This is a genomic window from Streptomyces sp. NPDC046303, from assembly GCF_055588085.1.
This window is the reverse complement of the sequence record NZ_JBVJFA010000046.1, coordinates 1-45,502: the sequence shown is the minus strand read 5'-3', so window position 1 is coordinate 45,502 and position 45,502 is coordinate 1. Positions and strand designations below refer to the sequence as shown.

The window sequence follows — 45,502 nt, the reverse complement described above, 5'->3', positions numbered from 1 at the left end:
GCGGAACCCCTTTTCCCCGACACGACACTCTTCCGATCTCGGGTCCCACAGCGCTGCGCGCTGTGCCAACGAACCGCCTCGCTGCGCTCGGCGGGGCTCGGCTTCGCCGAGCCAGAGCCGGCCCTTCGGGCCGGGGTCCTGCGCTTCGCTCCGGACTGGTTCGGGTTCCGCTGCGCTCCACCCGAACGGCCCGCTCCGCGGGCTGAGGTGACCCGGTTTCACGGAGCCGGGACCTACAGGCCGTTGGGGCGGGTCCGCTCCGCTCCCCCACCCGGGTCCCTTCCGGCTCCGCCTCCAGGACCAGCCCGCTGCGCGGGCCGCCAGCAAGGGAGAGGATGGCTCTGGGGCTGGAAGGAGCAAGGCGCTTTCCCCTCGGAGTCTCTCACCGGCAGGATGAGGTGCCACTGGCATCAGGAGAGTGGGGGCACAATGAGCCGGGCCAAACGATGGGCACTCACAAGCGGGGTGTTGTGCCTGGTCACCTGGATAGCCGTGACAGCAATCGCCCTGCTCCCAGCCGCCCAGGGCATCCAAGACGCTTTGGGTAAATGGCTCAAAGCCCTCGCTGCCGCCCCCGCAATCATCACGGTCATCGGGTTCTGGGTCATCGGCGCAAGCGGCGGACCACCAGACGGCACCTGGGGCAGTAACCCTTCCAGCCACCCGACAGACCTCATCTGACCGATCCCCGGACAGGGTTGGTGCTTCAAAAACAGCAGTAGCTAGACTCTGGGGATGCACTGAGCATGGGCATCCCACAAAACGCCCCTCTTGTCGGCGCTCAGTGAAACTGCGCAGTGCCCAACCAACCTGCGCAGCCGGACCTGAAACTAGGAACTCCGCAGGTCAGACAACTTGCAGGGCCACTTCCTGCGCAGACTCAGTGAGCCAGTCAGTCGGCAACCCGCTCAACCAAACTGCACAACCCCAGGTCAAAAGCCTGACCACTGCTCAGTTTCACTGACCGGCGACACTTGGCCCACCGAAAGGACCCCCACCAGGCACTTCCGTGCCCACAGCGCTCAGCCCCTTCTGGCCACCGGACCGGGACCCGTGGATATACCCATTCCACCAACGCCGCACCTCCCCCATGACCGGCACATGCCATGATCGGCGGATGAGCGAATACTCCTGGCCCGGGGAGAACGGCAAACACATGCCCGACGCGGCCTCGGCCTGGGCCGAGACCGTCCACGCTCTGCCCGTCGGTACCCGCATCACCGGTGAAGTCATCGACCGGCAGCCCTTCGGTGTCTTCCTCTCCATCGACGGCCACCCCCACGCCGTAAGCCTGGCAAGAATCGACAGAATGCCCAGGTGCATGGAACTGCCCGCCCTGGGACAGCACGCCACCAGCCAGGTCGTCTGGCACGCCGACCACAACCACCAGGTAGCGGTCGTACTCGACGAGTGGGCCAAGCACGAAAACCTGCTGCCCCGCTTCCGCGCCGGTCAAGTCGTCGACGGACACATCACGAAGATCGCGTCCATAGGACTCTTCGTACGCCTCGCCGACTGCGTCGAGGGACTCGTTCCGCTCACCGAGCCGACCCCGTCCGCGGAGACCATCCACGAGAGCCAACAGATCTCCGTACAGATCCTGACAGTCGACCACGAGCGGAACCGGATCCTTCTAGCCGAACGCGTACCACACTGGGCAGATCCCGCCCAAACCCCTCCAAGCCCGGCATAACCCGCAAGACACAGCCAAGCCAAGCCCCTGAGAGAATCCCTGACATGTCAAGCCACACCGCGGAAGAGCTCCTCGCCAACGTCCACGGTCTGACCCCTGAACGCGCGCAACAGCTCGGCGATCAGATCGACGAATGCAGACAGCTACTGGACACCAACGTCGACATGGACACCGTCCAGCAGCATCTGAAAGACAAAGGCGTCAGCATCATCCACGCAATCCTGATCACCACCAGACTGCTCGACGACCACCCGAGCAGACTGCGCAGCACGCGAAATCGTGGAGTGCAGCCCAGCCCGAACACACAGCACTGCCTGATCACACAACCGCTCCGCAAACCCCACCGACGGCGACCCACCGCCCCTTCGAAGAAGCCACCACTTGCCGATACGCAGCAACGGCCATCCCGCCCAAGGCGTGGCCACGGCAGAACGGCCTTCCGCCACTGCCACCACCCGGAGCCAGCCACCCCTCCCCATCACGCCTACACACACGACACCAAACCTTCAGCGGGAAACGACACCGGCCTTCACGAAAAGAACGACACCTACACACCCCCCACAGACCCACGACCAGCAACAACACGTCCCACATCCAGTGCAGGACACCATCGCAAACCACTGCAACTCACACGCCGCCCATCAGCCCCACCCTTTTGGATGGAGGTATCGGCTGCGTTCTTCCTCCCGTTTGTCATCTCGGCTGAAAACGGGTGTGCCTGTGCGCAGCGGTCCCGCCGAACGCAGATGACCTGCCACGACACCTTTAGTTCGGGGCGGTCCGTTGTGACGGAGAACCGGGGCCACCACCGCGGCGCCGTCTGGATCGTGGACCACGCGACGGGTGCAGGCCTGAAGGCACTCAGTCGGGCACGCTCAGCGTGTACCACATCCGCATCGACCGGGGATTGCGCAGGTAGAGGTGGGGGCCGCGGCCGATGGGGCGCGTGTAGCGGCGCACCGGATCGCCGTTCGGCCAGCACAGCTCGGCCCGTCCGGTGATCACCGCCCCGTCGTCGCGCAGCAGGCAGTGGTGGACCTGCCGCCCGCGCGTGTGGTCCGTACCGGGTTCGTAGCCCCCGAACAACAGGAGACGGTCGCCCTGTACCGCGAGACCGCAGGCGGCCGCCACGGGGAGGGGCCGCACTCGGAGCGGCTCGCCGATCCGCTGCTCCGCGAGCGGATAGCCGGGACCGGAGTACGCGGCCAGGACGACCGAGTCGGTGACGTTGAGCGCGTCGACCTCGACGACGACGCGGTAGGGCTCCGGGGGATACAGACCGTGCTGCAGGTTCCCCCTTCCGTCCCACCGGACCAGGGCGCCGGCACTGACGGGGTCGCCGCTGTAGATGCCCTCGTCGCCGTAGCCGGTCCAGAAGTTCGAACGGCGGTCCGCCACCATGTGCAGCAGGTGGGAGCCCAGGGCGAAGCGGCGACGGGGCCGGCCGCCCCCACCGAAGATCTGGCCGTTGCGCCGGTCAGGCCAGCACCTGCCGTGCAGGACGAACCCGCCCCCGGGCAGTGCCTCGATGTCGGTCGGCGCGAACGCCACGCCGTGCAGGGTTTGCTCGCGTACTTGGTCCCCGTCGCGGATGACGAGCAGGGCGTCGAAGGGAAGAGCCAGAGGCTCGGGGCGCGCCCTGCCGAAAGGCTGAGTCGGGAAGCGGACATCAGTGCACGTCAACCAAAGGGCCCTTCCCCACGCGTCCACCGTGGAGGCCAGGACCTTCCGTTCGTCGTACTGCCGAGGCAACAGTGCGTAGGGCCGCAGTGCCACCTTCGTCAAAAAATCACCTCGCGGGCGAAGGAACAGAGGAGCCCATGGTCACATGGCGGATTCCCCGTACTCCCCACGGGTGCGGGGTGCGGGCGCGGAGCCGGCAGGCGCCGTTGGCGCGTGGCGGCGTACTTGCTTGCTTCAGCTCGTCAAGGGCAGAACAGCGGGCCCCCCGATGGTCGTCTCCGTGAGGTGTACACCGAACAGGGTCACCGTGGGTGCCGCGGGGTCATCGCGGGTACCGCGGCCCGCACCGGCTCGACCGGCGACGCCCGGACGTTGCGTGGCACAACCCAGGCTGGTCGCGCCCGGCACATCGGCAGGAGCGACAGCAGCTCCCACGGTCCGGAAGAGTCTGCATCGGTGACGTCGGCCGGGGGCGCGCGGAGTGTCCCGCCAGAGCGAAGCGTTGGCCGCCCGAGGTGGTCTGCCGGTCCGCCGGGCGGGACAATGCTCCGGCGTCGCGCTCGGCGGTGGCCGGGCGGGCTTTCCCGTCTGTCGGGACGCGCAGCGCGGTCGGCATGCCGGGTGGCTCGAGAAGTAGCGGCAGTGCCGTGTCACTGAGGCGAACATCGTGAGGGGATGCTGGTTCGGCTCACGTTGAGTTCCGGATGCTGCGTCCCGGACGAGGGATGCGATGATCTGTTCGTGGTGACAGATGCCGAGTGGACTCGGATTCGGAGGGGCCTGCGCTTCGGTCAGGTATTCGAAGGCACCGTAGTGAAGGTTCCCCGTCCCGGCGTGATTGGGATCTTCGTGGACGTCGGTCTGAGCGTGGGAGGGTTTGTCGACTCCCTCTGGCTCTCGAGCGAGATCGAGGACTGGCCAGCGGAAGGCACGGTTGCCGATTTCAAGATCTGGTGGGCTGACAGCCGCCAACAGATCCGGCTGATGCCGTGCGATTCTCGGTATCTGCGGAACGACTTCACAGCCTTGGTCGAACGCTTCCGTCCCAATTGGTCATCCGACGTCGGCCGGCCCGTGCCTGACCCAGAGGCTGCGACCACTGACGAGTAGCGGACCGTGCTTCGTGCTGGCGGGTCGTCGACCAACTCCTCTTGAGGCCAGCACAGCTGTCCGTCCGTTGCCATCCAACCAAGGGTCTTGACAGCGAACACGGTCGTTGCGGCTTCTCGGTCAGCGAACATAGCCACGTGAGGTGAGGAGTCGGCCGCGGCGGCTTCCAGCTCAGCGCGACGCACCCGCTGGCATTCCAGCGGTGCGCACACCTCAAAGGCGAAGTTGCGAATTTCGCCGGACAAGAGCACTTGGAGGTACTCGGGTCCACCCGCTTCTTCACGGCCCAACAGGACTTCGACGGTGAGCCGAGTACCGTCCGTGAGCCGGCGCGATCCGCTCTGCGGTTCGCTGTCAACCAGCATGAACTCTTCTCGTACTGGCCTTCTGGTGGGCTGGCCAGCAGCCACTGGGCGAACGCGGCGGCCCGGGGTGCGCCACCCGTCAGTGTCCGTCCGATGAAGTAGGCGTCGAAGCACCAGGTACCGTCCGGATCCTTGCCGACCGCCAACCACAGGTCGTCAACGGGCATGCCAGGGTAATGGCTGCCACGCCAGCCGAACCGAAACCCTGTCTCATGGTGCTCGCCGGACACTGTCGATCCTTCTCTCTCCCGAGCTGCGGTTGGCAGTCCACCTGACGCAAGTCGTCTGTCTCCAGCTGCCCGCGGAGCGCGGGCCCGAGGATGAAGCGGGGGGTGTGGTACTTCGTAGAGGGCGTCGGCGAAGTTTCGTCCTCGCCTAACCACCCTGCCTTCACAGCATGAGACGTGTCGCCCTCGCCTGGTCATCGTGCGCACACAGTTACGGGAACTCTGCCTGGTAGAAGGCGGCTTCGTCGCCGCCCAGCCCGAAGTACTCGCAGATGTCGGCCACCGTTTCGGCGTCTTCCGCAGTACCCGTGAGCCCGATCTGGACGAGCCTCCAGAAAACCCTCCTGAGCGTGATACCTGCATGCCTCGCCCAACCCGCGCGTTCCGCAGTCGGCTCGTAGTCGCTGGAGCCTGCGGCCACGAACGACAACGTCTGCAGCAGCACGTCTCGGACCAGTGTCGAGAGGTCACCCGCCAGCGCGGCCATGATCATGCCGATCGCTGGCGGAGTGCACTCGAAGATGATCGTGTTTTCCTCGACATGACCGTCGAGGGCGTATCCGATCATGTCCTGGGGTGTCTCAGCAGTGATGATCGCCTCGATCAGAAGCGGCACATGCTCCGCAGAGTCACCGCAACCGCACTCCAGCGATGTCCAATCGACGCGTTGCAGTTCTGCGCATACCAGTTCACCGACCACCACCGCCGACCCCTCAAGGCATGCCGGGCCCAGGGCCCTTGTGCTAGCGATCAAGCATGAGCCATCCATCCCCCGCCATCGTGTGCTTCACGAAATATCCGCCATAGCCAACTTCGAAGAGCCTCATCAACCACTCGGGCCACTCCGCCGACAGCCCGAGGCTGAGCACCGACCATGCCCTCGGCCCGGTGGCTTTGTTCAGGTGCGGCAGCAGCATTTGTCGATGGGTTTCAGCAGCGGTTGGTGGCATCGCCGGATGAGCATGCCCGGGAGCTCGGGAGCGGTACGCGCGCAGCCTGGACCTGGTGCCGAGGGTTCTGCACCCGCGACTGGGCCCGGTCGAGGTACTCGCGCTTGACCGTGGCCGAGCCTGGTTTCCACCGTCCCTGCTGCGTCGGGTCGCCGCCGGCGTCCGCGATCTCCTGGGCGCCGCCGCGGCGCAGGCCGTGGGAGGTGATCAGGTGCCAGCCGGGCAGTCCGGCCAGGTAGGCACGGTGGCGGACCCAGTCGTTGAGGGCGTCGCCGGTGACGTAGTCGCCGCGCTCGGTGGCCGCGGCCCGGTTCTGGAGTCGGCCCCTCGAGGTGAGGGCGCGCATGAACGGGCCGTCGTGGACCCCCATCCGGTGCAGGCGGTGCAGCCAGTCCCGTACGGCCGACACCGGGTCATAGCGCGGGTCGGCGGGGTCGGCGGGGATGAAAGTGCTCTCGCCCTTCCCCTCCTGGTCGGTCTTGGAGTACGCGATCCACAGGTCGACCCCGGTGTCTTCGACCTCGACGTCGTCGATGTCCAGATCGGCGAGTTCGATACGGCGGTTGAGCGCCCCGCGTCCCACCAGCAGCGCGCACCGGTCCCGTAGCCCGGCCGGTGTGCGCAGGTCGCAGGTGTCGACCATGGCGCGCAGCATGGGCTCAGTGATGGCCGGGGCCTTGCGGACCCGGTTCCGCTTGCCCCATTCCTTGCGATACTCGGCCAGCATCCCCCGCGCCTCGGTCGTGCCCGGCCGCCGGTCCTCCGGCATCCATGTACGGACTCCCGACATGTACGTGCGGATGGTGTTCGGCGCCATCCCCCGCGCGATCAGGCCGGCGACCCACTCCACGTACGTGGCCGTCGTGCAGGGCCTCGCCACCCGGCCCATCTCCTCGCACCACTGGGAGAAGTTCCTGCGCTGGCTGCTGTAGTTGCGGTTGGTGTTGGCCGGCGCGGCCTTGTTCTGCAGGCGGTCGGCCGTGGTCGCGGACACCTCGAAGTCCGCGCGCGTGTACGTAGGTGCGTCCGCCTCCGTTGGCACGGCGTCGCCCGGGTAGAGGATGGTGTGCTGGTCGATCAGCGGCCGGGAGGGCGCGGGTGGGACGGTGGCGGGCAGCAGCTCGGCGTCGACGATCTCGGCCTCGACGACCGTGCCGTCATCGACAGCCACCGCAGCCACCTGATCCTCGCTCATGAGCCCCTCCCCTGACGATCGTTCCTGGGCAACCACTCTTGTATAAGGGAATTTATACGAGGGTTCTTGGATCGGCACCGCGCTGACCCGCGGAGCGAAGCGCTCGTGCAGGGGGCCCGCCGCGCCCTGCAGGTCGGCAGCCTGGATCACATACCGATTTCGGGACGTGGCTCGCGCCCGTCGACGGGGTCGGTGAAGCTAACCTCACGGTGAGGTAGCTGTGCCGGATACCGTCCAGGGTTACCGCTTCCGTTTACCGTCCCGAATTAGCGCCGGAAACTCGGCCGCCGATTACTGCGCAAGTTACACACGCGGCTGGCCGCTGCGGTAGCGTGGAATCACGGAGCATGAATCCCGGAAGATTACCGCTTACGGTTCCGCGGTAACAGCAGGAAAGCCCGTTGCGGTGAACTCCCCCGCAACGGGCCCGTCCTGGAGAGCCGCTGCCTCGGGCGTGCTGAGACCACGTCCGAGGCAGCTACCCCAGCAGAGCGCGCAGGATCGTCGCGCCCGACGCCGCCACGGCTGCGATCGGCGCAACGGCCCGGCACGCACGACGTGTGCGTACGAACCGCCGCCACCAGCGCTTTCGCCGCGGTGACCTTCCTTCTTCGTCAGGACCCATTGAGGCGTCCCTCCTTCCGAGCAGGCTGCGCACCGTACGCACGCCTCGGCACGACTCCCCGCGCGGAGAGGCATGCCGACGAGCGGCACCATGACGTGAGCCGTTTGCGAAAGGACCTACGCAGGGAAGGCTATCGAGCCCGTTCACGGTTGCGTGGCAGAACAGGAGAATTGCACAGAGACGTGTTCGGCTTTTTGTTTTCAGGCACGGCTCCCCCGGAAAGACCGAGAGCCGCCTTTCGGTTCGTCGGGACGTGAAGCAGCCGTTCTGGTCGGCGATCACGTCGGCGGAGGCCGGGTTGTCGAAGAACGCCGCCCGTCAACCACCGGGACCACCAGGGGAACGCACGTGCGGACCGCTGAGCAAGGTTGTTAAGCTCCGACACGACCGGCGGGGGGCCGATCGCAAAGAGCCAGGCCGACGGCCCGCGAGAGCGGCTACTCGGGGCCGGCTCAGGGGTGTCCCCCTCCTCCCGTGCTCGCCCATGAGAAGGTGGTTGTGGACCCAACCGAAAGACGACCGTCCCGACTGCGTCGGGGGCTCGGAGCCGCCGCGCTGGCTCTGCTCACCGGCTTCGGATCACTGACCGCGGCTGAGCCCGAGGCGGTTGCCGCACCGTCCTCCAGCGCCGCCGCCACCGAGTTGGTACTGCCCGCCGGACCGCGGGGCCTCCCCGCCAGGGACCAGCTCTTCGTGGCCGGCGTCACCGGTCTGCTCCACGCCCGCGAGGACAGCGACCGGTTGCTGTGGACCCGGTACGACACCGGTGCGACTACCGACACCGGGCTGCGCATGCCCGCCCCGGTCAGCGGGAACCTTGATCGCGGGGAGCCCGCAGGTGGATACCTGGGAGCTCCCGACCACCGCTACGGAACTTCCTCCGACACTGTTGCCGTCCACACGGCTGCCACGGCAATGGCCCCCGCCAAGGTCGATCTGTACAACCTGACCACCGGCCGGCCGACCGCGCTGGGCAGCATCACGATCCCTGCAGGGCAGACCTACTCCGGGACGTACGGACACACCGTGCTCACCTTCGAGGGCACCGCTACCACCGTCACCGGCTGGTTCTTGAACCGCTTGGACGGCGGCTCGACGGTCCGTACCAAGGTGGCGCTACCGGCCGGTGCCGTCCTGGCGACCTCGGTGCACGACGGCGATCAGGACTCTGTGATCCTGCGTCACCGCTTGAACAACCTCACCCACTCCACCCTGGTGGACGTCGTGACGGGGCAGACCACCGTGCTGCCTGACGAGGGAGAGTACGACCACACGAACGCTTTCCGCTTGGCCAAGGGCAAGGTGCTCCACATCGGCTACCAGCGCCCGTTCGAGGTACTGGACCGGGCGCAGCCGCAGACCGTGCTGAGCTCCGGTACTTCCTCCTTGGACCCGGGGAAGGGCGAGCTGCGGTTGCTGGGCGACTGGCTGATCGGCACCGAGTCCCCCACGGGGACGAGCGGGGACAACCGGGGCCGTCCGCTGTCCTTCACCGGCATCGGACCGAACGAAGGAACCGTCGAGTACCCGCTGGATTTCGCCGACACCCAGTTGCTGCCTGCTCCTGACGGCTCGCTCTTCGCGGTCGGCAGCCCTGAGGTTCCCGCATTCAACACGCAGCCGCAGACCGCTGTTCACAGGATCAGCGCGGACGGCAGCGCCGCACCGCGGATCGACAAGCTGGTCGACGTTCCGCATGCGCCCGCGACCGTGTTCGGTTTGTCGATCGGAGGCGGGGTGCTCACCGCCGCCTCAGACACGATCCACTTCCAGCCGGGCGACGTTACCGGCGCCTACCGCAGCTACCGGGTCTCGAACGACGCGACCCCGGTCAAGACCGCCGAATACCTCGACGGCAGGCACTCCATCATGAGCTGCTACGACCACGGCATCGGCTGCGCCGGCCTCCGGTCCACCGGGGACGGCCGGTATCTGGAGTACGAGTCGTTGGAGACGACCCGGTACGTCGTCATCCGCGAGGCAGGGAACCGGGAGTGGGCGGGCACCGTACCCATGAACGGCGAGGGCGGTATGCAGACCGCGGACGCCTCGGGGCGCTACATGGTGCTCGCGCAGACCGCTTACGGCAACTGGATGTCCAACCACAAAGTGATCGTCGGAGATCTCGACACCAGTACACAGGTGTTCCAGACGCAGGCGACCGGCGTCGCCGTGCAGGGCGACACCCTCTGGACGGCCACGCAGGGCAGCACCACCGTCCGCGCCACCGACGTCCGGGGCCTGCAGGACCGCGGCACCTTCACCACCCCGTGCCCGGCCACACTGCTCGAGGCCGTTGGGCGCTTCGTCAGCTGGGGCTGCCAGGACGACAGCGGCACGCTGCGCACCAGCGGTGTGTACGACACGGTGACCCGCCACACCCTGTCGGTACCGGTCCAGAGTGCTGCCTGGGCGGACACGACCCGGGGCAGAGAGTCGCTGCTCGGCGACGGCTACCTGGTGCGCCAGGACCTGGCCACCGGCCGGCTGCTGCTGCTCGACTTCCACGACGGAATCAAGGTCTCCGGCGGTGAGAACACCGTGCAGGTCCGCACGCTCGCCCAGGGCGCGGAATGGAAGTCCTTCCGCTACCCGAACCGGTCCTGGGCCGTCGACCGTACCGGCGCGAACATCGTCTGGATCGACGCCGACGGGCGGCGCATCCACGTTGCCAACAACGGCATCGCGGCCGCCCAGGCCGGCAACCGCTTCACCGCACTCTCCCCGGCGCGACTGCTGGACACCCGTGAGGGCCTCGGACGTACGGGGACCGTCCCGGTGGCGGCCGGCGGCGAGGTGTCGCTGGAGGTCGCGGGCCGGGCGGGGGTGCCGCAGTCCGGTGTGAAGGCCGTCGTGCTGAACGTGACGGTGACGGACCCGAAGTCCGACGGCCACCTGACCGTCTGGGCCTCGGGCACCGCCCGCCCCGACGCCTCCAACCTCAACTGGACCACCGGCAGGACGGTGGCGAACCAGGTTGTGGCACCGGTGGGTGAGGACGGCAAGGTGAACCTGCGCAACGCGGGCTGGGGCACCGCCCACCTGATCGCGGACGTTTTCGGCTACTACTCGGCGGATGCCAAGGGCAGCACCTACTCGGCGGCGGGCCCGGCGCGCCTGCTGGACTCGCGGGCGGCGGTCGGCCGGCCGGGCACCACCCCGGTGCCGGCCCGTGGTGAGATAACGCTGCAGGTCGCAGGACGCGGCGGTGTCCCGCAGAGCGGCGTCAAAGCCGTCGTGCTGAACGTGACGGTGACGGACGCGAAGGACGCAGGGCACCTGACGGTGTGGCCGTCGGGCAGCACCCGGCCGAACTCGTCCAGCCTCAACTGGACGGCGGGCCAGACCGTGCCCAACCACGTGGTGGTGCCGGTCGGCGCGGACGGTGCGGTGAAGCTGTTCAACGCGAGCTGGGGCTCCGCGCACCTGATTGCCGACGTCTTCGGCTACTACTCCGACGACCAGGCCGGTGCCACGTTCCGCCCCGCCGGACCCCAGCGTGTGCTCGACACCCGCACCACGGGCGCGGTGCCCGCGCGCGCGAGCACCGTGCTCGACCTCTCCGGCCGGCCTGAACTCGGCGGCGTCAAGGCGGTCGTGCTGAACGTGACGGTGACCGACCCGAAGTCCGACGGCCACCTGACCGTCTGGCCCTCGGGCACGACCCGTCCCGACTCGTCCAACCTCAACTGGACGACCGGGGGCACGGTGGCCAACCTGGTGACGGTGCCGGTGGGCGCCGACGGCAAGGTGGACATCGCCAACCTCGGCTGGGGCTCCGCGCAGGTGATCGTCGACCTGTGCGGCTACTTCGCCTGAGCGGGCGATCCCGCAGTACGGCCGCGGCCTCTCGGCCGAGTATCGACTCGGCGGGGAGGCCGCGGGCCGTGAAGGAGCAGTGGGAACGCCCTGACCCCTCCGCGATGCCGTGCGGCCGATCTTCAGTCGCGTCGATCGCGGCGAGCTGCGACCGGATCGAATAGCGGCCGCGTGCCTGAACATGCTGGACCCGGTCCGCGAGCCGGGAGTACATACGAACCCCGGCCGGGCATGTCCATGCGAGCCCGTGCCGTCCCTCATCCCAGGAGCACCTCATGACCGCCACACCCGTTCACACCCAGGCCACCGCCTCCGCAGCCGCCATCGTCAGGGACGAGCAGGGGCGCGTACTCATCGTCAATCCGGTCTACAAGGAGCGCTGGAACCTGCCCGGCGGTCACATAGAGGCGGGCGAGATACCCACCGCAGCCGTCCGCCGCGAACTCCGTGAGGAGCTCGGACTCGACCTCGAGATCGGCGATCTGCTCGTCACCGCCTGGGTCACCAGGGCCGAAGGGTCCCACGTCTTCTACGTTTTCGACGGTCCCCAGCTCACCGCGGAACAGCAGCAGGCCATCACTCTCCAGGAGTCGGAGATCGGGGAAGTCCGGTTCTGCCTGCCCGCCGACATCTCCTCCGACATGATTCCGCCCTTCGCGCTCGCCATCTGGCAAAAGGCCCTCGAGGCGCGCGAGGCCAAGCGGGCCGCGTACCTCGAGCTCGCCCTGTAGGACGCAGGCGCCCGCCCCGCCCCCGTCGGTCTCGCCTTCTGCGGTCATCGTCGGGTGTAGCCGCCTATTGGCTCCGTACCCCGGTCATGACATCGCCGATGAAGTCCAGCAGTTCGGCGTGTCGGCGCCGTCATGGCCGCGCGCATCACCACCTTCGCGGCGTCCCCATGCCCCGCCCTCCTGGGCGGCGAGCTCCCCCGGCCCGCGACCGGCTCGTGGACCGGGACGGAGTACCGACAGCAGCAGCCGACCCCTGTACCCGCCTACGACCCCACGAGGTATTGGCGCCGCCCGACGGGGACTGCCCGCAGTGCACCACCATCTGTCGGCAACAGGACACCTCGCGTGCTCGACTCCTCCACGATGACCGCGAGCAGGGTCACGGGAAACCGGGTCGCGGCTGGCAGCGACGTCGAACGTCCCAGGCTACGACTTCTCCCAGCACGAACGGATCGACGGACAATGCCCGCACTCGCCCTGCCAGGCGGACTCCCCGCCCGCGGACAGGCAGCGGTCGCCTGCGCGGCTGCCACGGATCCGGCTCACTCTCAAGGCGTGTGTCGGAAGTGCTCGGGGATTGAGAAGCGTCGGAACGAAGACGCGGCGCTTGCGCGATCCGGGCCTGACGAGGGTGACAGGAAACCACCTGTGCGGATGTAAATCACTGTTGTTACGCTTCGAGGCGATCGGAGGGGGGCCGGTCGAGGAGCCAGGCCAGCCAGCACGTGAGAGCGTCTGAGCACGGCCGGCTCCCGCATCACCCCTCTTCCTGTGCTCGCCACGAGAGGGTGGTTGTGGAACCAGTAATAGGACGCTCAACGCGGCTGCGCCGTGGGCTGGGAGCCGGCTTGCTGGCCTTGGTCACCAGCGCCGCCTCCCTGACCCTGGCACCGACCTCGGCCGTCGCCGCCCCGGCGGCCAGCGCCGCCTCCGAGTTGGTGCTGCCCGCGGCTCCGCGAGGCCTCCCCGCCAGGGACCAGCTGTTCGTGGCCGGCGACACCGGCCTGCTGCACGCCCGCGAAGGCAGCAATCAGTTGCTGTGGACCCGGTACGACACCGGCGCCACCACCGACACCGGCCTGCGCCTGCCTGCTCCGGTCAGTGCAGACCTGAACCAGGGGGTACCTTCGCGGAGCTACCACGGAGCGCCGGACCCACGCTACGGGACCTCGTCGGACACAACGGCGATCCACACGGCGGCGACGGCAACCATGACCGCCAAGGTCGGCCTGTACGACCTGGCTTCCGGCCGGCCCGCCGCGCTGGGCAATGTGGAGGTCCCCGCCGGGCAGAGCTACTACGGGACGTACGGGCGCACCGTGGTGACGTTCGAGGGCAGTTCCTCCGCGGTGACCGGCTGGTTCCTGAACCGGCTGGACGGCGGCTCCACGGTCCGCACGAAGGTGGCGCTGCCGGCCGGTGCGGCCCTGGCGACCTCGGTGCACGACGGCGACCAGAACTCGCTGATTCTGCGGCACCGCCTGGACGGCCTCAGCCACTCCGTCCTCGTGGACGTGGTGACGGGGCAGACCACCCCCCTGCCGGATGAGGACGAGTACGAGTTCGCGCACACCTTCCGGCTGGCCAAGGGCAAGGTGCTGCGCACCGGCGAGCAGAACACGGTGCAAGCGCTGGACCGGGCACAGCCGCAGACCGTGCTGAGCTCGACCTACTTCAATCCGGTGGACGGCGAACTGCGGCTGCTCGGCGAGTGGCTGGTGGGCACCGGGTTCGTAGAAGGCAGCTCCGGCGACAACCGCGGTCGTCCACTGCACTTCGCGCCTGTCGGCTCGCGTTCCGGAATCGTCGAATACCTGCTGGAGTTCGCCGACGCCCAGCTGCTGCCCGCGCCGGACGGCTCTCTCATCGCGGTCGGAAGCCCGAAGGCCCCTGGGTACGGCACCCAGCCCGAGACGGGGGTGTTCCGGCTCACCGCGGACGGTACTGCCAAGCCGTTGGCCGGCAAGCTGGCCGACGTCCCGCCGGCGCCCGCCACCGTCTTCGGCCTGTCGATCGGCGGCGGAGTGCTCACTACCGCCTCGGACACCGTCCACTTCCAGCCGGCAGACACGACGGGCTCGTTCCGCAGCTACCGCATCTCGAACGACCCCACCCCGGTCAAAACCTTCGAGTACCTCGACGGCAGGCACTCGATCGGCAACTGCTACAACCACAAACCCGGCTGCGCCAGTCTGCGGTCCACCGGAGACGGACGCTACCTCGAGTACGAGCCGGTGACCCGGAACGCGGCTACGATCCGCAAGGCCGGCAGCCTGGACTGGGCGGGCACCATTCCCGTCGGTGACCTCGACGGCCTGCAGACCGCGGACGCCTCGGGCCGCTACGTGGCACTCGCCCTGACCGCCTACGGCAATGCGGCGTCCAACCACCTGGTGATCATCGGCGACCTCGACAGCCGCGCCGAGGTGTTCCGCACTCGGGCGACAGGCGTCGCAGTGCAGGGTGACACGCTGTGGACCTCCAAGGAGGGCAGCACCACCGTCTACGCCACCGACATACGGGGCGAGACGGACCGCGGCACCTTCACCACGCCGTGCCCGGCCACGCTGCTCGAGGCCGTCGGGCGGTTCGTCAGCTGGAGCTGCCAGGACAACGATGGCACCGTGCGCACCAGCGGGGTGTACGACACGGTGACCCGCCACACCCTCTCGGTACCGGTGCAGACCGTCGGCTGGTCCAACGTGACCTGGGGCCGCGAGTCGCTGCTCGGCAACGGCTATCTGGTACGCCAGGACCGGGCCACCGGCCGACTGCTGCTGCTCGACTTTTACGACGGCATCAAGGTCTCCGGCGGCGAGAACACCGTGCAGGTGCGCACGCTCGCTGAGGGCAAGGAGTGGAAGACCTTCCGGCAGCCGCAGAGGTCCTGGGCCGTCGACCGCACCGGTGCGAACATCGTCTGGACCGACGCCGATGGGCACCGGATCCATGTCGCCAGCAACGGCATCCCGGCCCTACAGGCCGGCAACCGCTTCACGGCGCTTGCTCCAGCACGGCTGCTGGACACCCGGGAGGCCGTCGGCCGCCCGGGGACCGTCCCGGTGGCAGCCGGCGGCGAAGTGTCGTTGCAGGTCGCGGGCCGGTCGGGAGTGCCGCAGTCCGGCGCGAAGGCCGTCGTGCTGAACGTGACAGTGACCGCCCCGAAGTCCGACGGCCACCTGACCGCCTGGCCCTCGGGCACCGCCCGCCCCGATGCCTCCAACCTCAACTGGACCACCGGCAGGACGGTGGCGAACCAGGTCGTGGTGCCAGTGGGTGAGGACGGCAAGGTGAACCTGCGCAACGCGGGCTGGGGCACGGCGCACCTCATCGCCGACGTCTTCGGCTACTACTCAGCGGACGCCCGCGGCAGCACCCTCTTCACGGCCGGCCCGGCGCGCCTGCTGGACTCGCGAGCCGCGGTGGGCCGGCCAGGTACCACCCCCGTACCCGGCCGCGGTGAGGTCTCACTACAGGTCGCCGGGCGCGGCGGTGTGCCGCAGAGCGGCGTCCGAGCCGTGGTGTTGAACGTAACGGTGACCGAGGCGAAGGACGCCGGGCACCTGACGGTGTGGCCGTCGGGCACCACGCGCCCCGACTCGTCCAACCTCAACTGGACGGCGGGTCAGACCGTGCCCAACCACGTGGTGGTCCCGATTGGGGCGGATGGCGCGGTCAAGTTGTTCAACGCGAGCTGGGACACTGCCCACCTGGTCGCCGATGTCTTCGGCTACTACTCCGAGGACCCGACCGGCGCCACCTTCCACACCGCCGGGCCCAAACGCGTCCTCGACACCCGGACCACCAGTGCGGTGCCCGCGCGCGCGAGTACCATGCTCGATCTCTCCGGCCGGCCTGAACTCGGCGACGCCAAGGCGGTCGTGCTGAACGTGACGGTGACCGACCCGAAGTCCGACGGCCACCTGACCGTCTGGCCCTCGGGCACCACCCGCCCCGACTCGTCCAACCTCAACTGGACGACCGGGGGCACGGTGGCCAACCTGGTGACGGTACCGGTGGGCGCCGACGGCAAGGTGGACATCGCCAACCTCGGCTGGGGCTCCGCGCAGGTGATCGTTGACCTCTTCGGCTACTTCGGCTGACCGAGGAACCCGCGTCGCGCCTCATCAGGCCCCTCCACTGCCGCCGATGGCAGCGGGCTGCCACACCCCGCCTCCCCGCCGAGCACAAGCTCGGCGGGGAGCTCTCTTCTGGGGCTCTGGAGCCACCATCTTGCACACCCGGCCGCCCCACCAGCGCCTGCGCCCTCATGATCATCGCCGCCCCGGCGTCCGTGTCACCCCGGTCGGTACGGATGGCCGGCTCCAGCTCACCCGAGACGTTGCGCAGCAGCAGGACACCTCGCGTACTCGACTCCTCCACGGTCACCCCGAGCAGCGTCGCGGGAAACCGGGTCGCTGCGGCCAGCCGCTGAATGTCCCAGGCGACGACGTCGCCCAACACGAACAGATCGACGGAAAGCGCCCGCACCCGCGCCTGCCAAGCGGACTCCTCCCCACCGGGCAGGGACCAGCCGCCTGCGCGGCAGCAAGGACAAGGGATTGATGACGCCGGCGGCTTCGTCATGGCGTGGCGACCACGCTTGGCTTGGCAATGGTGACGCCGTCTTCGCGGTGATGGCCACGGACACCACGTCGCCCAAGGGTGCGGGCGACTTCGCGGCGACACCGCTCTCTGCCTCCTCAAGCTGGGAGTCCGGTTCCTCCGGCGGCGCCTTCACCTGGTCCTATCCGCTGGCGGTCCCGCCCGCCGCAGCCGGCCCCTCCCCGTCCCTGTCGTTCTCGTACAGCACCGGCAGCATCTACGGCCGGACCGCCAACACCAACAATCAGGGCTCACAAGTGGGCGAGGGGTTCGAGCTGACGTCCTCGTACATCGAGCGCAACTACGGCTCGTGTGACGACGACGGCCACGAGGACAAGTTCGATCTCTGCTGGAAGTACGAGAACGCGTCGCTGGTCCTGAACGGCAAGGCCACCGAGCTGGTCAAGGACGACACAACCGGCAAGTGGCGGCTGAAGGACGACGACGCCTCCCAGATCACCTGGGCCACCGGCGCCAGCAACGGCGATGGCGACGGCGAGTACTGCAAGGTCGTCACCGGTGACGGCACCACGTACACCTTCGGCCTGAACAAGCTCCCGGGCGCCGGCGACCAGCGCACCAACTCAACGTGGAGGGTGCCCGTATTCGGCGACGACTCCGGTGAGCCCGGCTACACCAAGGGCCCGCCTTCGCCGACCGCTCCGAGAGCCAGGCATGGCGCTGGAATCTGGACCTGGTCCAGGACGTGCACGGCAACGCCGCCAGCTACTGGTACGCAGCGGAGACCAACCACTACGCCAAAAACGGTGACAAGACCAAGCTCCTGCCCTACACGCGCGGCGGTAGCCTTTCCGAGATCCGCTACGGCCACCGCGCTGACACTCTGTTCACCGCGAATGCCTCCCACAAGGTCACCTTCGGTTACCAGGAGCGCTGCTTTGCCACAAGCTGCGACAACCTGACCGCGGACTCCTCGGACAACTGGCCCGACGTCCCCTTCGACTCGGTCTGCTCGGTGAGTGCGACAGACTGCAGGGCGCCCGCCCCGGCCTTCTTCACCCGCAAGCGCATGACGGACATTGACACCTACGCTTGGTCCACGGCGGCCGAACCCGACAACTACGCGCTCGTCGACACCTTCGACCTCACCCAGGAGTACCTGGACGCGGGAGATCTGGGCGACACCAGCGACCAGACGCTGGTGCTGAAGTCCATCAAGCGCACCGGTCGCAACGGGGCGACGGCCGATGTCCCGCCGGTCGACTTCACCTACCACATGCGAGAGAATCGGGTCGATGCCGACGCCGACGACGTGGTCCCGCTCAGCCGTCCACGCATCAACACGATCACGTCCGAGACGGGCGCCATCACCACGGTCACCCTTTCCGACCCGCAGTGCGTGCGCGGTACCAGGATGCCGACGGCCGAGGACGACAACGCCCTGTCCTGCTACCCGGTCTACTGGCCCATCAAGGCGGTGACCCCAAGCTCGACTGGTTCCACAAGTACAACGTCAGCGCGGTCACCGTTGCCGACCCGGCCGGCCAGAACGACCTCGTCGAGTACTCCTACACCTACGAAAGCCCGGCCTGGCACTACAACGACGATCCCCTGACCCCCGAGGACGAGCGCACTTGGTCAAAGTGGCGGGGCTACGGCAAGGTCACCGCCTACACCGGAGCCACCGACAAGACCCGCTCCAAGACCGTCAAGGTCTTCATGCAGGGCATGCGCGGCGACAAGCGCAAGGGCACGAGCGCCACCCGCACCACCACGGTCGCAGCCGTCCCGGTTCCAGGCCTCACGATTCCCGAGATCGACGACGACGATCAGTACTCCGGCTTCCAGCGCCAGGAGATCACCTACGACGGCGCCACCCCGCAGCCATAACGGGATATGGAGTCATGGCGCCGTTCGCGCCGTTCGCGCCGCTGGCGGAGCAGCGAGGCGTGGCTATCGTCGCTTCCTCAGCTCTCGGACCGCAGGTGCGGCTGCCAGGCACAGTGCCACAGGGGACAACCTCTTCACGGCGCTTACTCCAGCACGGCTGCTGGACACCCGGGAGGCGGTCGGCGGTCCGGGGACCGTCCTGGTGGCAGCTGGCGGCGAAGTGTCGTTGCAGGTCGCGGGCCGTTCGGGTGTGCCGCAGTCCGGCGCGAAGGCGGTCGTTCTCAACGTGACCGTGACCGACCCGAAGTCCGACGGCCACCTGACCGCCTGGCCCTCAGGCGCCACTCGCCCCAACTCGTCCAACCCTCAACTGGACGACCGGCAGGACAGTGGCCAACCTGGTGACCGTGCCCGTGGGCGCCGACGGCAAGGTGGAGATCGCCAACCTCGGCTGGGGCTCCACCCAGGTGATCGTCGACCTCTTCGGCTACTTCGGCTGACCGAAGAACCCGCAGATCGCGCCCAACGGCCGGGGCACCGCTGCTGACGGCAGCGACTGCTACACCCGCCTCCCCGCCGGGCACCAGCTCGGCGGGGAGGCGCACTTCTGCAGGCGTCTGGAACATGGCCGAAGAGTGGTCCGATCGGTGCGCGGGTGCTGACGCGGGTCTCGTACTCGCGGCGGGCCTTGTGTTGGGCCGGACCGCCGGAGCGCCCGGGCGCCGTCGAGCGGTTGGCAGCAGGTGAGGGAGCCGGGGGTGCACGGTCGGGACGGCTGTGACAGGCAGGGTGTAGCCCCTGGCCGCGCCGCATCACCGGGCGGAACCCGCACGGGTACCTGGACACCGTCCTGCTCGCGCATCACCGAAGGCCTGGGCGGACGACACCGCGCGGCTTGCCGCTCCCCAGCGGCAAGGCGCTGGACGTCGTCCATGGGCTCATCCGGAGGAGTCCGGTGGCTCGAGCGCTCACGGGGCGCGTGGGCAGCACGAGTTCACTCTTCGCCAGCTGGCCGGTGCAACGGGCAGGGGCCGCGGTTATGCTGCTCGAGAGCACGCGTGGTCGCACACACATGCCACACCTCCGGGAATGGATTCAGGTCCACGATCCGGTGGTGCGATGACTCGGGCGAGTCACACCGGGTGGCCGTTCCTCCGTCGCAGGAGGGGCGGCCATCCGCCCTTTCGCGGTGGTGCAGCAGCCGGTCGCAAGGGCGTCCGCATCGCTTGGAAAGATTCGGTCCGTCAGGTGTCGGTCAGGCAGGGGCGAGCAGGCCGGACACGCAGGCCGTGCCCGTGATCGTTTCGATCACGAGTCAGGATCCTGGTACGTGCACCACACCCCTGTCAACGATCATTTCAGGACATGAAACGATCATTTCATCGTGCCGGTGGCGTCACTCGTCCATCAGCGAGCTCACGAGACGGCCGGACGAACCACACCTGATCTGCTGGTTCGTGGCGGCTGGCGTCCCTCGTCCTTCCGGAAGACCCGGCATCCGCTTGCAACGGTTCCAAGTCGAGGATCGTTTCAGTTGTGGAATCGATCGTCGCTCTGATCTAGTGGTTGCGCAGGTCGGAGCACTATCCTCCAGCAGCCGCACTGCCACCAACCCCGCCAGGAGACATCGTGACCGACGAGGGTGACCCGCATCTGAAGAGCCTCGGTCTCCTTGAGCAGTTGGTCGAGGAGGCCGACCTCGACTGGGCCGCGGTCCTCGACCCGGTCCCCCTGTCGATGAGTACCGGCCTGCCGGTCAGCGTCGTGCGGGCGGGACTGACCCGGCGGCCCATGCCCCAGACCGACTTCCAGCAACAGGTCGCCGAGCGGCTGGCGTTCCTCCGCGAGACCCGCCTGCGCCCGGACGGCGGCCAGTACTCGCAGGGCGAGATCGCCGCCGGAGCCGACGTGACCCCCCAGTGGGTCGGCGAGCTCCTCAAAGGACGCAAGGTACCCAGCCTGGAACTGGCTGCCCGGATCGAGGACCTTTTCAAGGTTCCCAGGGGCTTCCTGACCGCGACCCCCTCCCAGGCGCTCGCCCGCGCCCTCGAGGAGAAGCTGGCAGACGAGCAGGCACGGCAGCTCTCCGGCCTCCGCGAGCTCAAGGAGAAGTACAAGCTCCGGTCGGTTGCCTTCCGCGGCGCGCCGGAAACCCTGGCCGCGATGCAGGACCTCCTGAACCTCATCGTGGACGACCAGCAGCAGACGCAATGACCCGTCACCGCCAACGGCGCGGAGGGTTACGGATCGGTGGCATTGCTCGCGGTGCGCAGGTGAGGAGGCAAGGGTGGGGAGGCAAGGATGGGGATCGTGAGGAAGCGCAGGGAGAGTGCGCGGCTGGAAGAGGAAATGGTCCGGCTGTGCGATGAGTTGTACGCGGGCCTGGGCGAGCCCGCCCCCAAGGACATCGATGACCTGATCGACCGCATCGCGGGGTACCTGAGCGAGTACCGGGGTGATCCGGCCCGTCCCGTACGGATCGTGCGCCGGGACTTCCCGCAGGGTCTGGGCCCGGTGTCGGGTCTGTGGCTCGACCGCGAGACCGAGGACGTCATCGTCGTCGCCAAGAGCACCAGCGCGTTCCACGCCCTGGTCATCCTGGGCCACGAGATCTGGCACATGGTCCGCGGGCACTGCGGCACGCACGTCCTGGGCACGCAGGTCGCCACGCGCCTGCTCGGGCTCGGAGACGAGCTCCTCGACGCCGGCGACCTCGGCGAACTCGGCGACCTCGACGAAGCGCTGCGCCTGGTTGCCGCCCGGACCCACGCCGTGCCCGGCGACGAGGCCGAGGCCGAGCAGTACGGCCGCATGATGGGCCGTCGCTTCCGGCACCTGGTGGAGTTCGACCCCGCGCAGCGGATCCTGGAGGGTCCGGCAGCCAGGATCCAGGCTTCTCTCGGCGATGGCTGATGAACGGCTCGGACTACTACATACCGGCCGCCGCCCTCGCCGCGGGCTTCCTGGTGAAGTTGCCCGGCCTCGTCCGGCGGCGGCACGACCCCATGGTCAGGGCCATCGCCGGCCTGCTGTTCATGGCCAGCGCCGGATTCGCCTTCGCCGCGCCTCCCACGATCACCGTGGTGAACCGCACCGTGGGGATACCGAACGTCTCCGGGCCGCTGGTGTACGCGATCCTCAGCGTCTTCAACACCTGCTGCATCATCCTGCTCGCGTACTGGCGTGAGGGGCTCGGCAAGGAGGTCCAGCGCCGCGTCCGGCGGTGGGTCGCCGCCTGCGGCACCGTCATCCTCCTGATCGTCGTGGCCTTCGCCCTGGGCGACGCGCCGGTGGAGCGGCTGCGGGACCTCGACACCCACTACGCGTCCACCCCGTGGATCCGTGAAATGATCGTGGTCTACCTCTCCTGGCACCTCGTGGTCGGCATGGTCGTGCCGACGATGTGCTGGCGGTGGTCGCGCACCGTCGACGGGTGGCTGCGGGCGGGCCTGCTGACGCTCGTCGCCGGATTCGCCTTCAGTACCGGCTTCGGCGTGGCCAAGGCCGCCGCCGTCGCAGCCCGCTGGACCGGCGGGAACCTCGACTTCCTCAGCACAGAACTCGCGCCGCCGCTGGCCGGTATGGGCGCCGTCCTGACCACCGCCGGATTCCTCCTGCCGCAGGGCAGGCGGGCCGTTGCGGCCTGGGAGGCCTGGCGGACCTACCGGTGGATGCGTCCTCTGTGGCACCGGCTCCGCACGCTCACGGGCCTGCCCGCCACCACCTCCTGGCGGGGCCCCCTCGCATCCCGGCTCTTCGACCGCGAGACGGACATCCACGATGACCTGCTGGCCCTGGCCCCGTACTGCGACGCGCAGACCATGACGGCTTGCCGCGAAAAGGCGGTCGGTGAGGGAGCCAGCCCCGACGACGCGTGGGCCATGGCCGCCGCCACCATGATCGCGCACGCCATCGCGGCCAAGGAGTCCGCCGTCGAGATCGGCGAGGAATCCCAGGAGTCGGGAACTGCCGCCCTCGGCGCCGTGCTCAGCACCGGACCCCGGGGAATCGCCCGTATCTCCCGCCAGTACGGCGCCCTTCGACACCACACCGTGGCCGCCTCATGAGAAAGACACCCCCAATGAATGGCCCCCGCCTCCCCCAGGCCCGCAACGTCGCGCCGTCAGCCCCCCGGTGCGCCCCCCTCTGGTCCGCCGCCCAGAACGCGCTCCCAGACGACCCCGGTCAGCAGGTCGCTTCGTGAGCAACCCCAACGGCGTCGCCTTCTACATACCCGGCGCCCTCCTCTTCGTGGCCGGCTGCCTGAAGCTGCCTCCGCTGTGGCGCAATCCCAAGGACGAGCTGCTGCGGTCCGTCTGCATGCTGCTCTTCGTCGCCGCCGGGGTCTTCGCCGTCGCCGCGGTGCCCTCCATCGCCGCGATCAACCGCATCAGCGGCCTCCCGAACTTCGCCGCCCCGGTCGTGTACGCGATCCTCACGGCGTTCTCCGGGTCCAACCTGGTGCTCATCATCCGCTGGAGCAGCGGACCCGACAAAGCCGCGCAGGCTGCCCGGTGGTCCCGCTGGTGCAACTGGGCCACCCTCACGGTCATCGCGACGCTCTTCGGGCTCTTCGCCCTCGGCGACGCCCCCGTCGAACGGCTGGTCGACCTCGACACGTACTACGCGAACACCCCGTACATCCGCGAAATGATCGTCCTGTACCTGGTCGCGCACACCACGGCCGCGGTCACCATGACCGTGCTGTGCACCCGCTGGGCACGGGTGGTCCACGGCCCGCTGCGCGCCGGGCTGGTCCTGATCGTCATCGGCTACATCCTGAACCTGGTCTACGACGCCCTGAAGTTCACGGCGGTCGGCGCACGCTGGACCGGCCACAACCTGGACCACCTCAGCTGGCCGATCGCGCCGCCGATCGCGGCGGTTTCCGCCCTGCTGATCGGCATCGGCTTCGTGCTGCCCCTGCTGTCGCAGCGGCTCATCAACATGGTCAACCCCTGGGTGCGGTACTACCAGCTGCAGCCCGCGTGGCGGGAGCTGCGGGTCGCCACACAGCACAGCATCAACCTGGCCGGCGGCCTGTGGACCCCGATGGAGGTACGGGTCTGCCAGCTCGAGTCGGACATCTACGACGGGATCCTGACCCTCCACCCGTGTCTGGACCCCGAGATCCACGCCGCCGCTCTGCGCGAGGCCCTCGCGACGGCGCGGACGGACGAGGACGCGCACGCCGTCGCGGACGCCGCCGCCCTGGCCCACGCCCTCGTCGTGTGGACCAGCAAGACACCCCGACAGGGCACCGGCGCCGACAGGGCGACCGACGGACCGCTGCTCACCTCCGCCGGCGGCATCGCCGGCCTCGTGCGGCTGTCCAAGGCTCTGTCGAAGTCCCCCATCGTCCGAGCCACCCGCGAGGCGGCGGTCCTAGAAAGCAGCATCCGATGATTCAGCAGCCCACCGGCGCGGCCCGCGTCCTCATCCTCGGCGGCAGTCTCGCCGGTACCCTCGCGGCCGCGGCCCTGGCACCGCACGCCGCCGAAGTCCTCATCGTCGAGCGGGACAAAGCCCTCCCCGACTCCGCGGCGCCCCGGCCCAGACTTCCCCAGGCCGCCCATGCCCACATGCTGTGGGCGGGCGGCGCCGACGCGATCGAATCGCTGCTGCCGGGCATGACCGACACATGGCTGAAGGCCGGGGCGCACCGCATACCGATACCCACCGGCATGGTGTCCTTCTCCCCCGCGGGCTGGTACCGGCGGTGGACCGAGACCCACTACCTCATCGGCGCCAGCCGGGACCTGATCGACTGGGGCGTACGCACCGCTGTCCTTGCCCTCCCGAACGTCTCGGTGCGCACCGGCATCACCGTCACCGCCCTGATGGGGACCGCCTCCAAGGTGACCGGTGTCCGGGTGCGGGACGAGCACCACGAGGAGAGCGAGCTCACGGCCGACCTGGTCATCGACGCCACCGGCCGGGATTCCAAGGCTCCCGAGTGGCTCACCGCCATCGGCGCGCCCGAGGTCCCCGAAACGGTCGTGGACGCCGGCGTACGGTACGCCAGCCGCCGCTACCGGGCCCCCGAGGGCGCCGAGTCGGACTGGCCCGTCATCCACATCCAGGCCGACCCGCGGGAGGGCAGGCCCGGCCAGGTCGTCTCGATCATCTCGATCGAGGACGGGCAGTGGCACGTCAGCCTCTCCGGCACCCGCGGCGGCGAGCCCAGTGCCGACGAGGCCCTCTTCGAGGACTTCGCCCGCGGCGTCCGCCACCCGCTGGCCGCCGAGTTCCTGGCCCGCGCCGAGCCCGTCAGCGACGTCGTCGTCTACGGCCGCACCGCCAACCGGCAGCGCCGGTTCGAAAAGGTCGCGATGCCGGCCGGGTTCGTCGTCGTCGGCGACGCCGCCACCAGCCTCAACCCCGTCTACGGCCACGGCATGTCCGCCGCAGCCCTCGGCGCGGTGGCCCTGCGCGACACCGCCGCCAGGATTTCCGTGACCGCACCGAGGTTCGCCGCCCAGGCGCAGAAGGCCGTCGCGCGCCCGGCCGCCGCGGCATGGCTGCTCGCCGTAGGCCAGGACCGCTTCTATCCGAGCGCCATCGGCAAGGCTCCCACCTTCGCCGACAAGGTCGCAGCCCGGTACGTACACCGGCTCAGCCACACCGCCATCGGCAACTTCCTCGTCGTCAAGGCACTGACCGACGTGATGACGATGAAGAAGCCGGCCACGGTCCTGGGCCACCCCGACGTCCTGCTCGCGGCTGCTCGCGGCCTTCGCCGGCCCCTGCTCGACGGACCGCAGCTGACCCCCAGAGAGCAGAGCATCCTCGACCGGGAACCCCGGCGGGCAGCGGAGCCGACGAACCTGTGACGCGCGGTACCAGCCGCCCCAGGACGGCGTCGGGCGGACTCCGGTAGCCGCCTGACGAAGACGGGCCCCTTCCCGGTATCCCCGGGGGGCCCGTCCGTCACCGCCGCGCCTGCGCGTGCTCGCGCGCCGCCGCCGGCCCTTGCAGGGCATCCTCCTCGAGGGCGAACTCCGCCGCCCGGCGCCGTACGGCTTCCTGCGCCTGAGCAGCCGCCTCCCGGCACTGCGGGCACAGCCCACTGCGCGGCCCTTCACCCCGGCCGGGCCGCCGGCAGGAAGGCTCCACGCACTCCCAGCGGCCAAGCCGGCCTGCCACCTGGCGCGCAGCAGGCACCGCCGCACGTCCACGACTTCGCCGGATCCGGTGCCTTTCGGGGCACGCGTGGCACGGATGCCCGTCGTCGACGTCCTCACCGTCTTCACAGCGCGGATTCCCGCAGTGATTGATCCTCAGCAGTTCGCTGACGACAGCCGGATAGCTGACGATCTCGCCGTCGCGGTGCTTCTGCGCGTATCCCCATGAATGCCAGCGCCGCGCGACCCGGCGGGCGAGCTGCTGCGCCGTGCGCTGCTCCGGTCCGGCGCCCAGCAGATCGAGGATCACATCCCGGACCACCTTGGGACGGTGGGCGGGCATGGCGCCCGCCAGCTCGGGCGGATAGCCCTCCTCGACCGAACGCACGGCACGGGCCTGGACCTGCGTCATACGGACCTGGCCCTTGCCGACACCCGCCCACTGCCGAGGCGCCTGGGCGCCGTTCGCCGCGGCCCGGCCGCCCGTCGCGCGCGCCCTACTACCTGTAGTAGCCCTCCGGGCGTCACCGGCGCTACGCGCCGAAGGCGCCTGGCTCTCGTTGTCCTTCTTCTTGTTAGGGCTTCTTGTGGTTACCGCCCCGGACTCAGGGGGGACGTCAGCCCCCCGCTGAGGGGGAACATGACCCCCTAACCCGGGGTACGCACCCCGCCCGTCTCCCCCCATTCGAGGGGACACGGGCTGACCTGCGGGCCTGCTTTCGCTGGCGGCCTCGATACCTGCGCCTTCCAGGACGGCCTCTGCGTAGGCGTGGCCGAGCCGGTCGTAGAACTGGCCCAAGGAGCGTGGACCGCTGTAGTCGGCGGGCGGGGTCCTGCGCAGCTTGTAGACGTTCTTGTGCTGCGGACCGCGGCCGTCGGGGACCTTGATGACGGTGACGGCACCGATCCCTTCGAGCTCCCGCACGAACTTCGTGATCTTGTCGCCTCGGGAGTAGCCCATCAGCAGGGCGAGGATTTCGGTGGTCGGCCATACGTAGCGGTCGCCGCGGCGGCGGTTGAGGTGGAGAGCCAGGAGCCAGTACAGCTCCTTGGCCTTCGCATCGATGTCGGCGAGGCCGATCCAGTGGCCGAGCTGGACGTAGGGAAGCTCGTCCTCTGCTTCGACCTCGAACGGGTCGGAATCCTGGGCCCGGACGGCGGCGAGCATCGCCGCGACGGCGCGCATCCGCGCGTCCGACGATCCGGCCTCCGGCGCAGGACGGGAAAAACTGGTCACGTGGCAGCCCCCTGCGGGCGAAAGAGGGGGCCTCCCGTCGCGGAGAACGCGGACAGAGGTCCAAGACAGCGCTCAGACCGTATGAACAGGTTCCTGGCGGTAGGCCGGCGCGGTCGCAACGCGCCTGCTGGAGCACCCTCAGGTGGATTCGGTTGTGGTGATGCGTTGATGGGCGAGTCAGATGTTGCGTGTGCGCGTTGCCCCTGTCGCAAGAGGAAACGTGCCGTTGTGTCAGGACATCGAGAGGGCTGGAGGAGGCGGGTGGCGGGGGCGGTGAGGCCACTGGCCTTCCCCAACCCATACGCCGCTCACCGAGCGCGCACCCCCTCACCGTCTACCTGATCTGATCACGTCACCCTAGTTGCGGTCGCTCGGGTACGCACCCTCCGCCGTGAGGAAGTTGGCGGCAAAAACCACTCGTCGGATTCAGGCGCGCGCGACACGCACCACGGGGTCGGCGCGGCAGCGCCGTGTGGGCACCATGCGTCGATCGCGGGGAGCGCCCCGGCGCGGACCACGCCCGAGTGCCTGCTCCACATCCCGCGCGGTGCTCCTCTGCCGACGTGGTCCGGGTCCTTGTAGCGTCAGGGCCGGGGGATGAAAAGTCCTAGGTTGTACGGACGGGGGTCCGGGGCCAAGGTCCATCCCCGCGTGCGCGGGGAGCAGGACGGTGATGGCGTCGAGTTCGACCCCGAGCGGGGTCCATCCCCGCGTGCGCGGGGAGCAGGCTGACTGACCTGGCACTCTATGAGGCGAGCGCAGCACTTTCGAGCACTTTCGCCGAATCCGGCAATCGCGCCATAGCGGGATATGAGTGTGGTCCGCTCACGCCGCTGGCCGAGTCATGCCACGTTGCGACCACGACGGGAACGTGGCTATCGGCGTTTCCTGAGCTCCCGGACCGCAGGAACTGCTGCCAGGCACAGTGCGACCGCCGTGGCGAAGCCGGTGCCGCCGGAGCGGACGACCGTGGGGAGGCCGCCGCCCGCGAGGCTTTCGACCAGGCCTGCGGACAGGGCGATGACCAGGGCGAAGAGGAACATGCTCAGCAGCCAGAGCGCCCAGACCGGCTGTACGCACTCCGCGTGCACATCAGGGGCGGTGGTCGTGGGTTGCGTGGTCGTGGGGTCTTCGGAGGCGGTCACGGAAGGGTCCCTTTCATAGGATGCGGCGGAGCAGGCAGAAGGAGAAGCAGAAGCGGAAGGCTCAGGAGGGCGTCGGCGTCGGGTTCATCGCCCATTCCGCCAGCAGGCCGCGCTCTCGGGTGACCGCTGCTGCGAGTTCCCGGTGCGCGCGGGCCTGTTCTTCCAGGCCCGCCAGCAGCCCGGCGATGCGGCGCTGCTCGGGCAGCGGAGGCAGCCGTACCTCCAGGCGGCCGAGCGTGCCGGTACTGATCGACGACGCCGCGGTGGCCGCCGACCGATCCTCGACCCAAGCGAGCACTTCCGGGCGGCTGAGCCAAGCGAGCAAGTAGGCGGGATCGACTCCGGCGTCCTTGCGCACACGCAGCCGGGTCAAGTTCGCGCTGGGCAGCCAGCCCGCCTGTTCGGCCCTTACGATCGCCGGCGGGGCCGTCTTGCCGGCCCGTACGCACACGATGTCCCCGGCCTCGAGCTGGAAGTGCGCGAGGCGACGCGACAGCTGCCACGAGATGCGCTCGTCCCCCGTGTCCGTGACGCGCCCTTCCCGCAGATGCCGGGGGAACACCACCGGCACGTCGCCGGCGGCGCTGCGGTCCTTCGTACCCAACTGGGTGAACGAAGGGCCGGCCTTGATCTCACAGAGGGTGGAGAGGTCCTCCGTGCGCCAGTCGGCTTCATGCATCTCCCCCGGCCGAGTTCCATGGCGCAAGCCGTCCGCGTACTCGTCCGCCTCCGCACTGCGCGCCCGTAGCGCCGTCACCTCGGACCGGGCCTGCTCCTGCGGCGAGGCCGCTCCGGGGCCGCGCTGCTGCTCGCGTGTTCGCTCGTTGCCGCGCGCCGCCGGGCGGACGTGGTCCACGGGATTGAGTGAGCAGACGTGATCGAGCAGCACCTCACGGCCCACCAGTGCACTCGGCACGCCCGGCACGGTCCCCGGATCGATCCCCGGTGGCTGCGGCGCGTTGAGGGGATCGCGGCGCCGCCGCTGCGAAGCAACGTGCGCCAAGTACGTGTCGAGAAGGGCACGGGCTGCGTCCTGCTCGAGGACCGAGCGCGGCCCCTTCCCCCTGGTGCCGAGCCGGCGCGCGTCGAGGAACAGCACCTGGTCGCACGGTTCGCCCGGGTGGCGTAGCAGCCACACGGACACGGGGACCGCGGTGCCACTGAACAGCCGGGCGGGCAGCGCGATGACGCACTCCACGACCCCCGCCCTCACCATGGCCTTGCGGATGGCGGTCTCGGCGGCGCTGTCCGAATTGCCGGCCTTGGTGGGCATCACCATTGCGGCCCGGCCGCCCTCCCGGAGGGCGGTCAGTACGTGCTGGACGTAGGCGAAGTTGTCGTTGTCCAGCGGTGGTGCGCCGTACGGCCAAGGCCCCGTACGGCGCGCCTGCCCTGCCGAGTTCTTCATGTTGAACGGCGGATTGGTGAGGACGATGTCGGCCCGGCCGGCTGTTTCCAGGCCGCTGGCCCACGGTTCCCGGCGCTCCAGGCGTACCCCGGCCTGGACGCCGTGCAGGGCCAGGTTGAGGGACGCGAGGAGCCCAGCTGCTTGGACGGTCGTTTGCCCGAACACCTTGAGCGGTTGGCTGTCGGGCTGCTGCCTGCGCAGCCCCTCGACGAACGCGAATGCCTCCACCAGGCCCTCTCCGCCGCGAACGTACGGATCGTAGGCGGTGCGGGGCATGCGGCGGCAGGAGCTGCCCGCGAGGCCCGCCATCAGCCCGACCACGCCCTTCGGTGTGAAGAACTCACGGCTGCGCAAGCGTCCGTATGCCTCGTACTCCTCGATGATCAGCTCGAAGGCATTGCCGTCGAGCTTGGCCACCAGCCTCATGACCTCAGCCAGGACGCGTACGTTCCGAGGAATGAGGTCGGTCAGCGACTCCGTGAAGTGGGGCAGCATTCCGAGGCGCTTGACCTCGGCGTCCACCTCCCGGCCGATGTACTCGAGCAGCTCGCTCCCGGCGCCCCCGGCGGCGTCGATCGCCGCCGCCCTGGCCCGGAGCTCGCCCCAGCGTCCGCCGGATGCGGTCCGCAGGTAGTGGAGCCCGAGGAGAAGGTGCAGGTAGTTCACCATCGATCCCGGACCACGCGCCTGATCGGCCAACGGCCCCATCAGCGCGTGCACCAGGTACCGGTTCGCCGACTCGCTCGGCTCCTGCGCCGCTGCCGACGGCGGCGGCCGGTCGGGGAGCTCGGCGATGTCGAGGACGAGCTGCCGGGTTTCCGTCTCGGCCGGGGCGAGCGAACCCCGGGCCCGGTGGCCATAGGTCGCGTCGTCCCCCTCCCCCTGCCTGCGCAGGTGGAGCGGGACCCTGCGGTCGTCGAGCCAGCGCAGCACATCCGACTGGCGGAAGTAGGCCGTCCCTCCTGCCTTCCTCGGCGAGGGAAAGTCGGGAGAGCGCCGCTCCCACATGGTGACGGTCGGCCGCGTCACATCGGCCAGCTCCGCGATGCGCGCCCGAGTGATCTGGGGGTCGTCGTCGTACTGCGGCGTAAGGCTACTTCCCATGCTGCTGCTCCCCTTGAAGTACGCCCGTCGGGCGGCTCGTTGTCGCAAAGGTACGGGGAAGATGACCGCTGAGTCCTGTGAGTACTGGGAGTACTCACAGGGCAACTTCACTTACACAGCCAGCCCAGCAGGCGAACCAAGGTCTGTTCACTCACTCTGCTGACCGAGAAGCAGCCATATCCCTACGGGGACATCCACTCCAACTACGCAAGGGGCTTAACACCTGATGTGCGGGCTGCGAAGGCCGCTCGGCCCTCGCCGGCCCCGCCCACGTGTGAGCAGATGGACCACAGGCTGTACAGGGCCTCCCGTGCGCGCTGTGCCGGACGGGACCCCGGCTCGACCGACCACCGAACGCTGTTCCACTCCACGAGCATCGCCCCGGCCATGCGCGCCTGCCGCGGAGCACGCACCTCGTAACGCCGAAACCGCCCCTCGGAGGCCACGGTGTACATGGCGCTGAGGTCTTCGAGCACGAGCTCCCGGAAGTGCAGCAGCTCGGCGTTCGTGAGCCCCATCAGCGCGTCGAACCGTTCCTCGGCGTTGGTCTCCTGCCGGACCGAGAGCTGCTCCGCGTGGCAGATCGCCGCATGCATCCATGCGGCGCGCGACTGGGCGGGCGGTCCGCCGAAGGCCATGGCCGCTTTGAGGTCTGCCATGGCCGACGCGTCTTCCTCCGGAAGGCAGTCACGGTTGAGGGACGTGAGTACCCCGTCCACTCGGGCATCGAGCTCATCACGCGTGGCCCCTGCCAGGTCCGGGAGCCGCCTGAGGTTCGCCCGCATCTGCCGTACGTGCTCCGCGTCCTGCCGCATCTCCAGGGCGGCTTCGGTCTGTGCCCAGTTGAAATCGGCCGGAAGCTCGTCCCGCCACTCGGCGGCCACCGCGTCGAACGCCGCCTGCTGCTCATCCCGCCACACCGCCCGCGAGCCGAAGTACACCTCGGCCAGCGCGAGCTTCAGGGCCTCGGTCGGTACGAAGGGCAGCGGCACTTCGGCGAAGAAGGCCAGGAGGAGGAGATCGGACGGGGACATGCGCGGGTGGAGCTGGTCGCAGGCGGCCAGGCACAGCACTTGCACCGCGGTCTCCGGCGGGTAGACCCGCCGCGACCCGCGGCGACCGCCGAGGTAGAGGGGCGTCGGTTCAGGCACCAGGCCGTGCTTCCGCCAGGCGGCGAGACGGGACGCCTTCAGCGGGAATCCCTGCTCCCGACAGGCCTCCAGGAGCTGCCGATCGGCTTCACTCGGGGGTGTTCGCGTCATGCAGCCAGGCTAGAAAACAGCCCGTCCCAGCGACCGTCCACGAACTGGGGGGTGCAACAGCCGGGAAGGCCCTGCGGCGGGACGAGCGTGCAGCGCTGGCCTGAACGTCTCCGTGGACACAGATTCCGCACAACGGAAACCGGCTCGGAAGCCTGGACACCGTGCGCACGCAAAGATCGGCTCGCGATCTTCTCGGGCAGGACATCGAGCGACACGTGCGGTGCGCTTGGCCCAGTGGGCAAGGCACCTCGAGGGTGAGACCTTCGTCGGCATGTATTCACATGGGAGTCCGACAAGTCCTATTGGACGACCGGCGACCCCTCCGACAGGACCGGTTACGAGGTCGAGGCGAACCTGGCTGCGGTCATGAGAGATGAGAGGGCGTCGGTCACTCGTATGTAGACAGGTGGGGGGCGAAGGCTGTGGCCACTGCTGGGGGCCATTCTGATGACACAGGGGGCGGCCGTGGGATGCAGTCCGGCGAGCCAGCCTGTCTTGGCTGTGGAGCGCACCGAAGGCAGAGGGATCCGGTTGCTGGTGGCTCGGTGTCCCGACACGGAGTTCGGCAGCCTGTCGGTGTACTCAAGGCAGGGCAGCCGTCCCGGGGATGGAGGGTGCGTCGAGACGGGGCCACAGGACTGCCGGGACACATCGACCTGTTCACTGCTCCACCGGGATACACCGTCATGGATTCGAGCCTGCAAGAGCTGAGTGATTCAGGAGGTGGGTGCTGCCGGGCTTGGAGCTGACGGCGACCGCGCCGTCGGGGAGGACGGCCAGGGTCGTCACGTCGCCCTCCGGTATGGCCGACGGGCTGCCGCCCGGCACCGCCTGTCCGAACACGGCGGTGGCGGTGGGCTTTCCGTCGGGGCTGTGGCGGGTGCTCAGCTGGTAGCCGAAATTCTGCATCCTCTCCGCTGCCACCGACACCGCGTGAACACCGGCCTCGGGAGTGGTGGGCCCGTCTGTTGGGCTTGTGGATTAGGGCTAGTAGGACGGTCCTGGCAGGCCTGCCTGAATGGCTCGACGCCGTCCGGCAAGACGGTCTGCCATCCCCGAGACGTCCATCTCGATGAGCGCGCGCCGGTGAGCTCTGTGTCGATGATGACGCTGTGGTGGCGGCCCTTGCCGGCGCACCACCCTGGCGAGGTCGTCTGCACGACCGTCGGTGGGGTCGCGGGCGGGCGGCCCAGTCTCTTCAGCCACGAGCTTTCAGACGTCAATGGGGCCGACATGCATCCGTCGGTGTTGACGGACCTTCACCTCAGAGGGTCCGTACCCGCTGACGCCCGTTCGGTCCGTCAACTGTGCCCTTTGATACCTGGAGCCGGAGCCGCGGCCCGGGTATCCAGGGAGAGCCACATTTCTTGGATTCTTGGTAGAAGAGGTTGTCATGCACAGTCAGGAAGGCGCTGAGAGGACCGGCGTGGAGAACAGGCCGGCCCGGGCCCGCAAGCCTGCGGGTGCCGGCGCAGGGCCGCTCGCCGGGCTCCTTGCCCTGCAGAGCAGTGTCGGGAACGCGGCTGTCGTCCAGATGCTGCGGGCCGCCGGCCACCTGCCTGCCCAGGACCGGCACCAGCACGGTGCCGGCTGCGGTCACCAACAGGCCGAACAGGTCCCCGTGCAACGCGCGGCCGTCCAGGATGTGTTGCGCGCGGCCGGCCAGCCGCTGGACAGCGCCACCCGTGCCGACATGGAAGCCCGGCTCGGCGCCGATTTCTCCGATGTCCGCATCCACGACGACGCGGCCGCGAAGGCCTCGGCCGCTGAAATAGGCGCCCGCGCCTATACCTCCGGCCATCATGTGGTGATCGGGGAAGGGGGCGATGACAAGCACACCCTCGCTCATGAGCTGACACATGTCATTCAGCAGCGAAAAGGACCGGTCACCGGGACAGATGGGGGAAATGGGCTTAGTGTGAGTGACCCCATGGACCACTTCGAGCGGGAAGCCGAGGCCAATGCGACGCGTGTGATGCAGCAGGCACCTTCCGAGGGCGCGGTTCAGAGAACGGATGAGCCGCACCGCAGCCCGTCAGTCAGTCACCCTCCCGGTTCGGAGATGCATGGCCATGGGCTCCCGGTTCAGCGCATGCTCAAGCGTTCTGATTTTTCATCCACCACCACGCGCGCTATTCCCCTGCAACCGGGCCAGCATCGGCGACATGTGATCGATCACGCCCTCATGAAGGATGCGTTGGCCGGCTGGTGGACCGCACACAGCGGGAACGCGGCCAACCACATCCAGCTTCAGGATGTAAGCAGCGTACAGGCCATGCTGAATACGATGAACAACAACATCAATAATCTTTGGCCTGGCGACGGCCCGGACAACAGTGCAATCGGCATGCTGTCCCATCACCTGACACCGCAAATCAATGACATCCAGAGCAGAGGGCTGGTCGGTCAAGCCGCATACGACGTCATAGACAACTACCACGGCTTTGATACGGCTCAGCAGGCAGTACTTGCGAGGCCGCTCTATGCTGCAGTGCTGGGCATGACCGACACCCGCCAGATTGTGGCATATCTGCGCGAGCTTCAGTCAAATGCCGGGCTCGATCTCCCTTCCGCGACAACGGGAGCCGATTTCTCCGAGTGGGAACACCTCTTCAACAGGTTCGACCATCTCCGGAGGAACCCGACACACTGGAGCGAGGGCGATGTCCTGGATTTGTTCGATAACTTCATGAATTGCCCGGTAGCCAGGTAGCCGGAAAGGCCAGCCGGGGGGCGACGCAGCGGTGTCGGCCGCAAAGCCTCCGTGGACACCCGTCCGCGCGCAGGGAGCGCCCGGGTCTTACTTCCTTGACGGCCCGGCAGCCACTCCTGGCGTTCTTCGTGGACGTCTCCTTCCGGCCGCCCCGCGAAGAACGCGGACACCGGCTCCGCCACCGTCCGGCTGAAGGCGAGGGCATCCGCGCCGGCGAAGCCGACTTCATCGTCGCCAAGCACCGCATCCAAAAAGCCGGACTCTCTGGGAGATCAGTCCAGCGGGGGCCGGGGACCGGCGAGCAGACGCTCGGCCTCGGTGACGATCGCTCCGGCCAGCTGCTCGCGTGTGCCGTGCCGGACCGCCTCCCAGTCGTTGTACGCATCGACCGTGTCGACCAGCGGCCGAAGCGACCGAGGCCGGGCCAGTGCGCCCCAGCCCTCGTACGTGGTCACGTCACCGCCGGCCCCGCGGCCAGGCTCCCGTTCACGATCAGCCGGAGCCACCAGCGCACGAGGTCCCAGCGTGCCGCCTCCGACTCCGATTCGACTTCGAGGACCAGTGCTGTAAGAGCTGGTGCGGGTAGTGCTGTCGGCCGATCAGGCGCTCCAGTGCCAGCATTCGCAGACACTCGACAGCCTCCTGCGCGCTGACGGCGTAGGGGGCGTACGGGGTGGGAGCGGCGACTTCGGTGCCGGAACCGCCGTGGACGAAGTACGACCAGGAGTCGACGGTCGCGTGGGCGGGGAGGCTGCCGGCCCGGCCGGTGAACTCGGTTCGTATGTAGTCGGCGAGGTCGTTCCCGTAGACGATGATGTCGGTCTGGTGGCGGACAGTACGGGGTGGCCGCATTCGCCCGCCGTGCCGGGCAGGTAGCGGTGGCTGTAGACGGGGACCAGCTGTGGAACGGCCGCCCACTCGGACCGCGCGATCCGCAGCGCCTCGGATGTCCCCGGGGGTCTCGGGCTCCAGTCGGGGTACCAGAAGCCGTCCGCGTCGAACAGCACACCCTCGGGTCGCCGTCCACAAGGCACATGCCCGGCAGGCGGTCGAGTTGCGTGACGGGCGTTCAGCGCCTCGTCTCGTACCTGGTCAGGATCACGCCGCAGGGAAGCGTGCGCGTCTCCACCAGGTTCAGGTTCCCCCAGCTGTCCAGCGCGGTGAAGAACGGCGTGCCGCCGCCCACCAGGACCGGCGCGGTGGCCAGCACGTACTCGTCAATCAGCCCGGCCCGCATGGCCGCCCCGGCGAGCGTCGCGCCGCCGATGTCCATCGGGCCGCCGTCCTCGGCCTTGAGCCGGGTGATCTCGGCGACCGCGTCGCCGCTGACCAGGCGGGTGTTCCAGTCGACCTTGTCGATCGTCGAGGAGAACACCACCTTCGACATGTCCCGCCAGCGGCGCGCGAACTCGATCTCCGCCGGGGTGGCGTTGGGCTGTTGGTCGCCGGTCGGCCAGTAGGAGCTCATCGTCTGCCACAGCCTGCGCCCGTACAGCGACAGGTCGGCCGCCTGCAACTGGTCGGACCAAAACTGGAACAGCTCGTCGCTCGGCACGCTCCAGCCGATGTCGTCGCCGGGCGCGGCGATGTAACCGTCCAGGGTCAGGTTCATGCCGTAGATCAGTTTCCGCATGGCGCCAGCCTTTCGTAAGTCGGTCTCACGCGGACAGACCGGCGCGGCACGGGAAACTCATCGGTCACAGAAGATGCCGAGATCGCCCTGCGGTGAAAGGGCTTGACCCGATGGGACCTGCGCTGATGATGTAACGATCCCTACCGGGAGGCAGTTATTACATGTAGCTCATGCGTGAAGGGGGAACCATGGACGAGGTGCAGCTCACCGGTTGGGTGAAGCAGTGGATCGACGGGTGGGTCGTCTCGCGGGGTGCGGCCGAGCCGGTCGGGGAGCCGTGGGGGTGGACCATCGCCGTGGGGCTGTCGAAGGAGGTGGCCCGGCATGTGGTGCCCGTGCCGGTGGAGGGCGACGTCCGCACGCTGGCCGCCACTGCTCCGCCGGCCACCTGGCTCAAGCTCTTCGCACCGGACGAGGTGGTGCGGCCTTGGGTGGGGGACGAGTGGGAGGCGGGCGTCGCGGGCTTCCTGATGACCCTGCCGCTCACCCCGGCGCCGGCCGGGCCGCCGCCGGCCGGGTACACCGTGACGTCCTGGTGCCGGGGCGGAGTGATCAAGGTCCTGGTGCGCGCCGGGGACGGGCGGCTGGCCGCGAGGGGCCAGGTGGGCCTCGCCGGCCGCACCGCGGTGGCCGACCAGATCGAGACCGCCCCGGACCAGCGGCGCCGGGGGTTGGGCGCCCTGGTGATGCGCACGCTGCAGAACGCCGCGTGGGAGGCGGGGGCGCGAGACGGGGTACTGGTGGGCACGCCCGACGGCAGGGCCCTGTACGAGGCTCTGGGCTGGACCTTCCGCTCCCCCATGGCCAGCCTGGCCCGCCGGGCGACCGGAAATGGCTGATGGTGACGTGCAGTGCTGCTGCTCGAAGCAGCCAGGTGGGCACCCTCCGCTGGGAACACCCAGCCGTGGGGGTTCCTCGCCGCGCTCCCAGACGATCTGCGGGTAGACGTTCGCGGCCGCCAGTTCGGCCGGGGTGACGCCGGCGGTCAGTACGTCGGGCGTGTGGGCCTCGAGGGCTTCGGCAGCGTCGCGCACGCGGTCGGCGGTCAGCAGGCGGGGCGGGCCGTAGCCCCAGTCGTGGCCCTCCGGCCATGGCATGTCCGCCTCGCCGAACACCACGTCCACGGGGAATCCGCGCCGGGCCAGAAGGAAGTCGAGGGCGTGCCATGCCTTGTCCGTGTCGTGCAGACGGGCGGCGGCGCCGGGGTCGTTGTCGTCGTTGTCGTAGAGGGCGTGCGTGTGTTCCGTGGCCCACGGCCGTGGGCGACGCGGCCGGACGGGCGGACGACGGCGCCGCCCCGCGCTGACGGGAGCGCGGGCGGCGCCGTCGGCGTATCGGCCGTTGGTCAGGGTTCGAGGTCGATCGTGAAGCGCCTCGTGCCCGGAGCGATCGTTTCGGCGTGGACCGAGCCACGGGCCCGGTCGAATTCCCCGGTGCCGCCCGTGATCCCGTTGTCGAACGACGGGGGCGGGCCCGGGTTGAGGTGGCCGAAGACCATGCCCTGCACGGAGAGCTGGCCGCCCGGGAGGGTGTAGGTCACGACGCACACCTCCGCTCCGCCGTTCTCGACCCGGGTGGTGGTGCAGGTGCCGTGGGTCTCGCCGACCTCCTTGCCGGCCTTGTTGAAGAGGATCGAGCGGAAGACGGTCCGGTCACCCTGGGCGGGGGCGCCGCCCGGGTTCACGGGGAAGCGCGTCTGCTCCGCGAGCCGGCCGGTGAGTGTGATGACCCGGTCCCTGTCCTTGGGGCCGGAATCGGTGTCCGCCGCGACGGCCGCGACGGGGGCGCAGAGGAGGAGGCTGACCAGCGCAGTAGCCGTGCCGAAAGAGGCTGCTCTGATGGGGCGCATCGCGTGGCTCCTGAGGTGTGATGCTCATGGAAGGTCCGACCACGCATACATATCCTCGGCCGTGCCGCCGCCCGGAGCGTCCCGCGCCGACCCACCGGCAGATCCGACCAGTCGGACCAACCTGCCGGAGGGGCGGCGGTCGGGGCGTCGGTGCCGGCTCAGCCGGTGTGGAGGATACGGAAACGGTCGGGTCGCGCCGGATCCCGGTCGGCGACCTGGATCGGCGGCCGGGCCGACTGCCACACGCTGATGCCCGGCATGCGGGAGAACCGGATCTGCCCGCGGGTGCCGTCGACGCTCACGCGCGGCCAGGAGTCGGCCATGCTCGCCCGGTCCGCGCCGTGCGAACGCAGCACGTCGGCGAGGACGGCGATCGTGTCGTAGCCCTCGAAGGCGACGAAGGAGGGCGCTTCGGCGAGCTGCTCGCGCAGGGCCGTCTCGACGCGTACGCCGAGTGGGCTCAGGCGCTCGGGCAGGTAGCGCAGGAAGGGGATCGCGGCGCCGTCGTCGCCCAGCAGCGCCGCCCATTCGGCGAACTCCGGCTGCCCGGCCGGAGCACCCGTCAGGATTCCGGCGAGGCGCTCGTCGCCGCGGACGGCCTTGACGATCGACACGGCCGGCTCCGGTTGGCCGACCAGGAGGAGGAGGGCTGTCGCCCGGTGGTGGACGAGTGCGTCGCACACGGCCGCGGGGGTGAGCGCGCTCGTGTCGAGTTCGATGACGGTGCCGCCGCGGGGAGTCAGGTGGTCGCGCAGGATGCGGGTTCCGGCTGCCCAGTAGACGCTGGGCTGGGTGGCTACGGCGATGCGGCTGTGGCCCGCGCCGAGGAGGAAGTCCGCGTACGTCTGCCAGCCGCGGGACTGCGGCGGGGAGAGCCGCGCGACCCATTGCGTGGGCTGTTCGGTGAGCGCGTCGAGAACCGCTGACGAGCAGAGGAACGGCAGGCCGAGGGCGTCGGCCCTGGCGGCGGCGGCGCGGGCGACGACGCTGTGGTACTCCCCCGCCAGGGCTGCCACGCCCAGGGCGGCGAGTTCGTCCACGGCCGCCTGCGCCCGCTGCGGATCGGCGGCGGTGTCCCGGACCACGAGCTCGAGTGGTCTTCCGGCGATCCCGCCGGATTCGTTGAGTTCGCGTACGGCCAGTTCCAGTCCGGCGAGCAGGTGCCGGCCCGCCTCGACCCAGCCGGGCCGGGTGAGCGGGACGAGAGCGCCGATCCGGACGGACGGCCCGTCAGTCCGCGCTGCGGTGAGCGGCGATGGTGGCGTAGTCATGCGCAGGCGTCTCCCCTGTGACGATTCTTCGCTTGCGGGCGCGCCGGGGCGGGCGCACCCGGGTGGCCGTGCCGGACATTGCATCCACCGCCGGCGCCGGGAGGCAAGCCGTTATCCGTTCGAGCGCTCCGCGCGCCGCCGCCGGTCGCCTGCACCCCGTACCCGCACTCGTTCGGGCGAAAAACCCGAGGGTGACCTGTCCGGCGCGGAAACGGGGCGGGCCATGGTCTGTTCGGAGAAGACCGGTTCGGCGGAGGGTGTGGAACGACGTGTATGTGAGGCGTATCGGAACGATGCTGGGCGCGGCCGCGCTGGCCTTGCTGACCGTCCCGGCCAACGCCCATGCTGCGGCGGTCGCTTGTGGCGGGGGTACGTCGACCGGCCGGGTGGCCGTCCATGGCTGCATCGGTGTGCGGTCCCGTGAAGGTTGAGATCCGGGTGCATGCGCGGGCCGACGGCGCTGCCTGGAGCGGCTGGTCTCCGGCCTCCACGAGGCAGTGCCAGACCTGAGCGCCCGGGTCGTGTGCCTCGTACGCGGCCGGCCTGCCGGGGTCGCGTGCCGTGGAGAGCCCGACCACCTCGGCGACCCGCCCGCTCCAGGCCGGTTCTGTGGGGCGGTCGGGGTTCCGGCACGAAGGGTTTGCGCACCGCGCGGGGAACTGCTGTACGAGCGGGTGATCGCCGTTGTTATGCTCCGTCACGTTCGGAGGGGGACCGCGTACGAAGAGCCAGGCCGACCTGCCCGCGTGAGTGGCTGCACGGGGCCGGCTCCGCGGTGTGCCCTTCCTCCCGTGCTCGCCCATGAGAGGGTGGTTGTGGACCCGACCGTACGACGTTCTTCTCGGCTGCGCCGAGGGCTGGGAGCCGCCGCGCTGGCCCTGGTGACCGGTGCCGCGTCGCTGACCGCGGCCCTGCCGGAGGCGTTCGCCGCCCCGGCCGCCGGCAGCGCCGGCAGCGCCGGGGAGCTGGTGCTCCCCGCGGCCCCGCGCGGCCTTCCGGCCCGGGACCAGCTCTTCGTGGCCGGCGACACCGGCCTGCTGCACGCCCGCGAGGGCAGCGACCAGTTGCTGTGGACCCGGTACGACACCGGTGCCACCACCGACACCGGGTTGCGGCTGCCCGCCCCGATCAGTGCGGGTCTGGAGGAGGGCGAGCCGTCGCGGGGCTACCGGGGGACCCCCGACCACCGCTACGGAACCTCCTCCGACACCGTGGCGGTCCCGCGGGAGGCGACGGCGGGGGCGCCTGCCAGGGTCCACCTGTACGACCTGGCCACCGCCCGGCCCGTCGCGCTGGGCAGCGTGGAGATCCCGGCCGGGCAGAGCTACTACGCGACGTACGGGCGCACCGTGGTGACCTTCGAGGGCAGCGCCTCCAGCGTCACCGGCTGGTACCTGAACCGGCTGGACGGCGGCTCCACGGTCCGCACCAAGGTGGCGCTGCCGGCGGGGGCGGTCCTCGAGTCCTCGGTGCACGACGGCGACCAGAACGCGCTGATCCTGCGCCACCGTCTGGACGACCTCAGCCACTCCGTCCTCGTGGACATCGTGACGGGGCAGACCACGGCGCTGCCGGACGAGGCGGAGTACGCGGCCGCGCACACCTTCCGGCTGGCGAAGGGCAGGGTGCTGCGCACCAGCGGCCAGAGCACGGTGGACGTGCTGGACCGGGCGCAGCCGCACACCGTGCTGAGTTCCGATTCCGTCTCCCACAACCCGGCGGAGGGCGAACTGCGGCTGCTCGGTGGCTGGGTGGTCGCCACGCAGTCCGGTGCGGGGACCACCGGTGACAACCGGGGGCGTCCGCTGAGCTTCACCGGCATCGGCTCGAACGCCGGCGTCTTCGAGTACCTGCTGCAGCTGGCCGACACGCAGTTGCTGCCCGCGCCGGACGGCTCGCTCATCGCGGTCGGCAGCCCGACGGCACCGGCGTACGGCACCCAGCCGGAGACCGCCGTGCACCGGCTCACCTCGGACGGCACCGCCAAGCCGCTGGCCGGCCGGCTGGTCGAGGTCCCGCCGGCGCCCGCGACCGTCTTCGGGCTGTCGATCGGCGGCGGGGTGCTCACGACCGCCTCGGACACCGTGCACTTCCAGCCGGGCGACATCACCGGCGCGTTCCGCAGCTACCGGGTCTCGAACGACGCCACCCCGGTCAAGACCTTCGAGAACCTCGACGGCACGCACACCATCAGCAACTGCTTCAGCCACAATGCGGGCTGTGTCGGCATCCGGTCCACCGGGGACGGCCGCTACCTGGAACACGAACCGGTCATCAGGAAGGTGGCCGCCATCCGCAAGGCCGCCAGCCGGGACTGGGCCGGCAGCATACCCGTCGGTGACCTGAACGGGCTGCAGACCGCGGACGCCGCGGGCCGCTACGTGGTCCTCGCGCAGACCGCGTACGGCAACTGGACGTCCAACCACCAGGTGATCGTCGGCGATCTCGACGCGCGTGCCCAGGTGTTCCAGACGAAGGCGACCGGCGTCGCCGTGCAAGGTGACACGCTGTGGACCTCCAGGCAGGGCGACACCACCGTCTACGCCACCGACATACGGGGCGAGATGGACCGCGGCACCTTCACCACGCCGTGCCCGGCCACACTGCTGGAGGCCGTCGGGCGCTTCGTCAGCTGGGGCTGCCAGGACGACCAGGGCACGGTGCGCACGAGCGGGGTGTACGACACGGTGACCCGCCATACGCTGTCGGTGCCGGTGCAGACCGTCGGCTGGTCCGACGTGACCTGGGGGCGGGAGTCGCTGCTCGGTGACGGCTATCTGGTGCGCCAGGACAAGGCCACCGGGCGGCTGCTGCTGCTCGACTTCCACAACGGGATCAGGGTCTCGGGCGGCGAGAACACCGTGCAGGTCCGCACGCTCGCCCAGGGCGAGGAGTGGAAGGGCTTCCGCCGGCCGAACCGGTCCTGGGCCGTCGACCGCACCGGCGCGAACATCGTCTGGACCGATGCCGACGGGCAGCGCATCCACGTCGTGAACAACGGCATCGCGGCCCCGCAGCCCGGGGACCGCTTCACCGCGCTGTCGCCGGCGCGGCTGCTGGACACCCGTGAGGCCCTCGGCCGTACGGGGACGGATCCGGTGGCGGCCGGCGGCGAGGTGTCGCTGCAGGTCGCGGGGCGGGCGGGGGTGCCGCAGTCCGGTGTGAAGGCCGCCGTGCTGAACGTGACGGCGACCGACGCGAAGTCCGACGGCCACCTGACCGTCTGGCCGTCGGGCACCACCCGGCCGGACTCCTCCAACCTGAACTGGACGGCCGGGCGCACCGTGGCGAACCAGGTCGTGGTACCGGTGGGTGCGGACGGCAAGGTGAACCTGCGCAACGCGGGCTGGGGCACCGTCCATCTGATCGCCGACGTCTCCGGCTACTACTCGGCGGACGCCGGCGGCAGCACGTTCACCGCGGCGGGCCCGGCGCGCCTGCTGGACTCGCGGGCGGGGGTGGGCCGGCCGGGCACCACTGCGGTGCCGGCCCGCGGGGAGGTGACGTTGCAGGTCGCGGGGCGTGGCGGTGTGCCGCAGAGCGGTGTCAAGGCCGTGGTGCTGAACGTGACGGTGACGGACGCGAAGGACGCCGGGCACCTGACGGTGTGGCCGTCGGGCGGCGAGCGGCCGAACTCGTCGAGCCTCAATTGGGCGGCGGGCCGGACCGTGCCCAACCACGTGGTGGTGCCGGTCGGCGCGGACGGTGCGGTGAAGCTGTTCAACGCGAGCTGGGGCTCCGCGCACCTGATCGCCGACGTGTTCGGCTACTACTCCGGTGAGCAGGCCGGTGCCACCTTCCACTCCGCCGGTCCGAAGCGCGTACTCGACACCCGGTCGACGGGCGTGGTGCCGGCGCGGGCGAGCACCGTGCTCGACCTCTCCGGCAGCCCGGAACTGGGCGGTGCCAGGGCGGTCGTGGTGAACGTGACGGTGACCGATCCGAAGTCCGACGGGCACCTGACCGTCTGGCCGTCGGGCACCGCCCGTCCTGACTCGTCCAACCTCAACTGGACGGCGGGCAGCACCGTGGCGAACCTGGTGACGGTGCCGGTGGGCGCCGACGGCAAGGTGGAGATCGCCAACCTGGGCTGGGGCTCCGCCCAGGTGATCGTCGACGTGTTCGGCTACTTCGCCTGACCGGGCGGGCCGGGTGGCCCGTAACCGGAGAGACCCGTAACCGGGAGGCCCGTGAGGCCCGTGATGCCGATGGCGTCACGGGCCTTCCGGCTTTTCAGGGCCGGGGTGCGGGGCGTCAGGGGGCCTCAGGGGCCTCAGGGGCCTCAGGGGTGTCAGGGGTGTCGTCGGCGGGAGTTGCGGGTTTCGTGTAGAGGATCTCGCGGGCCTGTTCCGCGGCGCGGGTGATGCTTTCGCCGACGAAGTCGACGAAGCGGGCGATGCCCTCGAGGCGGGCGGCGGCCGGGGTGTCGGGGCCGAGGATGCTGACGCCCTGCCGTGCGGTTTCGGCGAGTTGGGCGTTGGCCCGGGCGCTGGCGACCATCGACTGGTACCAGAGCTCGTCGTCGACGACGTAGCGCTCGCGGCGGCGTTCGTCACGTTCCCGGCGGATGAGGTCGCGGCTCTCGAGGAACGTGATCGATTTGGAGATGGACGCCGGGCTGACCTGGAGGCGCTGGGCGAGCTCGGACGCGGTGAGGCTGCCCGCGTCGGTCGTGTAGAGGCACGTCAGCACCCGCGACATCATCTTGGGCAGGCCCGATTGCATGAGGAGGGTGGTGAACACCTCCTCGTACGCGCGTACCGCCTCGGGGTCCCGTCCGTGGGCGTGCGGGGGCGCCGCCGCCTGCGGTCCTCGGGGTGCGGCCTGCTTGCGGCGGTGGGCGCGCTGTTCGGTGGCGCGGTGGGCCAGGTCGGCGCGGTAGGCGGTGGGGCCGCCGTTGCGCATCACCTCACGCGTGACCGTCGAGGTGGGCCGGTCGAGGCGTCTGCCGATCTCCGCGTAGGCGAGGCCGTCGGCCAGGCCAAGTGCGATCTGCTGGCGTTCCTGCTGGGTGAGCCTGCCTCCCGGCATCGCGAGCTCCCTTCGTACGTCTTCCTCGTCTTCTGATGCCCCATCATAGCGTTTACTTCCCATCCAATGCAACGAGTGGGAGAGGTGCGTTGCGTTGAATTTACGAACGTTGCAACGATTTCATGGCTGTGAGCTGCGTCAATGTACTTTCTACGCAACGAATATGTTGCTGCGTCAGTGAAGGCAACGTAGCGTTTGCGATGTCAGAAACAACCAGCAGCAGGAGAGCGTCATGCAGAAGTTCGACACCCCGGCCCCGGTTTCCGTCGTCCTGGACGTCCCGGCGGGGCGCATCCAGTTCATCGCGGCGGACCGGGCGGACACGACGGTGGAGGTGCGGCCGGCGAACGCGGGGAGCGGCCGGGACGTGAAAGCGGCGGAGCAGACCACGGTCGCCTACGCGGACGGTGTGCTGCGGATCGAGGCCGCGCCGGCGAAGAACCGGATCCTGGGCCACAGCGGATCGGTCGAGGTCACCGTCCAGCTGCCCGCCGGCTCCCGCGTCGAAGCCAAGACCGCCGCCGGTGAACTGCGCGGCGTCGGACGCCTCGGCGAGGTCACCCTCGAAGCCGCACAGGGCGCCATCAAGCTCGACGAAACCGCGGGCGCCCGCCTCACCCTCCTCGCCGGCGACATTTGCGTCGGCCGCCTGACCGGCTCCGCCGACATCAGCACCCAGAAGGGCGACATCCGCATCACTGAAGCCACCCGCGGCACGCTCACCCTGCGCACCGAGGCCGGCGACCTGTCCATCGGCGCCGCCCGCGGAACCTCCGCCACCCTCGACGCCGCCACCACCTACGGCCGCATCCACAACACCCTCAACAACACCGACGGCCCCACCGCCCCCCTCACCCTCCACGCCACCACC

The 45,502-nt window shown here is 69.4% G+C and carries 28 protein-coding genes and 3 pseudogenes; 16 read left to right on the top strand and 15 right to left on the bottom strand.

What is annotated here, in order from left to right; translation table 11 throughout:
- The first annotated feature begins 1,117 nt into the window (after positions 1-1,117).
- Positions 1,118-1,693, top strand: coding sequence for a S1 RNA-binding domain-containing protein (locus tag ACZ6I1_RS31695; RefSeq protein ID WP_469292346.1), 576 nt, complete (start codon positions 1,118-1,120; stop codon positions 1,691-1,693).
- Positions 1,694-2,554: 861 nt separating this feature from the next.
- Here the strand turns inward: ACZ6I1_RS31695 and ACZ6I1_RS31690 are convergent.
- A complete protein-coding gene (locus ACZ6I1_RS31690) occupies positions 2,555-3,244 on the bottom strand; it encodes a hypothetical protein (protein WP_469292345.1) in 690 nt (229 codons plus the stop codon).
- A gap of 807 nt (positions 3,245-4,051) precedes the next feature.
- Here ACZ6I1_RS31690 and ACZ6I1_RS31685 point away from each other — a divergent pair.
- Entirely contained in the window at positions 4,052-4,486 is a 435-nt protein-coding gene (locus ACZ6I1_RS31685; RefSeq protein WP_469292344.1) for a hypothetical protein, read from the top strand.
- Between the two features lie 803 nt (positions 4,487-5,289).
- Here ACZ6I1_RS31685 and ACZ6I1_RS31680 read toward each other — a convergent pair.
- Positions 5,290-5,781 carry a hypothetical protein gene (locus ACZ6I1_RS31680; protein ID WP_469292343.1) on the bottom strand — a complete coding sequence of 164 codons (492 nt, stop codon included), beginning with the start codon at positions 5,779-5,781 and terminating at the stop codon, positions 5,290-5,292.
- Between the two features lie 227 nt (positions 5,782-6,008).
- Positions 6,009-7,223: a site-specific integrase gene (locus ACZ6I1_RS31675; protein WP_469292342.1), complete on the bottom strand. Its 1,215-nt coding sequence runs from the start codon at positions 7,221-7,223 to the stop codon at positions 6,009-6,011.
- Between the two features lie 1,123 nt (positions 7,224-8,346).
- Between ACZ6I1_RS31675 and ACZ6I1_RS31670 the strand changes: the two genes are divergently transcribed.
- The 9 genes and pseudogenes from ACZ6I1_RS31670 (at position 8,347) to ACZ6I1_RS31630 (ending at position 25,687) form a co-directional block, all read left to right on the top strand.
- Positions 8,347-11,667: a hypothetical protein gene (locus ACZ6I1_RS31670; RefSeq protein WP_469292341.1), complete on the top strand. Its 3,321-nt coding sequence runs from the start codon at positions 8,347-8,349 to the stop codon at positions 11,665-11,667.
- Between the two features lie 275 nt (positions 11,668-11,942).
- The gene (locus tag ACZ6I1_RS31665; protein WP_469292340.1) at positions 11,943-12,398 is read left to right on the top strand and encodes an NUDIX domain-containing protein; all 456 of its coding nucleotides are present in this window, start codon (positions 11,943-11,945) and stop codon (positions 12,396-12,398) included.
- Positions 12,399-13,246: 848 nt separating this feature from the next.
- Entirely contained in the window at positions 13,247-16,501 is a 3,255-nt protein-coding gene (locus ACZ6I1_RS31660; RefSeq protein ID WP_469292339.1) for a hypothetical protein, read from the top strand.
- Positions 16,502-17,023: 522 nt separating this feature from the next.
- Positions 17,024-18,845 (top strand): annotated as a pseudogene (locus ACZ6I1_RS31655) (RHS repeat-associated core domain-containing protein); the annotation flags it as partial.
- Between the two features lie 1,638 nt (positions 18,846-20,483).
- Entirely contained in the window at positions 20,484-21,068 is a 585-nt protein-coding gene (locus ACZ6I1_RS31650; protein WP_469292338.1) for a helix-turn-helix transcriptional regulator, read from the top strand.
- Positions 21,069-21,164: 96 nt separating this feature from the next.
- A complete protein-coding gene (locus ACZ6I1_RS31645) occupies positions 21,165-21,767 on the top strand; it encodes a toxin-antitoxin system, toxin component (protein ID WP_469292337.1) in 603 nt (200 codons plus the stop codon).
- The gene (locus ACZ6I1_RS31640) at positions 21,767-22,921 is read left to right on the top strand and encodes an MAB_1171c family putative transporter (protein WP_469292336.1); all 1,155 of its coding nucleotides are present in this window, start codon (positions 21,767-21,769) and stop codon (positions 22,919-22,921) included. The genes ACZ6I1_RS31645 and ACZ6I1_RS31640 overlap by 1 nt, the downstream gene beginning before the upstream one ends.
- Positions 22,922-23,054: 133 nt before the next feature.
- Positions 23,055-24,260, top strand: coding sequence for a DUF6545 domain-containing protein (locus ACZ6I1_RS31635; protein ID WP_469292335.1), 1,206 nt, complete (start codon positions 23,055-23,057; stop codon positions 24,258-24,260).
- On the top strand, positions 24,257-25,687 hold the full coding sequence (locus ACZ6I1_RS31630; RefSeq protein ID WP_469292334.1) for an NAD(P)/FAD-dependent oxidoreductase: 1,431 nt from the start codon (positions 24,257-24,259) through the stop codon (positions 25,685-25,687). Before ACZ6I1_RS31635 ends, ACZ6I1_RS31630 begins: the two co-directional genes overlap by 4 nt.
- A gap of 97 nt (positions 25,688-25,784) precedes the next feature.
- On the opposite strand, the gene ACZ6I1_RS31625 is transcribed toward ACZ6I1_RS31630, so the two are convergent.
- From ACZ6I1_RS31625 to ACZ6I1_RS31605, 5 genes are all read right to left on the bottom strand, one after another.
- Positions 25,785-27,215, bottom strand: coding sequence for a hypothetical protein (locus ACZ6I1_RS31625; RefSeq protein ID WP_469292333.1), 1,431 nt, complete (start codon positions 27,213-27,215; stop codon positions 25,785-25,787).
- Between the two features lie 875 nt (positions 27,216-28,090).
- Entirely contained in the window at positions 28,091-28,360 is a 270-nt protein-coding gene (locus ACZ6I1_RS31620; protein WP_469292332.1) for a hypothetical protein, read from the bottom strand.
- A 61-nt stretch (positions 28,361-28,421) separates the two neighbouring features.
- Positions 28,422-30,872, bottom strand: a complete 2,451-nt coding sequence (locus ACZ6I1_RS31615; protein ID WP_469292331.1) for an N-6 DNA methylase — start codon at positions 30,870-30,872, stop codon at positions 28,422-28,424.
- Between the two features lie 203 nt (positions 30,873-31,075).
- Positions 31,076-32,134, bottom strand: a complete 1,059-nt coding sequence (locus ACZ6I1_RS31610; RefSeq protein WP_469292330.1) for a hypothetical protein — start codon at positions 32,132-32,134, stop codon at positions 31,076-31,078.
- 684 nt (positions 32,135-32,818) lie between these two features.
- Positions 32,819-33,043 carry a hypothetical protein gene (locus ACZ6I1_RS31605; protein WP_469292329.1) on the bottom strand — a complete coding sequence of 75 codons (225 nt, stop codon included), beginning with the start codon at positions 33,041-33,043 and terminating at the stop codon, positions 32,819-32,821.
- A gap of 484 nt (positions 33,044-33,527) precedes the next feature.
- Between ACZ6I1_RS31605 and ACZ6I1_RS31600 the strand changes: the two genes are divergently transcribed.
- Positions 33,528-34,847: an eCIS core domain-containing protein gene (locus ACZ6I1_RS31600; protein WP_469292328.1), complete on the top strand. Its 1,320-nt coding sequence runs from the start codon at positions 33,528-33,530 to the stop codon at positions 34,845-34,847.
- A 272-nt stretch (positions 34,848-35,119) separates the two neighbouring features.
- On the opposite strand, the gene ACZ6I1_RS31595 is transcribed toward ACZ6I1_RS31600, so the two are convergent.
- The 3 genes from ACZ6I1_RS31595 to ACZ6I1_RS31585 form a co-directional block, all read right to left on the bottom strand.
- Positions 35,120-35,302: a hypothetical protein gene (locus tag ACZ6I1_RS31595; RefSeq protein WP_469292327.1), complete on the bottom strand. Its 183-nt coding sequence runs from the start codon at positions 35,300-35,302 to the stop codon at positions 35,120-35,122.
- A 37-nt stretch (positions 35,303-35,339) separates the two neighbouring features.
- A complete protein-coding gene (locus ACZ6I1_RS31590) occupies positions 35,340-35,699 on the bottom strand; it encodes a hypothetical protein (RefSeq protein ID WP_469292326.1) in 360 nt (119 codons plus the stop codon).
- A 217-nt stretch (positions 35,700-35,916) separates the two neighbouring features.
- Positions 35,917-36,480, bottom strand: coding sequence for a dihydrofolate reductase family protein (locus ACZ6I1_RS31585; RefSeq protein ID WP_469292325.1), 564 nt, complete (start codon positions 36,478-36,480; stop codon positions 35,917-35,919).
- A gap of 188 nt (positions 36,481-36,668) precedes the next feature.
- On the opposite strand from ACZ6I1_RS31585, the gene ACZ6I1_RS31580 reads away from it, so the two are divergent.
- Positions 36,669-37,319, top strand: coding sequence for a GNAT family N-acetyltransferase (locus tag ACZ6I1_RS31580; RefSeq protein WP_469292324.1), 651 nt, complete (start codon positions 36,669-36,671; stop codon positions 37,317-37,319).
- 12 nt (positions 37,320-37,331) lie between these two features.
- Positions 37,332-37,388, top strand: a pseudogene (locus ACZ6I1_RS31575) (nitroreductase family protein); the annotation flags it as partial.
- 66 nt (positions 37,389-37,454) lie between these two features.
- Here ACZ6I1_RS31575 and ACZ6I1_RS31570 read toward each other — a convergent pair.
- The 3 genes and pseudogenes from ACZ6I1_RS31570 to ACZ6I1_RS31560 form a co-directional block, all read right to left on the bottom strand.
- Positions 37,455-37,829, bottom strand: a pseudogene (locus tag ACZ6I1_RS31570) (DUF1877 family protein); the annotation flags it as partial.
- A complete protein-coding gene (locus ACZ6I1_RS31565; protein WP_469292323.1) occupies positions 37,826-38,329 on the bottom strand; it encodes an allene oxide cyclase barrel-like domain-containing protein in 504 nt (167 codons plus the stop codon). The pseudogene ACZ6I1_RS31570 and the gene ACZ6I1_RS31565, both read right to left, overlap by 4 nt.
- Before the next feature lie 158 nt (positions 38,330-38,487).
- Entirely contained in the window at positions 38,488-39,600 is a 1,113-nt protein-coding gene (locus ACZ6I1_RS31560) for an ABC transporter substrate-binding protein (RefSeq protein ID WP_469292322.1), read from the bottom strand.
- A 791-nt stretch (positions 39,601-40,391) separates the two neighbouring features.
- Between ACZ6I1_RS31560 and ACZ6I1_RS31555 the strand changes: the two genes are divergently transcribed.
- A complete protein-coding gene (locus ACZ6I1_RS31555; protein WP_469292321.1) occupies positions 40,392-43,739 on the top strand; it encodes a hypothetical protein in 3,348 nt (1,115 codons plus the stop codon).
- Positions 43,740-43,854: 115 nt separating this feature from the next.
- Here the strand turns inward: ACZ6I1_RS31555 and ACZ6I1_RS31550 are convergent, their stop codons facing one another.
- Complete coding sequence (locus ACZ6I1_RS31550) at positions 43,855-44,631, bottom strand: helix-turn-helix domain-containing protein (RefSeq protein ID WP_469292320.1); 777 nt, start codon at positions 44,629-44,631, stop codon at positions 43,855-43,857.
- A gap of 232 nt (positions 44,632-44,863) precedes the next feature.
- Between ACZ6I1_RS31550 and ACZ6I1_RS31545 the strand changes: the two genes are divergently transcribed.
- Positions 44,864-45,502 (top strand): DUF4097 family beta strand repeat-containing protein (locus tag ACZ6I1_RS31545; protein ID WP_469292319.1); only part of this gene is annotated, 639 nt, incomplete at its 3' end.

Bases quoted from the DNA above. Each gene is read 5' to 3' on its own strand.
- ACZ6I1_RS31600 (WP_469292328.1), top strand. From the start codon at position 33,528: ATGCACAGTCAGGAAGGCGCTGAGAGGACCGGCGTGGAGAACAGGCCG.
- ACZ6I1_RS31695 (WP_469292346.1), top strand. From the start codon at position 1,118: ATGAGCGAATACTCCTGGCCCGGGGAGAACGGCAAACACATGCCCGAC.
- ACZ6I1_RS31610 (WP_469292330.1), bottom strand. From the start codon at position 32,134: ATGACGCGAACACCCCCGAGTGAAGCCGATCGGCAGCTCCTGGAGGCC.
- ACZ6I1_RS31550 (WP_469292320.1), bottom strand. From the start codon at position 44,631: ATGCCGGGAGGCAGGCTCACCCAGCAGGAACGCCAGCAGATCGCACTT.
- ACZ6I1_RS31615 (WP_469292331.1), bottom strand. From the start codon at position 30,872: ATGGGAAGTAGCCTTACGCCGCAGTACGACGACGACCCCCAGATCACT.
- ACZ6I1_RS31590 (WP_469292326.1), bottom strand. From the start codon at position 35,699: ATGCGGCCACCCCGTACTGTCCGCCACCAGACCGACATCATCGTCTAC.
- ACZ6I1_RS31685 (WP_469292344.1), top strand. From the start codon at position 4,052: ATGCTGGTTCGGCTCACGTTGAGTTCCGGATGCTGCGTCCCGGACGAG.
- ACZ6I1_RS31605 (WP_469292329.1), bottom strand. From the start codon at position 33,043: ATGCAGAATTTCGGCTACCAGCTGAGCACCCGCCACAGCCCCGACGGA.
- ACZ6I1_RS31585 (WP_469292325.1), bottom strand. From the start codon at position 36,480: ATGCGGAAACTGATCTACGGCATGAACCTGACCCTGGACGGTTACATC.
- ACZ6I1_RS31675 (WP_469292342.1), bottom strand. From the start codon at position 7,223: ATGAGCGAGGATCAGGTGGCTGCGGTGGCTGTCGATGACGGCACGGTC.
- ACZ6I1_RS31630 (WP_469292334.1), top strand. From the start codon at position 24,257: ATGATTCAGCAGCCCACCGGCGCGGCCCGCGTCCTCATCCTCGGCGGC.
- ACZ6I1_RS31665 (WP_469292340.1), top strand. From the start codon at position 11,943: ATGACCGCCACACCCGTTCACACCCAGGCCACCGCCTCCGCAGCCGCC.
- ACZ6I1_RS31640 (WP_469292336.1), top strand. From the start codon at position 21,767: ATGAACGGCTCGGACTACTACATACCGGCCGCCGCCCTCGCCGCGGGC.
- ACZ6I1_RS31565 (WP_469292323.1), bottom strand. From the start codon at position 38,329: ATGCGCCCCATCAGAGCAGCCTCTTTCGGCACGGCTACTGCGCTGGTC.
- ACZ6I1_RS31560 (WP_469292322.1), bottom strand. From the start codon at position 39,600: ATGACTACGCCACCATCGCCGCTCACCGCAGCGCGGACTGACGGGCCG.
- ACZ6I1_RS31580 (WP_469292324.1), top strand. From the start codon at position 36,669: ATGGACGAGGTGCAGCTCACCGGTTGGGTGAAGCAGTGGATCGACGGG.